50 protein-coding genes and 1 pseudogene (2 of these 51 only partly in view) are annotated in these 57,671 nt (G+C 46.0%); 35 read left to right on the plus strand and 16 right to left on the minus strand.

Features of this window, described 5'->3' with window-relative positions; genetic code table 11:
* The 8 genes from CI595_RS18585 to CI595_RS18620 form a co-directional block, all read left to right on the plus strand.
* A protein-coding gene (locus CI595_RS18585; RefSeq protein ID WP_158661642.1) for a 1-aminocyclopropane-1-carboxylate deaminase/D-cysteine desulfhydrase crosses the window boundary here: on the plus strand, positions 1-308 show its 3' portion. The gene continues 673 nt to the left of window position 1, outside the view; the window shows 308 of its 981 coding nt (coding positions 674-981); its start codon lies beyond the left edge, outside the window; its stop codon occupies positions 306-308.
* A 21-nt stretch (positions 309-329) separates the two neighbouring features.
* A complete protein-coding gene (locus CI595_RS18590; RefSeq protein ID WP_095175126.1) occupies positions 330-1,760 on the plus strand; it encodes a Na+/H+ antiporter NhaC family protein in 1,431 nt (476 codons plus the stop codon).
* A 411-nt stretch (positions 1,761-2,171) separates the two neighbouring features.
* On the plus strand, positions 2,172-2,570 hold the full coding sequence (locus tag CI595_RS18595) for an SRPBCC family protein (RefSeq protein WP_095175373.1): 399 nt from the start codon (positions 2,172-2,174) through the stop codon (positions 2,568-2,570).
* Positions 2,571-2,572: 2 nt separating this feature from the next.
* Positions 2,573-3,517, plus strand: coding sequence for a C-GCAxxG-C-C family (seleno)protein (locus CI595_RS26945; RefSeq protein ID WP_162291921.1), 945 nt, complete (start codon positions 2,573-2,575; stop codon positions 3,515-3,517).
* Entirely contained in the window at positions 3,510-4,262 is a 753-nt protein-coding gene (locus CI595_RS18605) for a GNAT family N-acetyltransferase (RefSeq protein WP_095175127.1), read from the plus strand. Before CI595_RS26945 ends, CI595_RS18605 begins: the two co-directional genes overlap by 8 nt.
* Before the next feature lie 45 nt (positions 4,263-4,307).
* Complete coding sequence (locus CI595_RS18610; protein WP_095175128.1) at positions 4,308-5,108, plus strand: sugar phosphate isomerase/epimerase family protein; 801 nt, start codon at positions 4,308-4,310, stop codon at positions 5,106-5,108.
* Positions 5,109-5,267: 159 nt separating this feature from the next.
* Entirely contained in the window at positions 5,268-5,789 is a 522-nt protein-coding gene (locus CI595_RS18615; RefSeq protein ID WP_095175129.1) for a hypothetical protein, read from the plus strand.
* A gap of 937 nt (positions 5,790-6,726) precedes the next feature.
* A complete protein-coding gene (locus tag CI595_RS18620) occupies positions 6,727-7,281 on the plus strand; it encodes a GNAT family N-acetyltransferase (RefSeq protein WP_095175130.1) in 555 nt (184 codons plus the stop codon).
* Positions 7,282-7,469: 188 nt separating this feature from the next.
* On the opposite strand, the gene CI595_RS18625 is transcribed toward CI595_RS18620, so the two are convergent.
* Positions 7,470-9,029, minus strand: a complete 1,560-nt coding sequence (locus CI595_RS18625; RefSeq protein ID WP_095175131.1) for a PucR family transcriptional regulator — start codon at positions 9,027-9,029, stop codon at positions 7,470-7,472.
* 218 nt (positions 9,030-9,247) lie between these two features.
* Between CI595_RS18625 and CI595_RS18630 the strand changes: the two genes are divergently transcribed.
* Entirely contained in the window at positions 9,248-10,237 is a 990-nt protein-coding gene (locus tag CI595_RS18630) for a uroporphyrinogen decarboxylase family protein (RefSeq protein ID WP_095175132.1), read from the plus strand.
* 7 nt (positions 10,238-10,244) lie between these two features.
* Entirely contained in the window at positions 10,245-10,583 is a 339-nt protein-coding gene (locus CI595_RS18635; protein ID WP_095175133.1) for a hypothetical protein, read from the plus strand.
* Here the strand turns inward: CI595_RS18635 and CI595_RS18640 are convergent, their stop codons facing one another.
* Complete coding sequence (locus tag CI595_RS18640) at positions 10,584-11,039, minus strand: GNAT family N-acetyltransferase (protein WP_095175134.1); 456 nt, start codon at positions 11,037-11,039, stop codon at positions 10,584-10,586.
* 224 nt (positions 11,040-11,263) lie between these two features.
* On the opposite strand from CI595_RS18640, the gene CI595_RS18645 reads away from it, so the two are divergent.
* The 8 genes from CI595_RS18645 to CI595_RS18680 all read left to right on the plus strand — a co-directional run bounded on the left by CI595_RS18645 (position 11,264) and on the right by CI595_RS18680 (position 19,359).
* Positions 11,264-11,857 (plus strand): TetR/AcrR family transcriptional regulator, encoded by a 594-nt coding sequence (locus CI595_RS18645; protein WP_095175135.1) that lies wholly within the window; start codon positions 11,264-11,266, stop codon positions 11,855-11,857.
* Positions 11,854-12,555 (plus strand): ABC transporter ATP-binding protein, encoded by a 702-nt coding sequence (locus CI595_RS18650; RefSeq protein ID WP_095175136.1) that lies wholly within the window; start codon positions 11,854-11,856, stop codon positions 12,553-12,555. The genes CI595_RS18645 and CI595_RS18650 overlap by 4 nt, the downstream gene beginning before the upstream one ends.
* A complete protein-coding gene (locus CI595_RS18655; RefSeq protein ID WP_243135210.1) occupies positions 12,555-14,807 on the plus strand; it encodes an ABC transporter permease in 2,253 nt (750 codons plus the stop codon). Before CI595_RS18650 ends, CI595_RS18655 begins: the two co-directional genes overlap by 1 nt.
* A gap of 276 nt (positions 14,808-15,083) precedes the next feature.
* Positions 15,084-15,626, plus strand: a complete 543-nt coding sequence (locus tag CI595_RS18660) for a DUF6323 family protein (RefSeq protein ID WP_095175138.1) — start codon at positions 15,084-15,086, stop codon at positions 15,624-15,626.
* 36 nt (positions 15,627-15,662) lie between these two features.
* Positions 15,663-16,502 (plus strand): DUF6179 domain-containing protein, encoded by an 840-nt coding sequence (locus CI595_RS18665; RefSeq protein ID WP_095175374.1) that lies wholly within the window; start codon positions 15,663-15,665, stop codon positions 16,500-16,502.
* Between the two features lie 63 nt (positions 16,503-16,565).
* Entirely contained in the window at positions 16,566-17,840 is a 1,275-nt protein-coding gene (locus CI595_RS18670) for a hypothetical protein (RefSeq protein ID WP_095175139.1), read from the plus strand.
* Between the two features lie 187 nt (positions 17,841-18,027).
* A complete protein-coding gene (locus CI595_RS18675) occupies positions 18,028-18,552 on the plus strand; it encodes a GNAT family N-acetyltransferase (protein WP_187144048.1) in 525 nt (174 codons plus the stop codon).
* Positions 18,553-18,639: 87 nt separating this feature from the next.
* Positions 18,640-19,359 carry a DNA alkylation repair protein gene (locus CI595_RS18680; RefSeq protein ID WP_095175141.1) on the plus strand — a complete coding sequence of 240 codons (720 nt, stop codon included), beginning with the start codon at positions 18,640-18,642 and terminating at the stop codon, positions 19,357-19,359.
* A 36-nt stretch (positions 19,360-19,395) separates the two neighbouring features.
* Here the strand turns inward: CI595_RS18680 and CI595_RS26720 are convergent, their stop codons facing one another.
* From CI595_RS26720 to citC, 4 genes are all read right to left on the minus strand, one after another.
* On the minus strand, positions 19,396-19,530 hold the full coding sequence (locus tag CI595_RS26720; RefSeq protein WP_274537199.1) for a hypothetical protein: 135 nt from the start codon (positions 19,528-19,530) through the stop codon (positions 19,396-19,398).
* A gap of 70 nt (positions 19,531-19,600) precedes the next feature.
* Entirely contained in the window at positions 19,601-20,164 is a 564-nt protein-coding gene (locus CI595_RS18685) for a GNAT family N-acetyltransferase (protein WP_095175142.1), read from the minus strand.
* 52 nt (positions 20,165-20,216) lie between these two features.
* On the minus strand, positions 20,217-21,698 hold the full coding sequence (citX, locus tag CI595_RS18690) for a citrate lyase holo-[acyl-carrier protein] synthase (protein ID WP_095175143.1): 1,482 nt from the start codon (positions 21,696-21,698) through the stop codon (positions 20,217-20,219).
* Positions 21,695-22,741 (minus strand): [citrate (pro-3S)-lyase] ligase, encoded by a 1,047-nt coding sequence (gene citC, locus CI595_RS18695; protein ID WP_095175144.1) that lies wholly within the window; start codon positions 22,739-22,741, stop codon positions 21,695-21,697. The genes citX and citC overlap by 4 nt, the downstream gene beginning before the upstream one ends.
* Before the next feature lie 346 nt (positions 22,742-23,087).
* Here citC and CI595_RS18700 point away from each other — a divergent pair, with 346 nt between their 5' ends.
* From CI595_RS18700 to CI595_RS27395, 9 genes and pseudogenes are all read left to right on the plus strand, one after another.
* The gene (locus tag CI595_RS18700) at positions 23,088-23,552 is read left to right on the plus strand and encodes a (2Fe-2S)-binding protein (protein WP_095175145.1); all 465 of its coding nucleotides are present in this window, start codon (positions 23,088-23,090) and stop codon (positions 23,550-23,552) included.
* Positions 23,549-24,409 (plus strand): FAD binding domain-containing protein, encoded by an 861-nt coding sequence (locus tag CI595_RS18705; protein ID WP_095175146.1) that lies wholly within the window; start codon positions 23,549-23,551, stop codon positions 24,407-24,409. Before CI595_RS18700 ends, CI595_RS18705 begins: the two co-directional genes overlap by 4 nt.
* Positions 24,406-26,676 carry a xanthine dehydrogenase family protein molybdopterin-binding subunit gene (locus tag CI595_RS18710; protein WP_095175147.1) on the plus strand — a complete coding sequence of 757 codons (2,271 nt, stop codon included), beginning with the start codon at positions 24,406-24,408 and terminating at the stop codon, positions 26,674-26,676. Before CI595_RS18705 ends, CI595_RS18710 begins: the two co-directional genes overlap by 4 nt.
* A gap of 1 nt (position 26,677) precedes the next feature.
* Positions 26,678-28,165 carry an HAL/PAL/TAL family ammonia-lyase gene (locus tag CI595_RS18715; RefSeq protein ID WP_095175148.1) on the plus strand — a complete coding sequence of 496 codons (1,488 nt, stop codon included), beginning with the start codon at positions 26,678-26,680 and terminating at the stop codon, positions 28,163-28,165.
* A 137-nt stretch (positions 28,166-28,302) separates the two neighbouring features.
* Positions 28,303-29,910, plus strand: a complete 1,608-nt coding sequence (locus CI595_RS18720; protein WP_095175149.1) for a BCCT family transporter — start codon at positions 28,303-28,305, stop codon at positions 29,908-29,910.
* Between the two features lie 251 nt (positions 29,911-30,161).
* Positions 30,162-30,482, plus strand: a complete 321-nt coding sequence (locus CI595_RS18725; RefSeq protein WP_095175150.1) for a hypothetical protein — start codon at positions 30,162-30,164, stop codon at positions 30,480-30,482.
* A complete protein-coding gene (locus CI595_RS18730; RefSeq protein ID WP_095175151.1) occupies positions 30,451-31,035 on the plus strand; it encodes a HutD family protein in 585 nt (194 codons plus the stop codon). Before CI595_RS18725 ends, CI595_RS18730 begins: the two co-directional genes overlap by 32 nt.
* 237 nt (positions 31,036-31,272) lie before the next feature.
* Positions 31,273-34,257, plus strand: a complete 2,985-nt coding sequence (locus CI595_RS18735; RefSeq protein WP_162291922.1) for an AAA family ATPase — start codon at positions 31,273-31,275, stop codon at positions 34,255-34,257.
* A gap of 201 nt (positions 34,258-34,458) precedes the next feature.
* A pseudogene (locus CI595_RS27395) lies at positions 34,459-36,501 on the plus strand (urocanate hydratase).
* 95 nt (positions 36,502-36,596) lie between these two features.
* Here the strand turns inward: CI595_RS27395 and CI595_RS18745 are convergent.
* Positions 36,597-37,091 carry a peptide deformylase gene (locus CI595_RS18745; RefSeq protein ID WP_095175153.1) on the minus strand — a complete coding sequence of 165 codons (495 nt, stop codon included), beginning with the start codon at positions 37,089-37,091 and terminating at the stop codon, positions 36,597-36,599.
* A 148-nt stretch (positions 37,092-37,239) separates the two neighbouring features.
* Entirely contained in the window at positions 37,240-38,112 is an 873-nt protein-coding gene (locus CI595_RS18750) for an AraC family transcriptional regulator (RefSeq protein WP_095175154.1), read from the minus strand.
* A gap of 324 nt (positions 38,113-38,436) precedes the next feature.
* On the opposite strand from CI595_RS18750, the gene CI595_RS18755 reads away from it, so the two are divergent.
* The 3 genes from CI595_RS18755 (at position 38,437) to CI595_RS18765 (ending at position 41,583) form a co-directional block, all read left to right on the plus strand.
* The gene (locus tag CI595_RS18755) at positions 38,437-39,786 is read left to right on the plus strand and encodes an ABC transporter substrate-binding protein (RefSeq protein WP_243135211.1); all 1,350 of its coding nucleotides are present in this window, start codon (positions 38,437-38,439) and stop codon (positions 39,784-39,786) included.
* Between the two features lie 78 nt (positions 39,787-39,864).
* Positions 39,865-40,713, plus strand: a complete 849-nt coding sequence (locus tag CI595_RS18760) for a carbohydrate ABC transporter permease (RefSeq protein ID WP_095175375.1) — start codon at positions 39,865-39,867, stop codon at positions 40,711-40,713.
* Between the two features lie 21 nt (positions 40,714-40,734).
* On the plus strand, positions 40,735-41,583 hold the full coding sequence (locus CI595_RS18765) for a carbohydrate ABC transporter permease (protein WP_065542337.1): 849 nt from the start codon (positions 40,735-40,737) through the stop codon (positions 41,581-41,583).
* A 93-nt stretch (positions 41,584-41,676) separates the two neighbouring features.
* On the opposite strand, the gene CI595_RS18770 is transcribed toward CI595_RS18765, so the two are convergent.
* The 6 genes from CI595_RS18770 to CI595_RS18795 all read right to left on the minus strand — a co-directional run bounded on the left by CI595_RS18770 (position 41,677) and on the right by CI595_RS18795 (position 47,830).
* Positions 41,677-43,104, minus strand: coding sequence for a HAMP domain-containing sensor histidine kinase (locus CI595_RS18770; protein WP_095175156.1), 1,428 nt, complete (start codon positions 43,102-43,104; stop codon positions 41,677-41,679).
* A gap of 18 nt (positions 43,105-43,122) precedes the next feature.
* Positions 43,123-43,815 carry a response regulator transcription factor gene (locus CI595_RS18775; protein WP_095175157.1) on the minus strand — a complete coding sequence of 231 codons (693 nt, stop codon included), beginning with the start codon at positions 43,813-43,815 and terminating at the stop codon, positions 43,123-43,125.
* 23 nt (positions 43,816-43,838) lie between these two features.
* Positions 43,839-44,618 carry a lantibiotic immunity ABC transporter MutG family permease subunit gene (locus tag CI595_RS18780; protein WP_095175158.1) on the minus strand — a complete coding sequence of 260 codons (780 nt, stop codon included), beginning with the start codon at positions 44,616-44,618 and terminating at the stop codon, positions 43,839-43,841.
* Complete coding sequence (locus CI595_RS18785) at positions 44,615-45,385, minus strand: lantibiotic immunity ABC transporter MutE/EpiE family permease subunit (protein ID WP_095175159.1); 771 nt, start codon at positions 45,383-45,385, stop codon at positions 44,615-44,617. Before CI595_RS18785 ends, CI595_RS18780 begins: the two co-directional genes overlap by 4 nt.
* Complete coding sequence (locus CI595_RS18790; protein ID WP_095175160.1) at positions 45,378-46,085, minus strand: lantibiotic protection ABC transporter ATP-binding protein; 708 nt, start codon at positions 46,083-46,085, stop codon at positions 45,378-45,380. Before CI595_RS18790 ends, CI595_RS18785 begins: the two co-directional genes overlap by 8 nt.
* 200 nt (positions 46,086-46,285) lie before the next feature.
* A complete protein-coding gene (locus CI595_RS18795; protein ID WP_095175161.1) occupies positions 46,286-47,830 on the minus strand; it encodes an ABC-F family ATP-binding cassette domain-containing protein in 1,545 nt (514 codons plus the stop codon).
* A 1,512-nt stretch (positions 47,831-49,342) separates the two neighbouring features.
* Between CI595_RS18795 and CI595_RS18805 the strand changes: the two genes are divergently transcribed.
* Positions 49,343-50,884, plus strand: a complete 1,542-nt coding sequence (locus tag CI595_RS18805; RefSeq protein ID WP_095175163.1) for an alanine/glycine:cation symporter family protein — start codon at positions 49,343-49,345, stop codon at positions 50,882-50,884.
* A 58-nt stretch (positions 50,885-50,942) separates the two neighbouring features.
* Here the strand turns inward: CI595_RS18805 and CI595_RS18810 are convergent, their stop codons facing one another.
* Both CI595_RS18810 and CI595_RS18815 read right to left on the minus strand, forming a co-directional pair.
* On the minus strand, positions 50,943-51,932 hold the full coding sequence (locus CI595_RS18810; protein WP_095175164.1) for a sugar phosphate isomerase/epimerase family protein: 990 nt from the start codon (positions 51,930-51,932) through the stop codon (positions 50,943-50,945).
* Positions 51,933-51,942: 10 nt separating this feature from the next.
* Positions 51,943-52,974, minus strand: coding sequence for a Gfo/Idh/MocA family protein (locus CI595_RS18815; RefSeq protein WP_095175165.1), 1,032 nt, complete (start codon positions 52,972-52,974; stop codon positions 51,943-51,945).
* Between the two features lie 549 nt (positions 52,975-53,523).
* On the opposite strand from CI595_RS18815, the gene CI595_RS18820 reads away from it, so the two are divergent.
* From CI595_RS18820 to CI595_RS18835, 4 genes are all read left to right on the plus strand, one after another.
* Positions 53,524-54,888, plus strand: coding sequence for an extracellular solute-binding protein (locus CI595_RS18820; protein ID WP_095175166.1), 1,365 nt, complete (start codon positions 53,524-53,526; stop codon positions 54,886-54,888).
* Positions 54,889-54,964: 76 nt separating this feature from the next.
* Positions 54,965-55,858 (plus strand): carbohydrate ABC transporter permease, encoded by an 894-nt coding sequence (locus CI595_RS18825; RefSeq protein WP_095175167.1) that lies wholly within the window; start codon positions 54,965-54,967, stop codon positions 55,856-55,858.
* A 14-nt stretch (positions 55,859-55,872) separates the two neighbouring features.
* On the plus strand, positions 55,873-56,757 hold the full coding sequence (locus CI595_RS18830) for a carbohydrate ABC transporter permease (protein WP_167388473.1): 885 nt from the start codon (positions 55,873-55,875) through the stop codon (positions 56,755-56,757).
* Between the two features lie 21 nt (positions 56,758-56,778).
* Positions 56,779-57,671, plus strand: partial view of a Gfo/Idh/MocA family protein gene (locus tag CI595_RS18835; RefSeq protein WP_162291923.1) — the 5' portion only. 121 nt of this gene lie beyond the right edge of the window; the window shows 893 of its 1,014 coding nt (coding positions 1-893); it begins with the start codon at positions 56,779-56,781; its stop codon lies off the right edge, out of view.

Below are 57,671 nucleotides of genomic sequence, written 5' to 3' on the forward strand. Positions count from 1 at the left end.
ACCTGGGAAGACACATTGCGGATACTGTGCGGGAGGTGGAGGAGATAACGGGAATCCCGGCAGGAAAACCTGTGGAAGAGCTCTGTTTTATTGAGGATGGTTTCCGGGGCCGGGGCTGGGGCGCAAATACCAGTGAGAGTGCCAAGGAGATCTTTTCCTTTGCCAGGGCTGAAGGTATTTTTATTGAAAACATTTATAACAGTAAAGTTCTGGTCGGTATGAGGGACTGGCTGGAAAAGGGAAAAACAGAGGGGCCTGTCTGCTATCTGCATACAGGAGGCTTTGGCTCTCTGTTTGCCCAGTATTGACACGAAAGAGGAGGGAAAACTATGGATTACGGATTTTTGACTTTGATTCCGCCAATCATTGCCATTGCATTTGCCATCGCGTTTCGGAAGGTGGCGCTTGCTCTTTTGATTGGTATTTTTTCCGGAGAACTGATCCTGTGCGGATGGAATCCGCTCACCGCTGTGAATGAGATGGTGAACCAGATCTTAAATGTCTGCGCAGACACAGGAAATCTGAAAACATTTCTGTTTACAACACTGATGGGAGCATTTGTTATTCTGGTGCGTGTGTCAGGGGGCGTCAATGGCTTTGTGACGTATCTGACAGAGCAGGGCAATAAGGTAAAGAGTAAAAAGATGGCTATGATGATCGCCTATATCATCGGTATCATTATTTTCATCGACGGACTATTAAGTATCATGTTCACCGGTGTTGTGACAAGGCCGCTGATTGATAAGTATAAAGTTTCCAGAGAAAAGCTGGCCTATATCTGTGACTCCACATCAGCACCGATCAATGCCATTATCCCGCTGAACTCCTGGGGCGCTATGCTTATGGGACTGATCGGGGCAGAGATAACGGCCGGTGTGATCGCCGGGGACCCTATGAATCTTCTGATTCGGAGTCTGCCGTTCCAGTTCTACAGCATTGTTTCCCTTATTATGGTATTGTTCTACATATTAAGCGGAAAAGACTGGGGGCCCATGAAAAAGGCAGAGGAGCGTGTGCAGACTACAGGAAAGCTGTATGATGACGGCGTTGTTCCCCTGCTTAACGACAGCGAAGGCTTTGATGAACTGGTAGAACCCGGAAAAGAAAACAAGTGGAATATGATGCTGCCGCTTATTGTGCTGATCGGCGGAACTTTTATCGGCCTGCTTGTCACAGGTAAGGGAAATATCACAGAGGGTGACGGAACTACATCCATTCTCTATGCAGTTACCATTACACTGCTGGTTATGTGTATCTTCTACACAAGACAGAAGATCATGACAGGAAAGCAGTTTGGAGATTTTGTACTGAAAGGTGTCAGCAATATGCTTACCCTTGTGATCCTGCTGGTTTTGGCATTTGCCATCGGCGGTGTGATCAAGACATTGGGAACAGGCACCTTCCTTGCAAGCCTGATCGGAGGTAAAGTCAGCGGTGCTTTCGGACCTGCTATCATTTTCCTGTTGGGCGCAGTTATGGCTTTCAGCACAGGCACAAGCTGGGGTACTTTCTCCATTATGATGCCCATAGCGATTCCAATGGCAGTTGCCATGGATTCCAATATTCTGCTGGCGATCGGTGCGGTTGTCTCAGGCGGTATTTTCGGAGACCACTGTTCTCCAATCTCAGATACAACCATTCTGTCCTCCATGTCGGTGGGCACGGATCTGTTCTCACATGTGAAGACGCAGCTTCCTTATGCAGTCGTGACGGCGGCGATCGCCACGGTACTATATGTGGTGTGCGGCTTGGTGATGTGATCTTGTATTCATAAGTAAGCGCCTGCCATCCGGGTTACGGAGGGCAGGCGCTTATTGACTTTTTATCATTCAATCATTCCATCCAGAAAAGCGTTCAGGATATTTTGTGGGGCTTCATAATAAAAACTTCTGTTATAATCGTCAATTTTGTCACTGACAAAGGAATGGTATGGTTACTGTTCACAGGCCACTGTACCGGGAGGCGTTTTCATGCCGGAAGCATGAAAATCCCGAGGCAGCCAGCGCGATATGGGGCAGAATGCTCCATATCTGTGCATCGCGAAGCGTGTTACTGGACACGGAGTGAACAGTAACATGGTATGCTGCAAAGAGGGCATCTGTTATGGATATGCAATTGACAAGGAGAAAAGGAGAGGGTAGACTGGAAGAAAAGTGAAAATGGAGGCAGATATGGCCAAAGCAAATATGAAGATCCGCCTGGCGGCCAGCGCGGAACAGGTTTGGAAGGTAGTTACAGATAATAAACATTATGGGTGGCGCAGTGATTTGAGCCGGATAGAAGAAATGGGGGACGGCAAGACTTTTGTAGAGTACACAAAAAGCGGATTCCCCACAACATTTACGATCACAAAAAAGATACCGTTTCGTCAGTATGAATTTGACATGGAAAATGAAAATATAAAAGGTCATTGGACGGGCCTGTTTCGTGAGAGCGGCAATGGGACGGAGATGGATTTTACCGAGGATGTGGAAATGAAGAAGCCGTTTTTGAAATTTGCAGCAGGTATGTATCTGAAAAAGCAGCAGAAAAAATATGCGGAAGATTTGAAAAAAGAGTTGGGAGTATAGAGATGACAGAGAAACGTATCAATGAGATAGTTCACAAGCTGTACTGGGAGCAGGATGTCAACTGCGCGGGGACAATGCTCAGGTGCCTTGGGGAAGCATTTCAGGTGAAGCTTGACAGGCAGGTACTAAGCGCGGCGGCGGGAATGCATGGGGCCGGAGGATATCGGGCGCAGTGCGGCCTGGTGGAAGGTGTGCTGCTGTTTATCGGGATATATTGTGAATTGACAGGAAAGGACAGCGGGGAGGCGGCAAAATACTGTTACGAGTATGCGGAGGCATTTACGGATCGGTTTGGTTCGCTGAGGTGTTTTGATCTGCGCCCGGGAGGTTTTACGGAGCAGGACCCGCCGCATTTATGTGAAAAGCTTACATGTGAGGCGGTTCTCTTTGCCTGCGAATTCATTGGTAACAGGATGGGTGGAGAACCTGTAGCAGATGCGTGGCAGACAGATGTGGACGATATGATCTTGAGGATGGCGGGACGGGAGGACTGTGAAGCGCTGACGGAAATGCGCATGGCATTTTTGGAAGATGAGCATGGATGTCTGGCTTGTGAGAAGGATGCCGTAATGCGCAGGCAGATTTTGAGATACTTTGAAAGTCATCTGGGGCAGGATTTATATGCATTTACGGCTGTGGACAGATGTGGGAATATGGCCGCCTCTGCTTTTCTAATGATTGCGGAAAGGCCGGCAATGCCTGATTGTTTGAGCGGGAAGGTCGGAACTGTGTTCAATGTATATACGAAACCCGGGTACAGAAGGCAGGGGATGGCGTACAGGCTGATGGAAATGCTTCTGAAAAAGGCCGAAGAAGCGGGTGTTACCTATGTGGATCTGAAAGCCACAAAGGATGGTTATGAGCTTTACAGAAAACTGGAGTTTAAAGAGAATACATCCGTATATACAGATATGAGATATTGGGTGGAGAAGAACGTAGATGGATAAAAAGGAAATAACAGAGGTTATAAAAGAACATCTTGCGGATTTCTTAGAATGCGGAGTCGATATTTTTCAGCAGAAAGGACTTGTTTTTCATGTGGTGGGGAGCAGGGCCGAGGCGTACCAGAAACCGTTTTTTCAAGTGATCAGCATGGAAAATGCCATAATTGCGGCGGTGTCTTCTTCTGTATTGAAAGAGGCAGAGCGGCTGCTTACAGGAAAGAGCAGGGAGGAGATATTTGAGTGTCCTCTGCTTTATGGACAGTCTGTTTATTTTATTCCGGATGTAAAGCAGAGCAGGAGAAAAGAGATGCTGCCGGAGTATACCTATAGAATGCTGGAAGGGGAAGGACTTTTGGAACTTCAGGGGATCAAAGAGTTTGACAATTCGCTGATGTTTGATGCAGACGGGAATACCGGCACTTATATAGTATTTTATGCGGAGAGAGACGGTGAAATCGCAGGCCTTGCGGGAGCTTCCATTGAATCTGAGCGGGTATGGGAAATTGGTGTGGATGTAAAAGAAAAATATAGAAAAGGCGGGCTGGCCTCTGTGCTGGTAAATCATTTGATGTACAGTATTCTTGATAGGAATATCGTTCCTATTTACTGTGCAGCATCATCCAATCCGGCCTCTCAGGCTGCAGCGTTTCGGGCCGGGTTCCAGCCTTGCTGGGTAAGTACCTATAAAAATATACTGGATGGAAGTTCCGGGTATGATGAGCTGGTGAGACGATTGTATTCTGAATAGTCGGGGTTAATAGAGAGCTTTGATAGGGCAGAGGAGGGGCGCGTTATGCAGTTTGGAATGCCAACATTAATAGAGAACAGAAATTTAGAGGAGAATGCAGAGCTTTGCAGTGAATTGGGGCTGGACTTTTTAGAGCTAAATATGAATATGCCTATGTATCAGGTTGATAAGATTGGGGATATTCATAGTTTGATGGAACTGGCAGGGAGATATGGTATTTATTATACTATTCATTTGGATGAGAATTTGAATGTCTGTGATTTCAATGAGGCTGTTGCTGAGGCGTATCTTGATACTGTCAGGCGTACCATTCAGATTGCAGAGGAACTGGGCTGTCCGATCATTAATATGCATATGAATAAAGGGGTGTATTTTACTTTGCCGGACAGAAAGATTTATTTGTTCGAGCAGTATAGGGAATGGTATCTGGAAGGGATCCGCAGATTCAGGAAGATATGTGAGAATGTGTGTAAAGATGCGGAGGTATTGATTTCTATTGAAAATACAGATGGTTTTACCAACTTTCAGAGGGAGGCTGTGGAATACCTGCTGGAGAGCAGGGTGTTTTCTCTGACCTGGGATGTGGGACATTCTTATGTGGATGCTATGGAGGACGAGAGGTTCATTCTGGAGCACGAGGAGAAATTAGCCCATTTTCATATGCATGATGCAATAGGAAGGCGAAACCATTTGGCCCTGGGGACTGGGGAAGTAGATTTGGCAGAGAGATTCAAAGCTGCCGGGAGAAATAAATGCAGATGTGTGTTGGAGACGAAGACTGTTCAGGCACTTAGAGAGTCTGTGACGTGGATGCGCAGGAATGAAATTATGGACAGATATCTATAAGGGAGGGTAACAGTTGAGTACCCTCACAGTTACGGCAAAGATCCATGCAGAATCGCCTTTGGCGATGGGATTTTTGCTTGGCCGTGGAACACTTTCTTACGGTCAGCGCAGTGAATGCGCAGACTTACTGAATAGCTACAAGGGAGGGACTTAGCAGCATTGGAAGAGGAAAGATATTCGGAGATCATAAGGGAACAGACTAATAGGGCATTGTGGGAAGTTGGCAATGTGATCAAATGTATCCCGGAGGACATTTGGGGAAAAGAGTATTGCGGGATGCCCCTGTGGAAACATGTGTATCATATGCTCCACTCCCTGGACTTGTGGTTTATGAATCCAAATGATACAGGATATAAGGAACCGGGGTTTCATGTGAAGGATTTAAATAACCTGGATGTGGTGACAGAGAAGGAGATTTCACGTGAACAGATTCATGATTACTTTTTTTGGGTGGAGAGGAAGATTAAAAGGTATATAGAGGAATTAAAGGATGAGGAACTGCTGGAAAGCCCAGAGGGGTGTAAGTATACGGGATTTACACTTATATTGGCGCAGCACAGACATCTGCATACTCATATGGGAATGATAATGGGATTCATAGTCGCAGAAACAGGCCTGTGGCCCAGAGTGCTGGGGCTTGAAGGGGAAATTCCGGAGGGGGGATATGAGAAATATTTTTGAAGGGCTGGTGGGGAGAAAAAGGCAATGTATTTGTGGAATAATGGACTGGGGCGTGTTATAATTTAATCATGTGTAATGGTGCGAAAGGTAAGCGAACATAAATCTGTGGGGGGATTCGCACCGATATGTAGTTGTAAAAATATGGTTTATGACTTGTTTTTGGGGATGAAAAGGAGAAGGGGATGGGAAGTGTTGGCGGATTTGTATAAGGGAATGTATTAGGTGAGAGGTGGAATTGGTTATATTTGCTGTCTTCAGCTTCGCGCTGAAGTGGATTGAAATAGCAGAATCATATACTTGTGTTTGATGGAAAGGGGTCTTCAGCTTCGCGCTGAAGTGGATTGAAATAATATTATGGTCCTGGGCTGCGCCGGCTGATAATCGTCTTCAGCTTCGCGCTGAAGTGGATTGAAATTTTTATGCGCGGTAATGTTTTTTCATAACCGTAGTCTTCAGCTTCGCGCTGAAGTGGATTGAAATTTCCAGTCATTCCAACACTTGGCACATTCCTTTGCACGTCTTCAGCTTCACGCTGAAGTGGATTGAAATGTTCCCACTAAGCGGCTCTTGCCTCCAGTGCAGGGTCTTCAGCTTCGCGCTGAAGTGGATTGAAATGTGCATAACTGTAAATGCAGATGTGAGGTTGTCGTCTTCAGCTTCGCGCTGAAGTGAATTGAAATTTATCGTAGTGATTCATTCCGCCCAGAAATCTAGGGTCCTCAGCTTCGCGTAGTAGTGAATTGAAATGTTACTCCGGACGGTGCACCGTTAAATTATTGAAGCAGGATGTTTCAGCTTTGCGACGAAAAGATTGAAATAACCAGCTTGTAAAAATGTGATGTAGATATGCATTATCTTATTGATAATAAAACGGTAGACCAACAGGTGTCTTTAAAAGGGAATGGAAACACAAAGTAGTAATACGGGAGAAGCAGATATGATATACCTGGAAACAGAGCGTCTCATTATAAGAGATTATACAAAAAACGATGCAGAAGAATACAGCAGACTTATGGCAGATGAACAGGTAATGTATTACCTTCAGGATATCCGCCACCACTCCCGTCAGGAATCGGAGGAGGGGTTTAAGGAAATTTTGCTTGATATGCAAAAAGAGGACAGGCACAGGTATTTTCTACACATGCAGAAAAAAGATACAAAAGAACAGATAGGAAGTATCGGTTATACGGTCACGGATATAACCCCAGTGGGAAAAATGGTTCATCTGGGCTATTTTACATATCCGAAGTTCTGGGGATGTGGTTATGTGACAGAAGCACTGAAAAAGGTTATGGAGTTCGCCTTTTTAACAGATGGTGTATACCGCATCACCACCGGATGCCTCAAAGAGAACAGAGGTTCCGAGCGCGTTATGCAGAAATGCGGGTTGATCAAAGAGGCGGAGCATGTGGATTATGAGTGGCATGACGGCAAAATGAAAACCCGTATGGAATACCGTATGCTGAAAAGAGACTGGGAGAGTATGGCTTAGAACGTAACCGAAACTTCATTCCGACAATCTGCACGCCTCACTTTGCATTACATTTGCATCCAATTCGGGAAACACAGACCGCCGTCCGCGTCCTCCCTCATCGGCGCTAAGGTTCCACATCTTTTTGAGCAAAGCCATATAGCTATAAATTGGGACGCACGGCTTGCTGAACGTGATTTTCAGACACACTAAGATTCCACAGGACTCAACCCCAGCAAATCCACAAACGTGTAGGACATCATAATAAAAAGCCTTATATTGGCATTATCCAGATTGGTATGGATAATGCCATTTATTTTTTTCAGTCTCTGATACAGTGTGTTTCTGTGAATGTAAAGATTTTGTGCTGTCTGAACCGCATTTTCTCCGCATTCCAGGTATGTCTTTAAAGTTTCCAGAAGGTTCGTCTTATTCTTTAAATCATAAACATAAAGCTGCACCACCCCTGGATGGCACAGATGTCTGCCGTCAATGCGGCTTGTGCCGTAATGCATAAAATAGTGCAGTACATAATCCTCAAAATCATAACACCACTCATGAGGGCTATATTTTTCACCCATTTCCAAAGCCCCTAATGTCTGTTTATAATAACTGGAAAATGTACTGAAATCAAAGAAAATATAACTGATCCCAGCGTGAAACAGCCCTTCCCTCAGAAAAATGGAGAGCATGTGTACCGCATCTGTTTTTGACATGCGCGCACGGTCCAGATTGATGACAGCAAGCAAATTGTCCTCGAAGTAAAAGGCAAAGCTCTCCGGAATCTGTTTTTCAATATTTACACAGATATTGTTGTATATGGAATTGATTTTGTCAAAGCGGTTTGTCTGGAAGGTTACCAGCAGATAGTTGTCACCGTTTTTCCAATCCATAGCCAGCAGATAGCGGTCTATCACAGCTTGTTCAATCTGTGTGTCATATAAAAGTTCTTTCAAGAAATCCTCAAATCGCAGAGAATGTCCGGAACTCAAATGGTTTCTCCCCAGAGCAAGACGAAGGATACCGGAAAAGTATACAGCCAGCTGGCGGTGCACCTGGGTAAGTGGGCAATCTGTTTCCATAACTGCCATGGTCAAAGGAGAACCGCTGCCTTTTACCGGGGCAAATAGGGTATTGTAGGCGAAATATTCCTCCGACACAAAACAGACATCAGCGGAGGCGGAAGCTCTGCGGTATTCCGGTGAGGTTTTGATGGCATTGACGGTATCTATGGAGAGCATTAGAGAATCGGACCATTTATCACAGACCAATTCCAGCTTTTCCAGGCGCGGGTCCGCTTCCCCAAGGATACAGTAATTTTTATCAAAAAGAATAAGCGGATTTCCGAAAAGAGCTTCACCGATTTTCAATATCTCCTGGAGCGGGACATTTTTCATGACAGCAGAACTAAGCTGCGCATCGATTGCCTGATATTTCAGAAAAACAGAGTTTAATGCATTGAAAATATGACTGAATGTGCACTGTGCTTTTCCGCCATCCAGTATAAGGATTTCTGCGTCGGCACTGTCTAGCAGACATTCATCTGCAGCTCCGATCACGGCCAGTGTGATGCCTGAAGGGCAGCAAAAAGTATCTATTATGCTGTCTGCGGCTGCGGCATAACAGATTTCAGGTGACATGGATGTCTGGGGATGATACAGGCCGACACCCAGAAGGTTTCTTATGGCTGTATCTGCTTTTTTCCTGCCTGCCCTGCGGGGAGAAAAAGCAGATAATTCTTCTGCGATGATATCCAGATTTATCTTCATAGAAACGCCCTCCTTTGTCAAAATATTATAATTTCTAAATATATTTGTCAAGAAAAAGAATGGGCAGAGTGCCTATAGGGACAGAAAAAATAGGTACAGTCTGTACATTTTCTGAAAACAAGGATTGCTATACAATAGAACTATAAATAGTACGAAAACGTAACCGTGAAGGTACGGAATATTACCGAAAAGCAAAGGATAAAGGAGGAAATAACAATATGAATCTGCGGGAAAATGCAATGGCGGTTTATAACAGGCAACAGCCTGATTTTTACGGTGATCTGATGGATGCGATTGTGCTGGTGCCGGACCCTGTCCTCATGGGAGATATGTGTCCCCAGGATGGGATGGAGCATAAGGATTCCTGGGGTACGGTTTACATCTTCAAACCAGGTGCCCCCGGCCCACATCCAAGGGTAAACAGGGAAAATGCGGTGATCAAGGATATTGAAAAGTGGGAAGAACAGCTTACCGTACCGGATTTGGAACATCTGGACTGGACACTGGTGAAAGAAGAGACTGCAAAAGTGGATCGGAAGGAAAAATTTGTAGGTTTTATGTGTGCAGGCGGCCTTTTTGAGCGTTCGCACCATCTGATGGGCATGGAGGAGGCATTGGTGAATTATCTGGAATATCCGGATGAAATGAAAGCACTGCTCCGGGTAATTGCTGATTATAAGATCAAATATATCAAAATGGTGGCAGAGCAGATTCATCCTGATATAATCTTCTATCACGATGACTGGGGTTCCAAACAAAATGTCTTTCTTCCTCCAAGAGTGTGGCGGGAAATCATTAAGCCTCTGCAGAGAGAAATTGCGGATACCATTCACGCGTGCGGCATGATTTACATGCATCATGCAGACTGCATCTGTCAGCCTATTGTTACGGATATGGTAGAGATCGGTGTGGATATCTGGCAGGGTGCCATTGCGCAGAATGATATTGTGGAAATCCAGAGAGTGACAGAGGGTAAACTTGCTATGGTCGGCGGTATTGACGGTCCGAAAGTAGATATCGAGAATATCACGGAGGAGGAAATACGGGCGGAAGTCAGAAGAGCCATTGATACCTATTGTCCCGGCGGAAGATTTTATCCGTCCATACCAAACGGAATCTGTTTCAGAGAGTGGAACAACAGCATAGTTATGGATGAGCTGCATTCCTACGGAAGGAAATATGCCCAGGAACACCCGGTTGTAAAATAGCCGGGCTATGCGCAGCAGAATTCTGAAGCGTAGTGAGGACTGGACAGGAAATGTATCGGTATTGGAGTGGTGTCTGGAAGAATCCGTTACAGATGTACGGCAAAATATGGTTGATATACAGAATGCAATGTCATCCTATAATAATGATATGAACAATATTTTTAGTATGATGCAGGGAATAACAGAACAGATGGTAACCCTCAGCGGTACAGGAAGTATCTATAACAGCGGCAGCACAAAGCTTGTCAAAGCACCCGGTGGTTACATCCGGGCCTTGTGGATTGGCAGCAGGGATGTTGGCGATATATGTAATATTAAGACAGCGGAAAAAAGGAACAGATTATAATTAATTGATCGTTTTTGTATGTATAATTTTAAAATTATTTTTTATATACATTTTAAGGGCTCTCTGATTCCAGTCGGCAACATGAAGGCGGATAGGAGAGACCTTATTTTTTTGTAAAAAAGAGACTGCAAATTTTAACAGTAGTTCACCATATCCCTTTCTTTGATATTGTTTTGCTACTATAAGATCATCGATTTCATTTCCATGAATGGCAACGGAACCTATGAGATTATGATTCTTTTCGAGAATAAAAACATTAGGGTGTTTTTGTATCAAGTCAGCTTCTGTATCACAGCAGTTTATGGGATTTAAGCATAGAGCAGTACGCATATCGGAAAAACATTCATTATAGATTTCCTGATACTGGCTATAATCACTGCTAAGATAATTTCTTAAAATCAGAGGAGAATGGATGGCTTCACCGCTATATTCCATTGTGTGAACAATTATTTCCATAATGATCCTTTCGTTTATTGGAGATTTATTTCCATAAGAGAGGGTATTTATATAAACCCGGTATACTTGGAACTATTTAATTCGTTACTAAAATAAGAATAACATAAAATGTAGTGGGTTTCGACAAGAAAAATGAACAGTCGTTAAGTTTTGATTTTTATAAGCGTTAGGTTCTTGTAACCGCACTAAAAAACGGATATCATATTCGCAGGAGGTGACAGGGCGTGCAGACTAAAAAAGACGAAATCAGAAAGACCATATTGGAGGCTGCGCAGAAGGAATTTCTCATTCACGGGTATGAGGGTGCTTCCATGCGCACAATTGCAAAAAAAGCCAACACAACCCTGGGAAATATATATCATTATTATGAAAATAAAGAAGCCATTCTGGAAGAGCTTCTGCGGGAACCTGTTGAAAAGGTCAAGAAAATGATAGACGACCATGTGAAACTGCAGGATGATCTGTATACAATGGCAGAAATGCAGGAACTTCTGGGGGATTTGGATAATCTGATGGATTATCATGAGATGCAGTGTCTTCTGGATGAAAGGCTGGTGATATTATTTGACCTCAGGACAACACATTTTGTGAAGATCAGGGATGATGCCATACACAAATTTAAGCAGCACCTGGCATGGCATCTGGGGATGGATGACGATGATTCCGCTTATGTGGATATCATTATGAACACATTTATCGCCTGCGTGCGCCACGTATTATCAGAACACAAGGGTACAGAGGAGTCTAAAAAAGAATTTATCAAGGTTTTTAAAGTATTGTGTGCAGGCGTTATGAGTAACAGAAAAGAGGAAGAATGAAAATAGTAGAGCTGAAAAATGTGAGCAGATATTATAAGGCAGGACAACAACAAAATTACGCCTTGAAAAATGTCTCTTTTGGCATAGAAGAGGGGGAATTTGTGGTCATACTGGGCGCCAGCGGTGCGGGGAAATCTACCATGCTCAATCTGCTTGGGGGCATAGACCGGGCAGACGAAGGGGAGATACTGGTTGCAGGGGAAGATATCGCCAAACTGTCCGAAAAAGAACTTTCAAAATACCGGGCCAAAAGAGTGGGGTTTGTCTTTCAGTTTTATAATTTGATCCCAACCCTGACAGTAAAGGAAAATGTAGAGCTCATGCGGGAGCTGAAAAAAGATGCACTTGGAGCAAGTGAAGCACTTCAGAAAGTTGGACTTAGCGGACATGAAAGAAAGTTTCCGGAACAGCTCTCCGGCGGGGAGCAGCAGCGGGTATCCATCGCAAGAGCCATCGCAAAAAATCCGGATATCCTTCTCTGTGATGAACCCACCGGTGCACTGGATGCAGAGACGGGGTGTATGGTTTTGCTGGAACTTCAGAAACTGAGCAGGGACGAGGGGAAAACGGTACTTTTGGTTACCCACAACGCAAATATTGCCAGAGCTGCAGACAGAGTCATACATGTCAGAAGCGGAGAGATAAAAGAGATTCAGTGCAATGCGGACCCATGCAGTATGAAAGAGGTGGAATGGTGATGCTGGTAAGAAAAATGCTGCGGGATATTGGGAAAAACAAGGTGCAGTTTGCGGCTGTCTTTCTCATGATGTTTTTTGGATGTTTTCTCTATTCCGGCATTACAGGAGAATGGGGAGGCATGAAAAAACACTTTGATGACTATATACAGTCACAAAATCTGGCAGATGCCTGGGGGTTTGATACAGCATTTTCACAGGAGGAATTAAGCGCATTAAGGCAAGACTCCGGAGTGGATGAAGCAGAAGGCAGAATGGCAGTTCCTATGGGTCTAAAAGGCGGGGATGATATTGTACTGGATTGTTATTTTGCAGAAACAAATAACATATCCAAACTGTATATAAGGGAAGGGATCCCCTTTGACAGCAGCAGAAAGGGTGTTTGGCTGGACGCCTCTTTTGCAGAAGAAAATCATATCCGCGTGGGGGACGAACTGCACCTTACTTATCAGAAGATGGAGATTACCGGGCGTGTGCTGGGACTGGCAGACAGCCCGGAATATATTTACGGCGTCCGAGATGGTGATATGATGCCTGACCACAGCATTTACGGATTTGTGTGGGCAAGTCCTAAAATACTGCCGGACGAAAACCTGTTTTCCGTTAATCAGATAGCCGTTAAAACACGGGAGAAAGAGAGCAGAAAACAGATTCGGGAAATCCTTGCAAAGCCGGATCTGACAGTAATACAGGCAAAAGATCATCCAACGGTTTCTATGGTACAGGATGAGATCAAACAGCATAAAACCATTGGTTCTGCCTTCTCTTCCGCATTTTTATTGATTGCCGTGATGATCGTTATGACCACAATGCACAGGATGCTGAAAAACCAGAGAACTCAGATCGGAATCTTAAAAGCACTTGGATTCGGCAGAACAAAACTGCTTTTTCATTACCTGTCCCACAGTGGGATTATATGCTTTTGCGGTGCATTTACAGGGTGTGTCCTTGGATATAGATTGATGCCGGAAATTATCTATCCGTTTATGAAGACCGTGTATGTGCTTCCCCATTGGAGCGGTTATCTTCCTTCTGTTTATTTGCTGCTTCCTGTGTTTTGCACACTTTTTTGTGTGGCAGTCAGCTTTGTCATATGCAGAAAATATCTGAAGGAGAATGCATCGGAGTGCCTTTACGGAGAAGAAAATGTGAAAAGGACTGCCCATTTACCGAAGATCTGCAGGCATCTTCCTTTTTCCAGCCGCTGGAACCTGAGGGATGTGGAGCGGAACCGTCTGCGCAGCTTTATGACATTATGCGGTATTTTAGGATGTACAGCACTTTTGTTCTGCGCGTTTTCGCTGTATGATACGTTTCGGAATCTGTCGGACTGGACTTTTACAAAACAGCAGGATTATGAATGTAAGATTACAGATCTGCCGGATGAGGAGGGACAGAAAGAGCTGCTTTTACGCACAGACGGGGAATATCTGATGGAGGGCATGGCAGTCATTCAGAATGGGAAAAAAGAGAAAGAAGTCGGACTTACCGTGCCGGAAAGTACAAGATACATAAAACTGGCCGACAGCCTGGATACCTTTACCCGGATTGATGAGGGAATAGCCTTATCAAAGAAAACAGCCGACAGCCTGGGTGTAAAAAAGGGGGATTCCATTACGTGGAAACCGTCGGGAGATGGGGAATGGATGGAGTCAAAAATTGAGGCAATTATCCGTACACCACTCAGCCAGGGGATTGTGATCATGAGAAAAGCCTTTGAAAAGAACGGGGGAACTTATGCACCTGCGGCTATCATCGGAGTGGAGCCGCAAAAGGGATTCGGAGGATATGAGAAAGAATGCAGTATTTCTCATCAGGGTGAATTGACAAAGGGGATAGATTCCATGATGGAAGGTATGATCATGATGATCGCGCTGCTGGTTTTAGGGGCTGTGATTCTGGGCGGTGTCATGCTCTATAATCTGGGCGTACTTTCTTATTTGGAACGATACCGTGAATTTGCCACCATGAAGGTTCTCGGGTTTGGAGATAGGAAAATCCAGAATGTTATGATTGAGCAAAATGTGTGGCTTTCTGCTGCGGGCATACTTCTGGGACTTCCGGCAGGATACGGACTTTTGGTGTATATGCTGTCCACGATTCCGGATTCCATGGATGTGCCAATATATATAAGAGGAATATCCTGGCTCTTCAGTGCCGCCGGAACTCTGGTACTGTCCTGGCTCATCAGTCTTGCTGTGTCCAGGAAAATCCCCCATATTAATATGGTGGAAGCACTGAAAGCGAAAGAATAGAGTGGCAGAACAAAAAGGAAGCAGATCAATTTTCTGCTTCCTTTTTCATCATTATATTACCACAAAAACCGGGTTTTTTCAAGGCTTGTATTGATATTTCGGCAGGGTTATAATGAGCGTTACCATTTACAGGCCGGCCTGTAAAGCGTAATGCTGTCTGCCCCGTAAGAAGCTGTCATCAGCCAGGGGCAGCTGCAGAATAACAGTACAGTGCTGCATAAGCCCGGCAATCCTGCACAGGGAAAGTCGGCCTCAGGAAAAACAGGAGGAATTGCCATGGAAAAACAGATTTTTGAGATGCTCACTAAGAAGCGGCAGAAGGATGAACTGACAATGCTGGACGCCTACAATCAGAGGACGGAGAAATTTGGGCTTGCCCTTTCCGAACAGGAGGCAAAAGAGCTGATCGTAAGCAGGAATAACAGCCTGAAAAAGTATGGAAGGGTGGAATTTGGCAGAGGAATATTGGATAAGATCATCTACAGCTTCTGTGATTCTCAGTATATCAGCCAGGACACGTATCTTGCCACATTAACAAGGCTGCAGGATATTTTTTACCGCTTTAAAAATGAATCTCAGGACAAGCTGACAGATGATGAACTGATGACATTCATGAGACAGCAGTATGAATCTGTATGTTTTGGAGATTTGGATTATCTGGAAAATACCTGCCTGGAACGTTTTTCAAGGGCTGTCCGAGAAGGAAATCTGGGATTTATAAAAACCGGCGGTGCGGATGCTTATGACGAACTCAGCGAGGAGGAGCGCTGGGACCCGGAGCTTTACCGGTCTGTTTTGAAGGAACTTTTTTGGGAGTAGGAGTAAAGGACAGATATGACAGGAAGGGGAATATATATGGAATACCCGTTGGAAGAATTACTGCCTTTGACGGCATGGCTTGCAGATAAATACACCTCCAAAGAGAGCAGTTCTGTGACGTATGAAACTGCTCAGATGCTCATGGAGGCTGTGCTGTATTGCGTACGGGAATATGAAAAAATCACTGCCGGCGCATTGCGGTCAGAACATGCGGTGAAGGCGGAGGATGCATATAAGATCGGTTATGACAGGGTGGTGGAGAAAGTCCATAAGGCAAAAGAAATCTATAATGATCTGACTGGAGATTTCTGCGATTACGGCTGCAGTAATTACAGGGGGACTCTGCTGGAAGGAATGCCTGCGTTCTTTATTGCCTATGATGCCAGATTCCGACCACAGGACCATTTGCTGACACTGGACTATCCAACTGTGAATTTTCGTGGGGAAATGTGCGGAATTGATATCATTTATCAATATTTATGTGATATAGTAGTGGAGAAAGGACTTTTGGAATGTTTTCCGGAACAGGCAGTGACACGCCTTTTGAAGCAGGTGCAGAGCAGAACAGGCACCTCATATATGGGAAACCTAAGTGAGATGGTGCTTGTCACCGCATTTGGATGTATGATCGCTGACAGGCGGCTTATGGAGCTTTCACTTTCTGATCAGGATATAGAGGCGGCAGAACAGTATTTTTCAGGTGATAACCTGCAAAAAACGGAGGGAAAACTGAAAACACTATTACGGATCCTGGCTGAAAGATCAGGCAGACAGGAGTGGGTTCCGTATTTTGACAGCTTATGCCATGAATATGCCGTCAGAATCCAAAACGGTATAAAGTATGGGACGCTGGAAACGGTATTTTTGGGGGCGTGAGCGATTGCAAATGTGGTCGTACTCTGTGAAATTACCGTGCGTGGATGGAAACAAGGAGAAAACATGGAACGTAAGACAAAATATGCGCTTCCCTGGATCATTTATTTGGGGAGTTTAATGGGATTCGGCCTTGCTAAATTTATTCTGCGGGGAATTGGGGTTGAATTCAGAATGTGGGTGCAGGCTCTTCTATGGGCTTTGGCCTTTCTCTTCCCCGCCCTCCTGATCGGATATTATCTGACCAGGATAAAGTATAAAGTGGTGGCTGTGGTATTGACGGTTATCTATGCTGTTTTGGCAGTGATCGTATTTTTAGCGGGATTTGTTTACTTTCTGCTCAAATCTCCCGAGGAGCATGATATTGGTTCCGGTATGCTCTGTGTGGAAGAACCGTCAGGCGGTGATTCGTCAGATTATACATACTGGGACAAGATATCTTTTTTTGGAAGGAAACAATTTGAGTGGGACGAGGAGAGGGATATCAAGCTGCTGGAGGAGAAATATAACATGCAGTTTGAGAAAAGATCCGGGGCATATATGACGGAAAAATATCCTATGGCAGCAGTTCATATCCTCAGATATCCTACTGTTTCGGGCAGCGAAGTCGCAGATGATTTTATAGAAAACATTGAAACGTATTATTTTAAAGAGACATATGAGGCAGAGGGATTTCGTACAGAGTGGAGTGAAAACCATCTCATTATGAAGAGTGAAGCGGAACTTAAACAGGTTTCAAAAGAGGCGGCAAAAATGATTTCCGATGCCATAGAAGATCCCATTTTTGAAAAATTCCCCGGTACTCTGCAGGTACAAATCGAGATAAAAGGGAGCAAAAGTGTATACAGTCTCAACTTTAGAGGCAAGAAACAGTCTGCGAATGAGGAAAGGGGAGGAGATTACTATACAGATGCTGAGAATGTAGAAGAGACCCTGGAGGAGACTTACAATGCGTTACTGTACTCCCTAGAGGAGAATGATAGGATGGACCAGATAACGCAGGATACGGAGGAAGAAAACAAAAACTATGCCAATCGTGTGGAGGAGGCTTACGACTATTTGTATGAGAATGAGCTTTCAAAACAATTCACAACATCGGAAAAAACATATAATGCGAAGGGAAACTTTTACGCCATTTTGGGCGGGGATACGGCTGCTTATGCAAATGAAAATGATATTCCGTATGAGGTGACTGTGGTATACGACAGAGTGTCAGATGACGGGGAATCTTTACTATTTGTCATGTATAAAAAGTATAATGAAAAATCAGACACTGCGGCCGGTTACTCTGTGAATGCGGAAGAGGGGAAGATTGAAGAGTATGATGTCCCATGGTTCTGAAAACGAAATCATATTGAGGAAGGCCGATCCATACTATGGATAACCTTGGTTTTGGCGGCATTGTACTGGAACAGCAAGTGCAAGATTCAAAGGAGCTGGCAGACTATTTAAAAGATCACACACCACATTTGATTATAAAAGGGAGAGAAAGCTTGTGAATGAGACGAGAAATGGCCTGCACATAAGAATGGCAGAGCCGGAGGATGCTGAGATTTTATTGGAAATCTATACACCATATGTAAAAAATACCTGTATCACGTTTGAATATCAGGTGCCTTCCGCGAAAGAATTTGCAGGAAGAATGACAGAAACTTTGAAAAAATATCCATACCTTGCAGCAGAACAGGATGGTGAGATAATTGGCTATGCATATGCATCCCCTTTTAAGGGAAGGCCCGCTTATGACTGGGCGGTGGAGACCACCGTTTATCTGAAGGAAAATGCCAGAGGAAAAGGCGTAGGCCGTCGGCTCTACACAGCGCTGGAAGATATTCTCAGGAAACAGAACATAACCAATGCCAATGCCTGCATTACATATCCAAATCCGGAAAGTATCGGATTCCATGAAAAAATGGGATACCGGACGGTAGGACATTTTACAAAATGCGGATATAAAAACGGACAGTGGCTTGATGTGGTGTGGATGGAAAAGTTTCTGCAGGAACATCCGGTGAGGCCGTCGGCAGTGATTCCGGTGGGCAGCCTGCAGTGATTCCGGTGGCAGCCTGCGATCATTAAGATGTGATCATAAGGGTGCTAAACAGTTACAAGATGATATCTATATAAAGGGGGAAATACTTTGACAAGTAATGAAATCCTGTCAGAATTAAAAGCACTAAGTTCAGAAAAATACAAAGCTAATGTAGTAAAACTCGGAATTCCCGAAACATGCAGTATCGGTGTGTCTACGGCAGATGTCAGGAAGCTTGCAAAAAAAGCGGGCAGGGACAATTCCCTGGCCTATGAATTGTGGAACACGGGATACCATGAGGCAAGACTCCTTGCGGTACTGGTCATGGATAAAAAGAAGCTTACACTGCAGGAGGCAGAGACACTTATGTACGATGTCATCTCCTGGGATTTGTGCGATCATCTGTGTAAGAATCTGCTCATCAAGATGAAAGGGTATGAAGAACTCATAGAAAAGTGGTGTGACTCGGAAGCGACCTACACCAAACGGGCTGCTTTCACTCTCATGGCATCTGCAGCGATCCATGAAAAGAGTCTGGAAAACCATATTCTGGATCATTACCTTGCGCTTATTCGGATGAACTCCGATGATGAGAGAGAACACGTAAAAAAATCAGTATCGTGGGCGTTAAGAGAGATCGGAAAAAGAGATTTCGACTATCAGGAAAAGTCTGTACTGCTGGCTTATGAATTACTGGAAAATGGAAGTAAATCCCAGAAGTGGATAGGGAAAGATGCTCTGAAGGAGCTGGAAAATTTGGTGAAGACAGAAGGGCGCAGCCGTCTGATCTCAGCAGATTCCCAGATGGGAAAAGAAATAAAGTCATGACCAGAAGGGGCACAGGCCCCTTCTGACACAACAAAGCTAATCGTCTGTCTTAGACTGATAAGCGATAAGCACAATATCCTTATCGGTTTCTTTATTTAACTTATTCTGAAGTTCATTGATCTCAGAAACACAGTCCTCTGAGATTGAAGCTACCTGATAATCATTCTCCATAGTTATCACCTCCATGCATATAGTTTGCGGAGAAAGTGATAAATTATAACAAACCCGATTAAAAATGATCTTATAATATTTTCTGGAGCACATACCTGGGCAGACCACCGTAGAGAACAGCGGTCTTTACGATCTCATAGCCGTTACTTTGCATATTATGCAGGCTATAGCGGTTGTCAGGATGTACAGTCGCAAGAAGCCGGTTCCTCGGAACAGGGGAATCAGCAAGCACTTCTTCCGCCTTACGGAGCATACGGGACTGAAGGCCGTTTCCCTGCCAGGATGGATGCACAACCGCCATATCCATATGGACAGTTCTCTGCAATTCTTCCTCTGAATAATTCAGTAAATATCCCAGATTTTCCTCCGAAAGCCCCGGAAATTTTATAAGAAAAAAACCTGCAAGAGAACCACCTGTAAGAGAACCACCTGTAAGAGAATTACCTGCAATAGAACTACCTGAAACAGGCTCTGCCACGATCGTAAAGCCATATGTCTCAATATGCTTTTTCATATACTCTTCACGATCAGAACAAAACCATTCCGGGTGCTCCATCGCTTTTTGGGCATCCTTCATCACTGCCATGATACCGGGAATATCTTCATACCCGGCTTTTCTAATAACAAATTCCATATCGGTATCCTTTCTATGCCTACCTCATCACAACTTTTTTTAAACAGCCCCGCTAATCCCATCTGCAAGGCAGAATCCCAATAAAATACAAAAAATAAGTGAGCGCCAGCATATCCGCACTTCCTCCGGGGCTGATACGTTCCTGTACAAAATATGCATCCAGTTTTGGGATTACGGCGAGCTGTTCCTCATAAGAAGCACATTCCAGAAATCGTTTCAGTTCTGCTTGTATCTTGCACGCCGTATCATAGCCGGAACGGGTGATCAGATTGGAATCCTCTGTATCTGCCATGTAGTGCAGAAGCACGATACACCCGGCTTCATTCATGGAATGACCATGGGCCAGAACCTGCTTAAAAAGAGGAAATCCCATGTGAAAAAGTGTAGGAAAACCAAGGTGAGCCTCCCCGCGGATTCCGGTAATGCCATATCGCATATACAGGCGCTCCCCGTGACTCACATCTTTGGACGGCCCGGATGTACGGAGTATCTCATAATCATCCAGAAGATGGACCAGCATATGCTTGACAGTGGTTTCCAAGTCTTGGAATGCCTCCGCAGGATCTGCATATTTCCTACATCCGTTCAGACGGCAGGCCCCCAAAAACCACCGGGAAGCCATATCATATCCCAGGGCACAGCAGAGAATCCCGCCTGAGAAGATCATGCCTTTATGAGTATTGACCCCTCCTGTTGCCTGTCTCATAGCGGTTTCCGCAGCCATGCCAAGCGGGCGGACGGAGGCAAACAGTTCCGGCAGTTCATCCTGACTTCCCCCATCCAGCGCAAACTCCATACCCCGGCGGGCTGTCTCAATAAAATAGGAAGTAAGTGCATAGGCACTGTCCCGGAAGGTATACCGGTCCATATCTGTGTGAGCCCCATTATGTACAAGGTCCACCAGGCCCGGTTTCAAAGTTGTGTTTACCTCATAAAAAAGTGCCTTCTGCATCAGCAGTCCCACATGGACGGAAAAACGCTCCGCAAAAAAATCCCTGATAAGAGCAGTTTCCCGTTCCACCAGTTCCTGTGCTGTATGCGTGCGGGAGCGTCCGCACAGAAAAGCCGGCTTATCACAGAGAAGACAGGTTCGCCCCGCATGACCCAGGGCTTCCCTGGACACCTTAATGCCGTCAGACTGAAGCACATCAATGTCAAACAGACGTCCCACAGGATGTGTCTCCTCCAGTTCCGTGAGATATCCTTTACAGATATGCGCAATTCCCGGTTCCTTTTTTATGGAAAAGAAAGCCTCATACCCTGTGTTCTCCCGGACTTCCCGGAAGCCTGTGATATCTGCTTCCAGCCACATAAGGCATTCCCGGATGGCCGCAAGGCCTGCTTCGTAGGCCAGGATCGTATAGGGAAAGACTTTGACCGGGCCTACAATATTCAGGGTGAAGCTGATAAGCGCAGTCCCGTCCCCCTCTAAATCGCTCAACATTTCATTTTGTATGGCTGCCCGCTGTTCCCTGGCATCCAGCACTTGCTGCAGGGTGATGGCAGTGCCTGTGCATAAATCTGTATGGTTCATGACTGTCTCTCCAATAGTTGTTTTCTAAGTGCAGTTCCCGCATCTGATACCAGATAGCGATAAGTCGTATCAGGCACCAGGGGGCGCACAGCTTCCGTATCCCCTGCCAGAAACTTTTCCCGCACAAGGGTTGCGCTGATGACCGTATCCCCGGATGTCTTCCGGGGTATCTCCACCACTTCGATGCCATAGGCGGGAAGGGTTTGCTTCATCTGTTCATTATATGCCCTGGTCACCGGGGAAAACGGCTCCTCACCGACAAAACGCTTTGTAATATGAAAGGCCTTCCGAAAATAGTCGCCGAAAATTTTCAGATCCAATTCTGCAGCCTTGTCCGATGCCCCGGCCTTATCCTTCAGGAAGTAATCGGGAAAGGTGGCATGGGATATGAGATATTCGGAACTGCCGTGGACGATCACATTTTTAAGGTCCTGACAGCCCTCCCTAACGAGACGGAGCCTGACATCAGCAGGAAATTCTGAGGCGTCGGCGGAGAGCACAAAGACATGCAGCAATGCACATGCCTTTGCAGCCGTTTCCGTCAGATACCGGTGTCCAAAGGTAAAGGGATTGGCGTTCATGACAATGGCCCCTGCCTCTTTGCCCTGCACCACAGGGCAGCGGGCCAGTTCCTCCTCCAGATAAAGAGAAATGCCGTCCTTCCGGTTCTCCAGCAAGAGCATGGAATCCGTCCCGGTTATGGGATAAAAGCCCATATCACCAAATATGACCTGATATTCCGGTTTCGTAAATAAAAACAGGTGGGAGATGCCGCAGCTATAAGCCTGCTTGACAAGCTGTGTGACAATTCTAGGCAGAAGCCCTTCCCCCTGATAAGATGCGTCTACTGCAATACATTTTAAGATATTTTCATGTCTGGAACCACAGCCTATGATCTCTCCGTCCTCTCTGCACAGAAGGACAGAATAGACAATCTCTGCGTCATAGGTCAGGCCGTTTTTTTCCAGAAACTCTTCCATTTTCTTTCGTTTCCGTCCCCGGAAAGGAAATCCTTCCTCCAGGTAACTGTTTGTCAGTTCCATAAGTAAATCCTCCTGTCTGTTACCCATTATTTAAGAAAAAACGTTTTCCGTCAAGAGATTCTTGGAAATTAGACAAAAAACCAGAAGAATTTCAACGGTTTTTCAACGGAAATGATATACAATAGTCTCATCAGACAAAGGACAGACAAAAAAACGCACAAAGAAGGTAACAGATCAGACAGGTCTGCGCATTTACTACGCTGACCGTATAAAAAAGTAGTGCCAGCTTTATCCAGTCCATGGCGAAGCGATTTTTAATGGCTGGATGCGTAACGGTACAGCTTGTCTGAACTATTACCAAAGAAATGTTATAGATAAAAGAAAAAAGCAGGAGAGGGTGAATAGAATGCTGCTCAGATGTATGATTAACGGAGAACAGGTGGAGAAGGAGACAGAGCCGACAAAACGTCTGCTCGATTTTCTGCGTGAGGACTGCGGACTGACAGGTGTAAAAGAGGGCTGCAGTGAAGGTGAGTGCGGTGCCTGTACGGTACTGCTGGATAAAAAAGCTGTGACAAGCTGTACGGTTTTTGCGGGACAGGTCATGGACCGGGAGATCACCACCATTGAGGGACTGGAGAAAAACGGCGAGCTGGATGCGCTGCAGAAGGCGTTTATCCGGATGGGGGCTATTCAGTGTGGATTCTGCACACCGGGTATGATATTGTCCTGTAAGGCTCTGCTCTATGAAAATCCCCACCCCACAGTGGAGGAGATAAAGAGAGCGATCGAAGGAAACTTGTGCCGCTGTACAGGATATGAGAAAATCGTGAAGGCAGTCAATGCCGTGGGAGAGGGGGAGATCGAGTGAGTTTCCGCATACCATATAATTTGGATGAGCTGGCTTGTGCCCTGAGAGAAAAAGACGAAAACACTTATCTCTGTGCAGGGGGGACAGATCTTGTCATCCATTTGAGAAAAGAGAAAAATTTTCATTATTCTTTGATAGACCTGACGCATCTGCCGGAATTGTCACAGATTACAGAGACAGAGGATATGGTTGTCATCGGCGCAGGCGTCACCATGACGGAGCTGGAGCAAAGTCCTGTTATCAGAACATGGATACCGGCTCTTGCAAAAGCCGCTTCCATGGTAGGTTCCACTCAGATCCGGAACCGGGCAACCCTGGGGGGAAATATAGCCAACGCGTCCCAGAGTTCAGACACTACGCCGGTGCTCCTGGCTTACGGCGCAGAAGCGGAGATCCTGGATGAGAGCGGGACAGTGACAAGACGTCTGATCGATGATTTTGTGGAAGGCCTGGAGAAGACCAGCCTTGGAGAGAGAGAAGTTATCCTGAAGTTTGTGGTTAGGAAACAAAAGGCTCTGTCAGGTTTTGCGAAAGTAGGTGCCAGAAAAGCAGTTACCATATCAAAGATCAATGGCTGTATCTGCACAGAGATCAAAGAAGGGTGTATGATACATCCTGTAGTATACCTGGGGGCAGTCGGCGCAAAAGCAAGCCGTGCCCGTCTGATAGAGGAGTGCCTGGAAGGCTGTATGCTTTCCGGCTGTGATGAGGAAAAAGTGCGGGACGCCGTGTATGCGCAGATTGAGGAAAACATCCCCGGCAGGCCCTCAAAGCACTATAAAAAATCAGCCGCTTTCGGGGTCATTGACCAGATTCTGGATGACCTTCGCAGGGCAGAAGAGGAGGCGGGCAGATGACGGAAGAAAAGAAACGTGATCTAAAATATGTAGGAAAGAACTACATCCGGGAGGATGTGTACGACAAGGCCAGAGGAAAGACGCAGTATACCTGTGACAGGCAGATCGCCGGCATGCTTTACGCCAGGCTGGTTCTGAGTGAGAAGGCAAATGCTGATATTACGGTCCATACGGAAAAGGCAAAGCAGGTGCCCGGTATCCGGGCGGTTTTTACCCACGCCAATGTTCCAAAAATAACCTATAACCCTCATAACTGGTCAGCCTGTCTGGATGCCCCTATGGACCAGTATATTTTAAGCGAGAAGGCCCGGTATGTGGGTGATCATCTGGCGCTTGTAGTCGGGGAATCCAAGGAGGCCGTGGATGAGGCGGTCAGCCTTGTGGAGATTGATTATGACGAAGCAGCTCCCATCATAGGTCTTGCTGCTGCCAGAGAAACAGACGGCATGCTGGCTTTTGAAAAAGAAGTGAGCTGCGGGGATTACGGGGCACTTACCGGGGACGGGAAAGAGCCGGAGGAACTGGTCATTGTCCGCACGGAGGGCAGTACCCAGAAAATCCATCACAGTGCCATTGAACCCCATATTGCACTGAGTGAAATCGACGAGAACGGGAATCTGGTGCTCTGGACACCCTGCCAGACCGTATATCAGGTCAGATACCACATCAGCCATCTGCTGGGGATCCCTTATTCCAAGGTGCGGGTCATCAAGGCTGTGATGGGCGGTTCTTTCGGAGGAAAAGGCCAGACTGTGGTGGAGCCGGCCTGCGCATTTGCCACATGGATCCTGAGACGTCCGGTCATGCTGTATATGGACAGACAGGACGCAGTCATGGGAACCAGAAGCAGAAATGCGTCCGAAACCTGTGTAAAAACTGCAGTTACCAGAGACGGTATCATCAGGGGCCGCAGGATTGATACAGATATTGACGGCGGCGCTTATTATACCAATGCCGCTTCAGTGGCAATGGCATACTGTAAGAAATTGTTCCGTATGTACCGGATCGAGAATCAGACTTGTCATGTGCGGACTTACTATACCAATACTATTTCCGGCGGTGCCTGCCGGGGATACGGTTCTCCCCAGGCCCACGCTGTCACAGAGGTGAATCTGGACCAGACAGCCAATGCTATTGGCATGGACCCCTGTGAGTTCCGCCTGAAAAATTTTGCACATCCCATGGATGAGGACCCTACAGGGGGAACGAATCTGGGAAATGTGAGGCTAGAGGAATGTATCAGAAAAGGCATGGAGGCATTTTCCTGGAAGGAAAAGAGAGAACATATTCACGAGAAGGATACAAAACGCTATGCTTACGGAGTAGGCATGGCCTGCGGTGCCCATGGAAACGGCTATAAAGGAGCATATCCGGAATTTACAAATGTGATCATGTCCCTTCATCCGGATGGAGCTGTGGAAGTACAGATAGGAATTCACGACCAGGGCTGCGGAACGGTCATGACCATGCAGCAGATCGCAGCAGAGGCACTGCACATGGATGTGTACCGCATCAAAGTGCATGAGGCAGATACGTTTGTCACTCCTTATGACGCAGCCGGAACACAGGCGAGCCGGGTGACTTATGTATGCGGGCGTGCGGTGCAGAAGGCTGGGGAACAGCTTCTGGACAAACTGAAAAATGCATGTGTACAGATGTATCACTGGAAGAAGGAGAACATAAAGGCTGATGACGGTATCCTCTACTGTGAGGAGGAGGAAAAGCCCTATAAGCAGATCGCTCTTGATTATGAGAGGCAGTGCTGCCGCTACATGCACACAGAGCTGGAATATGTGCCGCCGTCCAATCCGGGTTCCTACTGCTGTGCCTTTGCTGAGGTGAAAGTGGATAAATACACGGGACAGACAGAAGTGCTGGACCTGCTCTGTGTTCACGATGTGGGCCAGGTCATGAACCGGACACTCTCTGAAGGCCAGGTAGAAGGCGGTGCCCAGATGAGCCTTGGGCAGGCATTATTTGAAGAGATTTCCTATGATGCGAAGGGAAGGGTGAAGACCAAAAACTTCTCCAAGTATCACATCATCAATGCACCGGATATGCCAAGGGTGCGTTCCATCTTTGTGGAGGACGGGGAACCGGATGGCCCATACGGAGGGAAAAGCCTGGGTGAGATCGCAGCGGTGGCGCCTGGGCCGGCAGTGGCAAATGCCATCAACTATGCGCTGGGAAGCTGTTTTGCAAGCTATCCCATCACACCGGAGAAGGTAGTGGCATATCTGGAAGAGAAACGTAAGGAGGGCAATTAACATGCAGGAGAAGGTAATTCGGCTGACGGGAAGTGAGCTGACGATTTCCCAGATAAAAGAAATCGCGTTAGAAAATGCAAAAGTGGAAGTGGACCCAGAGGCTATGACCAAAGTACAGAAAGCCAGAGAGCTGATCTTTGAGCTGGACAGACGCGGTATTGCAGTCTATGGTCTGAACACAGGCGTGGGCTGGAACAAAGACAAAGTGGTATATGCTGACCGGTATGACGCATACAATAAAAATCTGCTGAGAAGCCATATGATCGGTGTGGGACCGGAGTGCAGTATCCCGGAGATCAGAACCATAATGGCTGTGCGGTTAAACGGTTTTCTCTGCGGACATACAGGGGTGGCTCCTGAGATCGTGGAATATTATGTGGAATTTTTAAACAGGGGTGTGCATCCGGTCATAAAGAGCCGGGGCAGCGTGGGGGAAGCGGATATAGCAACCCTCCCGGCCATTGGCCTTACCGCTATCGGGGAAGGCGAGGCCTATTATCAGAATCAGCGCATGGAAAGTGCAAAAGCGCTGGAACTTTCCGGTCTGAAACCTCTGAAGCTGGGACCAAAGGACGGCCTGGGCATTGTCTCCTCCAATGCCCAGGGAGCCGCTTTCGCAGCCATGGGAGTCATTGAGGCGGAACAGTTTATTGAGCGTTACAGAAAGGTATTCTGTCTGGCGCTTGAAGGGCTGAACGGCGTGCTTGACCCTATGGACGAAAGCGTAAACCGGGAACGCGGTTATCAGGGCCAGATGGAGTCAGCCAGAAAGTGCAGGGAGCTTTTAAAAGGCAGCTATCTTGAGAAACCCTGGGAGGGCAGAGCCCTTCAGGATCCGCTGAGTTTCCGGTGCCAGAGCGCCATAACGGGTTCTGTGATGGATGCCCTGGCTTATCTGAAGCAGCAGCTTAAAGTGGAGCTAAATGCCACGGATGACAATCCCTGTCTGCTTCCGGAGGAGGACAGGATGTGCGGAAGCCCCAATTTTGAGCCGCTTACCTGGGTTCTGGCAGTGGAGATGGCAAGCACGGGACTGGCTCATATGTCAAAAATGATCTCCCAGCAGATCTTAAGGATCGGCGACCCGGGATTTACGAAGCTGAACCGTTTCCTGACACCTGCCGAGGGGGCTGTCATAGCTTACGGAACCATACAGAAGACGGTGTCTTATCTGGATACAGAGAACCGTATGTATGCAAATCCATGCTCTCTTGACTTCCTTAGTATGGCAGGCCATATTGAGGATACAGCCAGCAACTCAACTATGGCTGCAGCAAATATGCGGAAGATTATCGATAACCTGTATTATATGGCAGCCATTGAGCTGATGCATGCAGCACAGGCCGTGGATCTAAGAGAAATACCACAGCTTGGAGAGGGGACAAGGCCTCTGTTTGAATCTTACCGTAAAGAGGTTCCGTATCTGGACAATGACAGGAACATGTCTGTGGATATCCAGAAGACATATGATTTCCTGAAGAGTCTGTAATGTACGGAAAAAAGCGGCTATTTGGCCGAGATGCTAAAATGCAGTAAAGCGGCGGGAAACCGTCCGCATTACATAGGCGGCTGCCCTGCCATATACCGGGCGGCTGCGGGAAAAATTATATTACCAGGAGGTATTCTATGAGTGGAGAAAAGAAGCAACAAAAAGCTGTCCGGTGGAGTGTATTTATACCGGCATTCGCCATCATCGGCGGCGGCGCACTTCTGGGAATCCTGAAAAATGACTGGCTGACCAAGGTCTGCTCTGCTATTTTCGGATGGTCCCTGAAAAGTTTTGGATGGCTGTATCAGTTGGTAGCTATTTTCTGTCTGGTTGTGGTTATTATCCTTACATTTTCCAAACTGGGCAAGGTCAGGTTCGGAGGGCGTAATGCGAAAGCAAAGCACTCCTTCGGTTCATGGTTCGCCATGACGCTGACAGGCGGTATCGCTACAGGATGTATCGTGTACGGTGCCAATGAGGTTATGATTTATTACGGCAGTATTTACGGGGAGCTGGGAGGCTACGGCATAGAGCCGCTGACCCAGGAAGCTGCCATGTTCGGTATGGGACGTGTGTTCTATAACTGGACCTTTATCCCTTATGCAATGTACTCCATCGTTGGATGTGCAATGGCTTACATTTATTTCAACAAGAAGGAAGAACTGTCTGTGGCAGCTTCCCTGACTCCTCTGTTTGGACAGAGAGTCAAATACGGTGCAATAAGAAGCGTCATCGACGTGGTTTCCATTGTAGCCCTGGCTCTGGGACTTTCCAGTAACCTGGGTATGGGACTTGCGCTGATCGGTTCAGGTCTTGAGGCTGCCTATGGCATCAAGCAGGGACCCGTTGTGTGGTTTACCCTGTTTGTCATCATAACAGCTACCTTTACCATTGCGTCTGTGGCAGGTCTTGATAAAGGTATTAAGTGGCTGGCAAACGGAACTTCCAAGATCTTCTATGTGCTGCTTGCATTTCTGCTCATTGCAGGACCGACTGTGTACATACTGAATATGATGAATGTCGGTATCGGATATTGGGGCGACCACTTCCTTTCCTGGGGACTTGATCCCGGTATCGTAGGCGGAGAAGCATTGGTTACCTGGTGGACCATGTTTGACTGGGCATGCTGGATCGCATATGCACCGCTGATGGCTATCTTCTTTGCTATGATCTCTTACGGAAGGACCATCCGCCAGTTTATGATCGTTAACTGGATCATGCCGTCTACCTTTGGTCTGATCTGGTTCTCTGTATGGAGCGGAACAGCACTTAACTGGCAGGATATCGGAAAGGCGGATCTGATCGGGGCCATACAGAACGGCATTGCGGTGTCCGGTCTGTGGGAACTGCTGAAAAAGATGCCCATCAGTTTTATCATCATTCCTCTAATTATGATCACCATGATAGCGGCGTTCTCAACCACGGCGGATACCATGTCCACCACCATCTCCCAGATCTGTACGGAGGGTTCCAGCTACGATGAGGAACCTGCAAACTGGCAGAAGATCGTGTGGGGCGTTTCCATTGGTATTATTTCCGTCATTATGGTAATCTTCGGCGGCGGACAGCAGGGCGTGGAAGGTGTGAAATATTTGTCCGGTGTGGGCGGATTCTGTGTACTGCCCATATTCCTGCTGCAGCTTGCAGCTACCTTTAAAGTCTTCTTCATTGATAAGATCATTGAGGATGTGGATGATGTGGTAGATGTGGAGCCTAAGGTAATTGAAGAACCGGTAAAAGCCTGAGTTTTTACTGCTGCTTTACAGAAAAGAGTTTTTGCAGTATAGTTTATAGGTAACTATTTAGCAGGTCTGCGCATTTACTGTGCTGACCGTATGAAAAAGTAGTGTCGGCAGGCATCCAGCCCATCGTGAAGCGTTTTTTAATGGCTGGATGCGTAACCGTTCAGCTTGTCTGAACTGTTACGCTTATTGTATAGTATGGATGTCCGGAACTTGCTTCGGACATCCGCATAAGGCATAGGAGTAGTGAGCGTATGAAAAAAGAACCGGAAAGAGTGGAGATGGATCTCCAGAAAATATTTTTGACACCACCGAACACCATGAAGGAGAAGATAACGCTGGTGCTCATAATGGTAGTGGTATTTGTGATGTTTTTCGGGCCGGTTACATTTACGGAAATATCTCCCGTTAAAGGGATTATTTTATCAGCATTTCCCGCCCTTTCCATTTCCTGGGGCTGGATGGTGCTTTTAAGAAGCCTGTTTCGGAAGAGGGAATTCTGTAAGGACCCTGAGCCGAGGGCAAAGAAAGGGGAAAAACGTCATGAGTGCCAGTATCACTGTAAGAAACGCTGAGCAGTATCAGACTTCTGTCTGGTCAGGAGGAACCACAACACAGCTCTTTCTCTATCCGGAGGATGGGGATTACAGGGAAGGCAGCTTTCAGGCACGCATCAGCAGTGCCACAGTGGAACTTCAGAAATCCAGTTTCACAAGCCTGCCCGGAGTAAAACGCTATCTGATGACCCTGAAAGGACATCTGGATATGATCCACGGTGTCAACACCAAAGCGGAGCTGGAGCCATATGAGGTTGACTGCTTTGATGGAGGCGTGCCCACAGTCAGCTACGGGAAAGTGACAGACTTTAACCTGATGCTGAAAAACGGTGCGGAGGGCAGGATGGAGGCAGCCATACTGGAGGCCGGGGAATCCTGTGTGATAAATCCGGAGGGCATCTTCAACCTTCTGGCTGTTTATGTGGGAGAAGGATGCATCCGCGTTTCGGAACATACGGTGAAAGAGGGCGAACTGCTTCTGTGTGAAAACTGGGAGGAAGCGCTTGCCGTGCAGAGTACGGGCGATACCGCCGCAAAACTGGGTATCTGTAAAATTAAGACAGCAGAATAAAATTTTCTGGCAGCTGGGCCGCCGCTTTGGTAAATTTCCAAAGCAGCGGCCTTTTTTCTTTACTTTATGTGGGATTTTGTATAGAATGGAGTGCAGAGAAGGCCATTATCCGAGGCAACCAGCACGATATGGCGCAGAATGCTCCGTATCGGTGTATCGCGAAGCGTGTCACTGTTTACAGAACTGTGTTTTGCAGGGCTGTGGACAGCAACCGCTTTTTCGGAAAGGAGAAAAATTGTGTCAACAGTTCAGATATATGTGTTACAGACACCTCATATTTTACTGGATGGGGAACAGATCATCCTGCCTTATAAGAAGGCAGAAGCACTTCTGTACTATATGGCGATCGAGAAAAAAGCCACAAGGGATCAGATCGCAGCACTTTTGTGGGATTCCTGCGATGAGGCAACTGCCAAGAAGAATCTGCGCCATGCCCTGTACACCATCCGCAAAATATTTCATACAGATCTTGTATCCTCACCCACAAGACAGACATTGGAGCTGAATCCGGAACTTACTTTTCTTGTGGATTATGATGCATTTATGGAAGAGAGAGAACCAAAGCTCTATCAGGAGGAGCTTCTGGGAGGATTTTATATAAAAAACGCTTACCCTTATGAAGAGTGGCTGACCATGAAGAGGGGATTGGCAAAGGAAGCATTTTTGCGAGCCATTTATGACAAAATGCAGAACGCAGCCGGTCTGTCCGTGGCTGAGGGGGAGACGTTGTTTGAGCGTTATGTGCAGGAGGACCCTTTAGATGAGCGGGTGTATCTGCGCATGATGGAGATTTATGAAAGTGCGCATCTTTACTATAAAGGAATCCGCCTGTACCAGCAGCTTGTGAATCTGCTGAATACAGAACTTCGGGTAGCACCCCGCAGGGAAATACGGGAGCTTTACCGCAATCTTCTCCATGTCTGGTCTGAGGAGGGGGAGAAGGAGGAGGAACAATCAGGGGAAGTCTGTACGGGAAGAGAACGGGAACTGCAGCTTCTCCAGGCTTCTTACCGTCAGTTTTTGTCCGGTGTCCCTACATCCGTGCTCCTCTCAGGCAAGAGCGGTGTGGGCAAGACCTATCTGGCGGAACGTTTCCTGGAAGAGATCACAGGGGAAAATACAATTGTCTTTAAGGCTGCCTGTCTGGAAAACGAACAGAATATTGTACTGCAGCCCTGGAATACCATAATGATGCAGGTGAATTCCCTTCTGAAGAAACATGATTTTGCCCTGGATCATAAATATCTGCAGGCGGCAGAGCACTTGTTTCCGCTTTTTAATACCAAAGAAATGAAGGAGCCGGTCATGGGGGATACCACCATATCCTACAGTTACCGGGCTACCAGAAATCTGCTCTTGAAACTTTTTGAAGAGATCGGGGAGCAGGCGCTGGTGGTACTGTTTTTTGACAATATCCAGTATATGGATGAGACAAGCCTGGAATTTCTTTCCCTGCTGATACGGGCAAAGAATCCCAACATTATGGTGCTTGCCACAAGCCCCTGTATTTTTACACAGACTTTAAGGACAGCGCTCAAGCCGCTTCTGAAAGAGAGCTGTCTGCAGGAGATCACGTTGTTTCCCTTCACCAGAGAATCGGTAAGAAAGATCCTGGCGGAAAGACTGGGGGAGGAGCGAGTCAGTGAGGAACTTTTGGATACGGTTTACGGTGAGACATCGGGTAATGCCCTTTATCTGAGGACACTACTGGACTGCTGCGGAGACGGAAGGCTGGAGGCCGGAGATATTACCCCCCTGAATCAGGTGTGGGAGCAGAAAATGGCAGCACTGCCCAAAAAGACAAAGCAAGTGCTGGAGCTTATATCCTCCTGTCAGGCATGGGCAGATATGGATGCCTGTATGCAGATCCTAAAATGTGACGAGATGGGGATCTTGGATGCTGTGGAGGAACTGAAGGAGCAGGGATTTATCAGGGAGCAGCAGGAGGGGGAGACGGTACATTTCTTTTTCTGCCATGACAGTATACAGAAATTTATACATACCAAGATGTCCCCCTCAAAACGCCGGGTATTTCACAGAAAACTGGCGGAATATATTGAGGGACTGCCGCTTTATGAGGCAAACAGATATGAGAGGCTGATCTTTCACTATAACCTCTGCGGCGACAGAGAGAAAGCGTTGGAGTACAGGATTCGGGCGCTGACGGAATACTCTTACCGGTATTATGAGCTTTACCCGCTCTTTCCCGTTTCCGGGAAAAAGGAAATGCAGATGGATTCCGTATTAGATTACTGCAGACAGCTGGAGGAAGAGCTTTTGGAGCTGTGCCGGAGAAACCCGGAGAAAGAGTCCTATCTGAAACTGCATGTAAGTCTTATGCAGGCCACAGCCCAGTATTGTATCCCCCAGGGATATTACAGGGAGGGGGCTGCATGTATTGAAAAGGCATTGAAGTCCAATGTTCTTGCAGGTGATGACCCCAGAGAGAAGATCAGATGCCTGCGTTTTCTCATATACCAGCAGATCAATCTGTGGGAAATGGAGCGCACAGAGGAGTATCTGGAGGAAAGTCTGATCCTGGCGGAGAAAAACGGACTGCAGGAGGATCATGCCATAACCTGCCGGCTCTATGGGTTGTATCTGTCCATGAAGGGCAGATTTGGGGAGAGCATGGAGTTTCTGAAAAAGTCTCTGGAATTTTTCATGAATGCGCCGCTGAAATCCAGGATCTATGCCCTGAATATTGCTGCGTGTTATAATTATATGGGAGAGATCCTGCGAAAGCAGAAGCATTTTGAGGAGGCCAATGCGTATTACAAAGAGGCAGTGGCTACCTGTGACAGCAATCACTGTCCCTGTAATGCCACGTTTTATTCCAATATGGCGCGTTCTTATCTGGCCATGGGGAAGACAAGGCAGAGTACAGAGGCACTTTACCGGGCAGACCGCGTGTATGAGGAGTCCTTTACGCTGATCGGTCGTTCCATAACCAAGGGATATCTGGCGGTTTTGGAGGCGGAAAAAGGAAATAAAGAGGGAGCTGTAAGGTATCTGGAGGATGCCCAAAAAAGTGCGCGGCAGTTTGCATCCCCCTATGCCATAGGGCTTCTGGCATTGACAGAGGCGGAGCTGTTGGTGCGCTTTCCGGAAGAGTTTCGGGAGATACTCACAGAACCGGTGGAGGTGTATAAAGATATGGCGAAGCGCTGCCTGAAGGAAATACCCGGAGCATACGAAATAGAGTGGCTGGAGGATATTTAAAATTCCGTCTGTATTTTACGGGCCTTGTTGTGAAAAATTACGGTTTCATACGTGGCTTTCGACGAAATTAAGGTAAAAATAGTTGATAATTCACAAATTTTTAATAGTTTCTGCCGTTTCTTCGACGCTTTCTTGACTAACTGTATGATAAAGTCTATGTAAACATTAGATGAAATAAACAGGAAAAGGAGAAGATGAGAGATGAACAATGCGGAAATCGGAAAAGCAATGGAAATCAAACTGGATCCCGTTCTGCCGGAATACCCGACCTTCAAAGAAGGTGTCAGAAGAGCCCCGAAGAGAGAACTGACCCTGAACAAAAGGGAGATCAAGCTGGCGGTAGCAAACGCCCTCAGATATGTGCCGGAAGAGCTGCACGAACAGCTTGCACCGGAATTTTTAGACGAACTTCTGACAAGAGGACGTATCTACGGATACCGTTTCATGCCAAAAGACAGGATCTATGGAAGACCCATTGATGAATATAAAGGAAAATGTGTGGAAGGAAAGGCATTCCAGGTCATGATCGACAACAACCTGGACCATGAGGTGGCCCTCTATCCATACGAGCTTGTTACATATGGTGAGACCGGCCAGGTCTGCCAGAACTGGATGCAGTACCAGCTGATCAAGAGATACTTGGAGGAGCTCACAGACGAGCACACCCTTGTGATGATGAGCGGCCATCCCATGGGCCTGTTCAAATCCCACAAGACCAGCCCCCGTGTCATCGTGACCAACGGCCTGATGGTAGGTATGTTCGACAACCCGGAGGACTGGGCGAAAGCCACAGCCATGGGCGTATCCTCCTACGGCCAGATGACAGCCGGCGGCTGGATGTACATCGGCCCCCAGGGTATCGTGCACGGCACCTTCAACACGATCCTGAACGCAGGACGTAAGTTCTTAGGCGTACCCCAGGACGGGGATCTGTCCGGTCATCTGTTCGTCACAAGCGGACTTGGCGGCATGAGCGGCGCACAGCCCAAAGCCATTGAGATCGCAAGGGGCGTGGGTATCGTAGCAGAGGTGGATGATTCCCGTATCAAGACCCGCCACAGCCAGGGCTGGGTAGGCCTGGTGATCGAGGATGCAGCGGAGGCGTTCCGTGTGGCAGAGGAATATATGGCGAAGAAAGAGACTGTATCCATTGCCTCCCACGGAAATATCGTGGACCTGCTGCAGTACGCAGTGGACAACAACGTCAAGATCGAGTTGTTATCCGACCAGACAAGCTGCCACGTGCCTTACGACGGAGGCTACTGCCCGCAGGGCCTGACCTGTGAGGAGCGCACGGAGGTGCTGGCAAACGACAAGGAGAAGTTCTGTGAGCTGGTGGACCAGACCCTGGTGAAACACTACCACCTGATCAAGACCCTGGTGGAGAGAGGCTCCTACTTCTTTGACTACTGAAACTCCTTCATGCGTGCGGTGTTCGACGCGGGAGCAAAGGACATCGCCAAGAACGGTGTGGACACAAGCGAGGGATTCGTGTTCCCGTCTTATGTGGAGGATATCCTGGGACCGGAGCTGTTTGACTACGGATACGGCCCGTTCCGCTGGTGCTGCCTGTCCGGAAAACCGGAGGACCTGCGTGCCACAGACCATGCAGCCATGGAAGTGATCGACCCGAACAGAAGGAGCCAGGACAGGGACAACTATATCTGGATCCGTGACGCGGAGAAGAATAAATTAGTAGTGGGGACCCAGTGCCGTATCCTGTACCAGGATGCCCTGGGAAGAAGGGATATCGCCCTTAAGTTCAACGAGATGGTAAGGAACGGCGAGATTGGACCGGTGATGCTGGGGCGTGACCACCACGACACAGGCGGAACAGATTCCCCGTACAGAGAGACCTCCAACATCTATGACGGATCCAACATCACAGCGGACATGGCAGTGCACTGCTATGCCGGAAACGCGGCCAGGGGGATGAGCCTGGTAGCGCTGCACAACGGAGGCGGCGTAGGCATCAGCAAATCCATCAACGGAGGATTCGGGATGGTGCTGGACGGAAGCGAGAGAGTGGATGAGATCTTACGTGCAGCCATCCCGTGGGATACCATGATCGGAGTATCCAGGAGGAGCTGGGGAAGATGCGAGCACTCCATCGAGACCGTAGCAGAGTACAACAAGATAAGGGAAGGGCAGGATTACATCACCATGCCGTACCTTGCAGATGACGATATGATCGAGAGAGTATGTAAAGACGTAGTGGTGGAAGAGCATCACGCACACCACTGATCTGAGATAAAAAAGGCCACAATATTCATTCCTAAATAAGAAAAACAAAAGAGGCTGCCGGGGTGCCGGCGGTCTCTTTTGCTGTATATGGTTTATCATAACCTCCTTTTCATATGTTCCATAAAGAAAGATTTGTTATCAACCGCCCGCATAGTAGCCAGAATGCCGTCCAAATGGTCGTATTCATGCTGCAGAAGTTCGGACAAGTCACCTTCCAGGTGCATGGTGCAGGGCATGAAATCTGCATCCAGATAAGAGATATCTGCACGTTTAAAACGTTCTACTTTGACAAGCAGGCCTGGAAAAGACATGCAGTCATCCATGAGAGTATACTTCTCATCATCCGGGAAGGACAGGGAAGGGTTTATGAATACATAGGGTTTATCTGTATACATGTACAGCAGACGTTTACGGATTCCAATCTGCGGTGCTGCCACAGCCCGGCCTGCGCCGTATGTATTGCGGTAATCCATGAGTGTGTCGTGTAAGTCCGTAACCCATTTTGGGATAAATATTCTGTCGGTCTCCGCAACTTCCTCACTCATTTCATAGAGCAGAGGGTTTCCCAGTTTTAAAATTTTCTGAATCATGTAAGAGTCCTCTTTTCTTTCTATTTTGTCCGATACCTCAATGTATCAGTTCCCGTACGCATATTTTATCATACATGATTTTTATACACAACCGGCACAAGGGTATGATGGTCCCCAGCCCTGCTGAGGAGGGAGCGGGCGGTGACGGTTAAAGTTTATTCTGCTTCCGCCACGTGCTGGGGGACATCCCCATCTGTTTTTTAAATGCTCTTAGAAAGTTCAGTTCATTTTCATATCCCACATGGTAAGCGATCTGGTACACCGGGAGATTGGTGCTTGCCAGAAGGTCCAGAGATTTGTTGATCCGAAACTGGATCAGATATTCCTGCAGGGACATGTGCAGGTTGGCGCGGAACAATTTGGTCAGGTGGCTTCTGCTCACATTGCAGTAGCTGGATATTTCATCCAGGGAGCGGATAGCGGCGTATTCCGCGCCTATGTACCGGACAGCCTCTGATATGTACAGATCGGCGATCCGGATATTAGCGTGTCCGGATTTGATGGAACCCGCGGCATTTTTTATGAGCGTATCAAAAAATAAATGCAGATGCCCGATGATATAAGCCTTGGATGCGTGGGGATGCTGCAGGATCGCCGACAGATGCTCTTTTATGCTGGTGGTGGTCTGGGCACTGTAATCTTTTGGACGATAGACAGGGGAGCCATGGTTGAGGCCGCAGGCCCGCAGATATTGGGGAACACTCAGACCCTTGAACAGGATCCAGATGTAATGCCACGGCTCCTTCTCATCTGCATGGTATATGTGCCTGCTGTGGGGTTCAAACAGGAAACCCTCTCCGGCATTGATTTCTATACTGCCGGATATGTCTGTCAGGATCTTATTGTCAGAACAGGTAGACGGCGCATAAGAGATATAACCTTTCCCGGAAAGCACATAATGGAAGATATATTCATTCCTGATATATGGACCAAAAGAATATAGAGGAGTACACTGCTGGTCACCAATTTCGAGTAAATTTAAGTCCTGATAATCACTAAAATTAAAGATATAGCTTTCCATACCTGTCCTCCTGAGTTCAGTAGAAATATATTCGCAAAATCGGGGATTGCATTGTTATTTTATAGACTGATAAGAAAACTGTAAAGTAGAAAAAAATAAGACAAAAATGCGAAAAATAGAGAACGGAATTTAAATATACTATCAAAATCGCGCATGTATATACAAAATACTACTTTGTACATTCAAATTGTACACATAATGCCTCCTTATGATGTTTTGTGGAAAATGACGAAATGTTATAATGATAAACATCATATATGAGACATATTTCCTTATGCACATAGGAGATATGTAAAAAAATAATGACATATGGGAGGAAAAGTTATGAGAAACAAAAAACGTTATTGGGCGCTTGGCTTAACAGCATGTATGCTTGCATCTGTTATGGCAGGATGCGGTTCCGGTGGAGGCTCTGATTCCAAAGAAAATTCCGGCAAAACGACAGACAGCAGCACAGAGGCAGATGCAGGCGGAACCTCTTCCGACAAAGAAGTGAAGCTTACCATGCTGGGCTGGGAGATTTACCAGCAGGCGGGTATGGAAGCCCTGGCAAAGGCTTATCATGAGCAGCACCCAAATGTGACCATTGACGTGCAGATATCCACCTGGAGTGAATACTGGACAAAACTGGAGGCAATGGCAAACAGCAACTCCCTTCCCGATATTTTCTGGATGCATACAAATGAGTTCAGCAAATACGCGGAAGCGGGAATCCTGGCAGATGTGACAGATCTCTATGATGAGGGCAAAGAGTATTACACCAATAATTTTGCTGAGAATCTGGTACAGAATTTTACATATGAGGATAAGGTTTACGGTGTACCGAAAGATGTTGATACGGTAGCGCTGGTCTACAATAAGGATATCTTTGATGAGGCCGGTGTCTCCTACCCGGATGAGACATGGACGTGGGATACTCTTGTGGAGGCATCCCAGACCATTCATGACAAGACCGGAAAATACGGCATCATGGCTGACCACAATGAGCAGGAAGGCTGGCTGAACACCATTTACCAGGCAGGCGGTTTCTATGTAAATGAGGATAAGACCAAAGCCGGATTTGAAGACCCCGGTACACAAAAAGGCCTGAAAGAGTACATGGACTGGCAGTTAGCCTATGATTTCTCACCGAACCAGTCAGAGCTTTCCGACCTTGGAAAAGCAGAGCGATTCTTTGCTGGTGAGGGTGCCATGATGTATTTTGGAAGCTGGGGCATCAACAACCTTTATATCAATTATCCTGATCTGAACTGGGATGTGGCAGTGCTGCCAAAATGCCCGGATCCGGTCAAAGGAGACGGACGTGCCAGCATCTCCAACGGACTTGCGTATTCCACAGCAGCAGACAATCCTAACCTGGATGTGGTGAAAGACGTTCTGAAATTCCTGGGAACCGAGGAGGCAGCCATTATCCACGGTGAGAACGGGGCAGCTATCCCGGCATTCAACGGCACAGGGGAGTCCTGGTCCAAAAACTATGAGGGCAAGAATGTAAAGGCATATGTAGACCAGTTAGAGTACAGTGTACAGTATCCGTACTCCAAGACAAAATCCACCTGGTTCCCGGAAGTAGAGGCAACTCTTTTGGAGGTATACAGCGGAAATATGAGTTTTGAGGATGCATGCAAACAGTGTCAGCAGCAAGTGGATGAGAGCCTGGCTACAGAACACTGAGAATGAGAGGTGGACGAGGTGGCAAGACAGCAGAAGACAAAAACAAGATACAGCAAAGGTGCGGCTACGGGATTTTTTATGGTGATGCCTACTGTCATCGGATTGATGATCCTGAATATTTATCCGCTGCTTCGGACTGTTTACATGAGCTTCTTTAAGTCAGGGTCCTTCGGGAAATGGGCGTTTGTAGGTCTTGACAACTATATGAAAATGTTCCAGAGTGACAGTTTCTGGACGATTACGAAAAATACACTGGTATTTATGGTGATGACAGTACCGGTTACGGTTATTTTCGGCCTTTTGATCGCGGTTCTGCTGGACCAGAAGATCAAGGGAAAGACCGTGTTCAGAGCCATTTACTTTCTTCCTATGGTAGTGGCTCCGGCAGCGGTGGCCATGGTCTGGAAATGGCTGTTCAATTCTGAGTACGGGATCATCAATACGGTACTTGGCGCACTGCATCTGCCCTCAGACATCAACTGGATCGCAGACCCCAAGACAGCCCTTCTGACCTGCGCCATTGTGACCATTTGGAGCAGTGTGGGGTATGATGCCATCCTGCTTCTGTCCGGGCTGCAGAGTATATCCAGGACCTATTATGAGGCGGCCAGGATAGACGGCGCCACAGGGTTCCAGCAGTTTCGGAAGATTACGGTCCCTCTGGTTTCGCCGACCCTGTTCTTTGTGCTGATGATGCGTGTAATGGCATCCCTGAAGGTATTCGATATTGTCTATATGATGATAGAGAAGACAAATCCTGCCATCCGCAGTGCGGAGACGATCCTATATAACTTCTACCAGGAGACTTTTGTAAAGAATAATAAGGGATACGGCTCCGCGCTGGTGGTCTGGTGTGTGATCTTGATCGCTATGATAACGATCATTCAGTTTATCGGACAGAAGAAATGGGTTACTTATGACGTGTGATGCAGGAGGAGGTTGCAGGTGATGGCTGGAACAGACAGAAAAAGCAAAAAAATCAGCAGGGGCCATATTTTCATATACCTTGTGCTGATTCTGGGCAGTGTGGTAATGATCTTTCCGTTTTTATGGATGATCTTGACAAGTTTTAAGACAGTACCGGAGACAACGCTGGTGCCGCCTACATTTTTTCCGGAGTCATTTCAGAATACGGCGGCCTATATTCAGGTGACCAACAGTCTGCCGTTTTTGAAATTGTATTATAATACCTTGATGATGATCTTCATCCGGGTCATCTGTGCGGTGGTGTTTTCCTCCATGGCGGCATATGCTTTTGCAAAGGTGCATTTTCCCCTGAAGAATCTGTGCTTTGCCCTGGTGGTATCCCAGCTTATGTTTCCGGCACAGGTGTTCATTCTTCCGCAGTATGAGATGATCTCTGCCATTGGGAAGACAGACTCCATCTTTGCGCTGGTCTTCCCGGGCCTGGTAAGCGCCTTCGGAACCTTTTTCCTAAGGCAGACCTACATGGGAATACCGGATGATCTCATCGAGGCGGCAAGGATTGACGGATGTGGGCAGTTTCGGACGTTTGCAAGTATAGCATTTCCGCTTACCAAGACGGCGATCGCAGCTCTGGCTGTGTTCACGGCATTGTTTGCCTATGCGGATCTCATGTGGCCGCTGATCGTGAATACCAAGCTGGATATGCTGACACTGTCCTCAGGATTGTCAACCCTCCGCGGACAGTTTTCTGTGAATTACCCCAATCTGATGGCAGGGTCGGTGCTGGCTATGGTGCCTATGATCGTGATCTATCTGATCTTCCAGAAGCAGTTTATTGAGGGGATTGCACTTACGGGGACAAAGGCATAATGTAAGATCTGCGGACAGCGGAATCAAAAAAGAAGGCTGATAATGTATGAAGATCAGCCTTCTTTCTGTTTGGACTAAAGATGGTTCGGCGGGTTAAATGCTGTGCTGGAAGGTGACACATGCCCCACCGGATTTGGAGTTTTCGATTTTGAGAGAGCCTCCAAGCTGTTCGGCCAGTTGTCCGGCAATGTATAGACCGAGGCCCGAATGGCCGCCTTTTGTCTGTCTGGCTTTGTCACCCCGATAGAATTTATCTGCCGCCTTTTTCAAGTCCGCCGGACCAAAGCCTGTCCCCGTATCACTGACCGTATAGAAGATATGGTCTTTATCAGCCTTTACGGAAACATGGATCCTGCCGTCTGGCGGGGTATACTGCAGGCTGTTGGATATGATGTTATCAAGGATCCGGGCTAATTTATCTGTGTCGGTCCGGATCACAGGGGGGACATTATCATGTACGTGCAGTATCAGTTCAATTCCTTTTTGGCGGGCCTGCAGATCATAGTCATGTATTTTCTGCGTCAGAAATGCTTCCAAGTTTACCGGGGAGGATTCCGGTTGGATACGGGAATTTTCCAGGTCAGAAGTATACTGCATCTGCATAACAAGGTCTGCACTTTTTTCCGTATTATTTTTTATGACTTTGAGATATCTGCATAGTTTTTCTTTACTGTCAGGGGGATTCTCGATCAGAGAATCCGTGTACCCTAGTATGATAGAAAGCGGAGATTTCAGATCATGTGCCAGGGATTCTACCATCCAAATCCGTTCCTGTTCCATCTCCCATTGAGCGGACAATGATTCTTTCAGCGCCTCTTTCATTTCCGAAAAAGCACTGCAGAGTCTGCCAAGCTCATTGTCTGAGGCATAACTGATATTAAAATCCAGGTCTTTTTCTTTTATTTTCCGGGATGCTTCAATTAAAAGCTGCAGCGGTTTATTGATATTTCCGGCAAATATTTTGGAAAACAGCAGTGTAAAACCGGTTATATAGAGAAACGGAGAGAACAAGGACAGTAAGATCACGGCAAAGATCACACGTCCCCTGTCATTGGCAAAGGTGGGCTTTATCTGATAAAAAAGAAGTACGGCACCTGCCGGGGACCCTGATGTATCTGTGATGGGCACGGTATGAATGTAATAACCCTGCCGCAGGACCGTTGTGCCGGCAAAGCTGTCAAATAACTCCTCTGCTGTTGTAAAGGGTTTTTCGGTATAAGTGCCGTACAGGATATTGCCGTGAGTGTCCACCGTCTGATAGAGCATCTGGTCACCTTGGATGGCATTTTTCAGATTTTCTTCCTCTTGATCGGACAGTAGCGCCATGTTTTTTTCCTGAATATATGCAGTAATGTCAGGAATCTGTTGCTGATAATGATCTGCGGGCAGAATGTCTCTGTCCACAGCCCACAGAAACAGCATAACAGCTAGAGTATAGGTCAGGACCGTGGCGCCTATGCTGGCTGTTATGATGTAAATAAAGGTATGTCTGAATTGGGCTGCAAGGGATTGTGTTTTCATAATATCATGCCTGCCTTTTTACTTTTTATTCCATTTGTAACCGATTCCCCAGACCGTTAAGATGTAATCTGTATCCGGTGTTACAGCGGCGAATTTTGCCCTTATATTTTTAATACGCTCAACAACAGTGACGGAGTCTCCTTCGGAATCATAGCCCCAGACCTTTTCATAAATCTGCTCTCTTGAAAAGACCTGACCCGCGTGAAGCGCCAGGAGTTCTACAATGTCGTATTCCCGCCTGGTCAAGTCAATATTCGTGTCTTGGATTTTTATCGTCCGTTCTTTCAGGTTCATGCAGAGCTTTCCAAAATATAATTTAGAACGTTTCTGCTCTGTATTGATATATTGTGACCTTTTTTCTCTGCGCAGATTTGCTTCAATTCGTGCCATCAGTTCCCGAAGTCCGAAGGGTTTTGTCACATAATCATCGCCGCCCAGGCTCAGTCCCCGGACTTTATCCGTTTCCGATTGTTTCGCACTCAGAAAGATTATGGGGCACAGCACATCATCCCGAATTGCCCTGCAGACCTCAAATCCGTCTGTTTCAGGCATCATAATGTCCAGTATGATAAGATCCGGCTGTTTTTTTGATAGCTCTATACCGTCCTTCCCATTATAGGCGGTCAGTACCTGGTGGCCCTTGGCGCACAGTTCGTCTTCCAACAGCATGACCAGGTCTGTCTCGTCGTCAATGATCAATATCTTGCTCAATGTGTCATTCCTTTCTTTTTTGCTTATTCACAGTTTTTCCTTCCCTCCCATAAGTTAAACCAGATCATTCCTCCGGCCAGAAAGAGAACGGTTCCCGCTGTGACTGCCAAAAGTCCCAAAGCGGCGGTATGCTGTACGCCTATGGAAATATCTGAGGCATTGACAGAACCGTTTTCTTTAAGCAGAAGAGCACCGGGAAGCATTCCTAATTTTACCGGCCACGTCCAGGGGATCACAGGCCAGATTTTGGAGCCGAGGCCGGTAAGACCAAGGATTGCAGCCATTAAAAGGCCGCCCATGCTGATTCCCACAGAGGCACCCATGCCCCATGCAAAGCTTATCCACAAATGAAGCGCCAGAAGGGGAAGTGTCCCCAGGATCACCAGTACAGCAGCAGTCAGGAACAGCATGTAAGAAGCACCTGCAGGAAGGATCAGATTCGTACTGATGCAAAGGGTCAGTACGGCCAGGAGTGTGCATGCGGCAAGACAAACCAACAGGAGGAAAAACTTTCCCAGATATAATTGAAAACGGGAAATACCGGTGCCTAAAAAACCGTTAAAATTCCCGGCAAGTTCTTCCTCATGAACAAGAAATCCTGCAAAGACTCCTACCCCCACGGGAATGATGAATACCGTCCAGATTGTAAAAAAACCTTCAAAGGCAAAAGTCTGTGTGATTCCCGGATGTGTGGTAAGGTAGGCGGCTGCACAGAGGGAAAAAAGGACAGGCATACACAAAGTCAGGAAACGAATGGCTGTCCTTTTTGTCCGGAGCCATTCGGAACGTAAAAAAACGATCATTGTTCCTCCTTTCCGGCAAACCACACTGAGGAAAGCACAGTAAATACAAGAAATGCGGCTATAGATACAACAACCCCCACAGGAATCACAGAAGGGTCTAAAAGAGGATCGCCTGCTTCCAGGAGGACACCGTTGGGGTGGACACCTATTATAGGGCACATCAGTCTGGTAGCCAGGCTCCAGGGGACTGCAAACCAAAAGGAGGATGGTGCGGCAAGGATCCCAGCAATCATGCCTGCAAATCCGATTCCCATACTCAGGAACAAACCTTTCCATTCTGCAGCCCATAACTGAATCGGTATCAGCGCAAGGGAAGAGAGCCAGCAGACAATGCCGGCTGCAAGAATCTCCCCGAAAGGTATGGTTCCTGCCTTTGTTGTCAGACCTGCTGCGACTGCAGCAGCCATTAAGACCAGAGTGGAAAGCAGGCTATAGATGGCTATGGCTGTAATTTTATTGATCCAGAGTGCCTTAGCTGAGATATTACGGGTCCGGAGAGCGCGGTAATAACCGGATTTTTTCTCCTGAGCAGCCGCCAGAGCGGCAAAGAGCGCAAATCCCAGGGGAAGGAAAACAAAAGGCCACCAGTTAAAAATAAGAGCCAAAAGGCTCTGCCATCCCCAGGAACTGTTCTCAGACTGAGGATTGTCCATGAGGGATACCTGAGTGACCAGTGCGTATACAGCAAAGAAAACAGGAATAAAAAGGATCAGTTTTTTCATAAATGTTCTTTTGTATTTCAGAAACTCAGACTGCAGACTATGCATTTCTTTTTCCTCCTTTGCGTATAACGTCCGTAAAAAAATCTTCCAGATTTTCACCGGAGTCAGGTGTCCCCTGATACAAAAGCTCTCCGCCGCTTAATATCCCCACCGTATCTGCGATCTGGGCCACTTCTGATAAAATATGGCTGGAGATGATCACGGTGATTCCCTTTTCGGAAAAAGATGTGATCAGTTCCCGCAGTTCCTGGATACCGAAAGGATCAAGTCCGTTGGTAGGCTCATCCAGGATCAAAAGCTCCGGGTCGTTTAGAAGTGCGCATGCAAGCCCAAGCCGCTGCTTCATGCCCATGGAAAACTGGGAGGCCAGCTTCTTGCCGGTGTCTTTTAGATTGACGGTTTTCAGGACTTCATGGATTTTTTTCGTCGGAATATGTAAGAGCTTTGTGTGTACCAAAAGGTTTTCTTCAGCAGTGAGATTTCCATATAGGGCAGGGGATTCGATCAGGGAACCGATCTTGGAAAGGGATTCCCGTTTCCAGGGAGCGCCGTCTATAAAAATCTGTCCGCCTGTGGGACGGAGAAGTCCCACCAGCATCTTCAGTGTTGTGGATTTTCCCGCACCGTTGGGGCCAAGAAGTCCGTAGATACTGCCCCGTTCAATCTGCAGGGAAACGCTGCGGACTGCCATTTGGCTGCCGTACTGTTTGGATAAGTTTTTGGTTTCAAGGATTAAATCTTTCATGTGTTTTTCCTTTCCTGTTATATGGTATTTCTGTTACAAGAAGGATCATAGCATGAAAAAATAACGTTTTTATAACGTTTAAAAGAGTGTTCGGTCTTTATTATACAATAATCTCGGAAGAGTGAGAAGTTATCGGTAATCATTCAGCAGGGTCAGCGTATTTATTGCGCTGACCCTTAGAAAATTTCCAAAAGCCGGTTTTATTTTTTTCGGATGATTTTTTCAATATCAATGGTCTTATGGACCAGCCCGCTGTAGAATGTCTCCTCATGGGAAACGAGAAGTATGCTGCCGGGAAAGTCAAAAAGGGCTGTTTTCAGGGAGGCTTTTGCCTGGATATCCAGGTGGTTTGTAGGTTCATCCAGGATGAGAAAATTGCAGGGAGTGAGGGTGAGCAGACACATTTTGACCTTGGCCTGTTCCCCGCCGCTCAGTGTCCCGATAGCCTGGGCGGCATGTTTGCTGGTGATGCCGCAGAGGGATAGGTGCTTCCGTATCTCCTTCACAGTCAGGTCAGGATAGGCGTCTGACACGATCTGGACAGGGGGCAGAAGATTGTCCGGCCAAGTCAGGTCCTGTTCAAAATATCCTATTTTCACCTGCTGGGAGAAAGAACATCTGCCGCTCAGAGCAGGAATCTGTCCGAGCAGGGTTTTGAGCAGTGTGGATTTTCCGATGCCGTTAAATCCTGTTATGACTGCTTTCTGCCCTCCGGTAATGGAAAAGCTTAGGTCGGATAAAAGAGGATAGTGATATCCCACGGACAGGCTGCGGACGGACAGATGTTCTGTGGCGGTCAGAGGAAGTCCGGCAAACCGGAAATATGGTTTTAATTCTCTTAAATTAAGGGCTTCCATCTTGTCCATCCGGTCCAGTTGTTTTTGTCTTCCCCTTGCCATTCTGGTTTTACGGCCTGCAATATTCTTCCGTATAAATTCTTCTGTCCTTTTGATCTCTTTTTGCTGTGCGGAATACTGACGGATGTAATCCTCCCTCAGCAGAGTCTTTTTCTTTAGGAATTCGGAGTAGGTGCCATAGTATTTTGTGATTCTGCTGTTGTCAATATCACAAATCCGGTTTGCTGTTTTTTCCAGAAAATCAAAATCGTGTGATACGATGAGGAAGGCGTTTTCCAGGGAGGAGAGATAATCCGCCAGCCAGGCTGTATGTTCTTTGTCCAGGAAGTTGGTAGGCTCATCCAGGAGAAGGACATCGGGTTTTTCCAGCAGCAGTTTAGCCAGGATCACTTTGGCCCGCTGTCCGCCGCTCATCTTTGACACCGGGCAGGAAAGCCCTAGAGCACGCAGGCCAAGGCCGGAGACTACCTGATCTATGCGCGTGTCTATGGTATAAAATCCCTGTATCTCAAGCTCTTCCTGGCATTCGGCTGCGGACTTCAGGGCGCCTATATCCTTTGATGCAGCCTGTTCATAGAGGCGGTTCATCTTTTGTTCCAGAAGATAGAGAGGACGAAAAGCAGAGCGGAGGAATGCCTCCATAGTTATATGAGAGGCAAGCTGTGCATATTGGTCCAGGTATCCGACCGTAGTCTGGGGGTGCCAGGCAACGCGGCCCGTATCGGGGATGACCTGTTCCGTACAGATTTTGATCAGAGTGCTTTTTCCGGCACCGTTTTGGCCTACGATTCCTATATGCTCTCCTTTATTGAGTGTCAGTTCTGCGTTTTTAAAAAGCTGGCCTTCGCCAAAAGAATGTGTAAGGCCGGTGATTTCAAGTAAACTCATGATTTTTATATCCTTTCTTTTTTGGATGTCTGCCTGTCGCATCATTTTTCATGGCAGTATTTTTTGGTATAAAAAAAGCAGAAGACAGTGATACATTCAGATGTATCTGCCTTCTGCTGTATGCAGGCTGGTCACAGTAAAAAACGTCTGTAAAAAGCCCCAATCATATCCCGTTATAACAGCAAAAGGCTACAGACAAAACATTGTCCATAGCCTTTTACACAATATAGTCACGGGAAGATAACAATAAAACGGAAAAGAATACCTGCGTACTTCTGAATACGACAAATAAGCGGAAAGCAGATTTACAGACTTTCCCGGTCATATAGAAACACCGTCATGGCAGACAGCTCTCATCTTGTTACATAGAAAAGCTCTCAAAACTTCCCGGTACGGCAAAAAGCCCTTCAGGGGTGCACAACGATGCGCAAGAGTCAGATGGCCGCAAGCAGCCGCAAGTCCGGCTCGCCGCACTCTTTATTCCGTTTTATTCTCTTATCTCCCGATGAAATCCATAGCGTATATCATATGCCATACTCTGTACAATGTTTCATCGGTGCGGATCGTACAGAGATGGTTTTGGCGACTGGTTTTGGTTGGTTTGTTGAATTATAACCCATAATGAAGCTCCTTACAGTTGATGCGGTCACTATAGCATAAGCATGAGTATTTGTCAAATTTATTTATTTGACCCCTTTTATATACTCGGCTATTTTTTCGTTATATTCCTGAATGGGGATGAACTCCTGTTCCGGATCGGAATCTATTTCATTGTATTCTGTGACAGGTACGGAATCCTCATCCTGATCGGAATATCTTTCGTTGTACTCCGACAGGGGGACATCATAATATTTTCCATTGTATTCAGAAAGCGGTATGAATTCCTCCGGCTGTCCGGTTTGGCAGTTGAACAGCCCAGTACGAGCAGAGTAAAAGCGGTGGCTGTACAGGCGATTTTTTTTGACATTTTCATAAATATTCACCTCCAGGTTTTAGAAAAAATTTTACAATTTAGATGGTGTCTGTTAATATGTATTATATATTCAGCATATAGGTATATATTTGCTGTCACTATATGGATATTGTACAATGTCAACACTGGATTGTCAATAAACGCAAAATGTTCAAGAAAGCAGCAGTATAAGCAGCCGTGGAAAGCAACAGGCAAAGCGGCTGGTCATACACGTTATGTTAATACAGGAAGATTCCGAATATCCAGCACTATGTGCAACATAATGAACAGTAAGGACGTTTACATGGCAAAAAATATACCATATACTTTTAGTAACGTAACTGCTCAGCGCCTTCATGGTTACAGGTAGAAATCCAGGCAGAACCGCCTTTGGTGACGGTATTTTTTCCTGGCTGCCGGATGATCACTTACCGCCAGTGCAGTAAATGGGCAGATCTGCTGAATAGTTACGCAGCAGCAAATTTATAGTCGGACAGAAGTATATTTCCCTGCATACGGAGCAGGGATTCTGCAGTGCTGACAACTTAGGAGGGTAAAGTATGGAAGCTGTATTTGAAGGAATCAACAGTGTTTTTGGGTTTATCGGGCCTCTGTCTGATTTTTTGTGGGACTTTCCCACCAATTTTGCATGGTATGCGAACATTCCCATTCTGGGCAGTTTTTCGTTTGCCATAATCCTGCTTTTAGGGTCCGGCATTTTTTTCAGTTTTAAACTGGGATTTATGCAGGTGACACATTTTAAAAAGGCCATTAAGATTTTGACAGAGAAACGTTCCGTGGAGACAGGCATATCACCGCTGGCGGCATTTTTCCTCAGTTCAGCCATGCGTGTGGGACCCGGCAACATTATCGGTGTGACCGGAGCCATTGCGGTGGGCGGTCCGGGCGCTCTGTTCTGGATGTGGGTATCCGCTTTTTTCGGCATGGCCGTTGCCTATATGGAGGGTGTACTGGCGCAGATATTCAAGGAGAAAAAAGGGGAGGAGTTCGTGGGAGGCCTGCCTTTCTATGGAAGAAAACTGCTGGGAAATAAAGTCTGGGTGGGTATCTTTCTGTCAGTGCTGTATATTCTTTATGCGCTCTGTTGTCTTCCGGCACAGGGATTCAATGTGGTGTCCTCTGTAGGGCGTATGGCGGAGATCGTCACAAGTTCCACGATCCGGACGAATTCAGTCTTTTACTATGTGGTAGGGGCTGGCATTATTATCCTGACGGCTGTCATTGCTTTCGGTGGTATTAAGAAGGTGACAAAATGGACGGACAAAATGGTGCCGGTCATGGCAGTATTATATATTGTAGTGGTGCTGGTTCTGGTTGTGATGAACTTTAAGACCATTCCTTACTTTTTCCAGGCTGTATTTACCGGCGCTTTCAAGCCGGATGCGTTTTTCGGAGGTGTATTCGGAACCGTTCTGGCTCAGGGGGTGAAGCGGGGGCTTATGTCCAACGAGGCGGGGCAGGGTACCATCACCATGTCAGCAGCAGCGGCGGATGCAAAACATCCCTGCGAACAGGGCATGATCGCCTCCATGGGCGTTTTTCTGGATACCATTGTGATCTGTACTCTGACCGGATTTGTGGTTGTAATGGCACACTGCTGGACAGGAGCAGGAGCGGATACCTGGGCAGCTCTTGACAAGCTTCCGAAATTTACGGAATCCATTGCAGTGCTGACACCGGGAACGGCTATGAACGCTGTGATGACATTTCTGGTGACACTGTGTTTCTGCCTGTTCGCCTTTACCTGTCTGCTGGGGATGATCAGCTTCTCGGAAATAGCGGCAAACAGGATCAGGAAAGATAAGATCTGCATTAACACGGTGCGCTGCATTGCTCTTTTTGTGGCAGCGTTCGGAATTCTCTGCAATATTGCAGGGCTGGAGCTGGGAAATCTGTGGGCCTTCTCGGATTTGGGGAATATTCTGATCGTGTATTTTAACGTTCCCATTGTATATGTGGGGGCAAGGTATGTTTTTCGGGCAACCAGGCATTATAAGAAACAGGATGGGACGCCCTTTACTTCAAAGGTTATCGGAAGGGATGACTGTGAGTTCTGGGATAAAAAGGCAGAAAAAAGATAAGATTAGCCAGAAATGGGCTGAGGGTAAGAAGATATCTTATTCCTCAGCCCATTTTAGCCTATTTTATTCTTAAAGTATCATCAAAAGCAGTCATTGCAGGATAGAAATTCATTTTTTGAATATAAGAATAAGATTCTTTTATACCAAATTCACGTTCCATGCCGGAGTCCTCCCATTCTACGGATAGCGGTCCCTGATACCCCATTGTATTTAATTCTCTTATGATTCCGTCAAAATCCACGTCACCATGGCCTACTGATACAAAGTTCCATTTTCTTCTGGTATCACCAAAAGGTAGATGGGAACCAATTACACTGGCTTTCGGGTTAGAATTTATTTTTACATCCTTTATATGTACATGATAGATGCGCTGGGCAAAATCGTGGAGAAATAATATTTCATCCACTCCCTGCCAGAGCAGATGGCTGGGATCATAATTAAATCCCAGAGTCTTTCTTCTGTCAAAAACTTCTAAAAGTCGTTGGGCTGTATAATAGTCAAACGCAATTTCCGTTGGGTGGACTTCAAGGGCAAAATGGATACCGCATGTATCAAAAGTATCAAAAATTGGGGTCCAGAGGGTGCGGATTTTTTGAAATCCATCTTCTATAATTTCAGATGATGTCTGGGGAAATGAATACCAGGAGGACCAAATAGGGGATCCCATAAACCCGTTTACAACGGATACACCCATTTTTTTTGCAGCGTAAGCCGTATGTTTCATTTCTGTAATTGCCCATTCTTTTATTTTTTTTGGATTGCCGGCATAGGTAGCAGGGGCGAACTGGTCCAGTCTGGAATACCAATTATCGCCAACACATTGCCCTGTCAGGTGGGCAGAAAGTGCGAAACATTTCAGGTTATATTTCTCCAGAGTTTTTTTCACAGAAGGAATATACGAATCATCTGTGAGAGCTTTTTCTACCTGAAAATGTGCATGAGTTGCAAGCTCCAGTCCATCATACCCGACTTTTTTTGCCAGGGAACATAATTCTTCCAAAGATAAATCACCAAATTGTCCGGAAGCTAAAGTAACAGGTCGATACATACAATCCCTCCTATCTGATTTTGACTGTGGTTCCTGTTTCAGCAGACTCAATGGCTGCGAAGACAGCGCGCATGGAATGGAGAATTTCTTCACCGGACATTGCAGGCGGATTATTTCTCTTCAGGCATTCAATCCAAACATCAATGACACCAGACCTTGTCTGAGAGTCATTGGTTTGTATTTGATCTAATTCGTATAGAATTCGTTCTCCATCTTTTTTTTCAATAATAAGAGAGCAAGCAGGATTGGTATAAAGATACATGACACCTTCTGTACCATATAAAACGGTTGCATTTTCCTCTGGCCCGTAGCAGCTCCAACTTGCTGTCATGGTTCCGACTGCGCCATTTTCAAGTCCGTAGATGCAGAAAGCATTGTCATCCACTTCGATGTAAGAACCGTCAGGTTTTCTTTTATCCAGTGTGCCAATTTGTGCAGTGACTTGAGAGATGCGCTGCCCGGTTAAAAACTGAATTAAATCCGTTTTGTGTATACCTAGATCTGCCATTACTCCCATAGATGCCTTTTCTTTATCAAAAAACCATACCTGACCGGGATCTATTGTCCAATTCTCCGGTCCACTGTGCCTGAAAGATGTGCTGAAAGTACGGATTTCCCCTATAGATCCTTTACAAAGTAATTCTTTTGCTTTCTGATGTGTTCTGGTTAGCCTTTGGTTATGTCCAATCATTAAAAAACGGTTGTTTCTTTTTGCTGCCGCCACCATATTTTCACATTCTTCAAGGGTGATGCCCATGGGCTTTTCACATAGAACATGTTTGCCTGCGGACAAAGCGGAGATTGTGAGGGTACTGTGAGTTGAGTTAGCGGTACAGATACTTACAGCTTCAATGGATGGGTCTGCCAATAATTGTTTCCAGGAGGCGAAACACTTTGTGTTATAAAGTTCTGCTGTTTCTTCTGCTCGTTTTGTGTTTATATCATAAACACCGTCAATCACAGCGTCTTTATTGGCAGCATATTCCGGCAGATGACGCGATTGTGCAATCTTACCGCAGCCTATAATACCAACATGAATCATAATTTCTCCTTTCATATTAAAAATTTCATTATTGGGGGTATGTGCTCAGAAAAATAGAGTATGACCGGATATTAAAATAAAGAATCTGGTGAGGGGTGATCTGTAAGCTAAGATTATCATATCAAATAATTTGTGTCAAGAAACAATAAAGACTGTAAAACATAGAAAAACATCAAAATAAAGATTAAAAATACATAAATTATCCTATAATTATCAGAAATTAGCATTCCATTATTTATCTATAGTTACTATACACAAAAAATTGAGAAAAAATATGTTAAAAATGTAGAATTACAATAAGGAAATTTGAAGACAGAAGAAAAATAAGATGAACCAGAAAATAATGTAGTGCTAATTTAGAATAGGAAAGCGGATAGACCGAAAAAGAGAAAATTGCTACACTGATATCAGTCGAAGAAAAATACTTTTAGAGGAAAATGCAGAGATAGGCCTATCAAATGCACAGACACGGAAGTAAAAATGGGGTGAAGGTCGACGGATGAACTGTTTGGTAGAAGGATTGGTTTTTGAGCAAAGGAGGTTCAAAATATGAGAAGAAAAGCAATTTCCCTGTTACTGGCAACTACATTGGCCGCGGTTTTACTATCCGGATGCGGAGAAGAATCGGGAGAAACCTCAAATACTACAAAAAATAATACGGTAGAGGAAGAGTCTGAGGAAGATGCAATACTAAATAATACAGCGGGTTCATCAGAGGAGGGACAGGAAGGAAAACCGGAAAAATTGGTGGTGGTAATCTCATCTGAAGGTACAGGCCCTATGGAAAAGACAATTGAACAGTTTACGAATGAGACTGGCATTGAGATTGAATTGATTTCAGAGGCTTATGACAATGTTCATAATAAAATAATGACTATGGTTGCAGGTGGAAGTCAATGCGATATTGTGTGTTTGGATACTGTCTGGCCTGCGGAATTTGCAAAATCAAATCTGATACTGCCTGTAGATGATTATCTGGAAACTGGATTTGGAGATAAATTTACAGATATATCATGGAAACAGCTTCAGTATGATGGTCATCAGTATGGAATCCCTACAGGTAATGACGCAAAATGGTTATTTTATAACAAAGAAATTCTTGAAAAAGCCGGCTACAAGGAACCACCTAAAACGTGGCAGGAGCTGGGAGAAATGTCTTTGAAAATGAAAGAAGAAGGGCTTGTTAAGTACGGTATCGCATGGGGAGCCAGTCAGGCAGAAGGGCTTGTATGTGATTATACAGCTCTTCTGTATGGATTTGGGGGACAGTATCGTGAAGATGATGAGAATAGCAGCGGAGACTGGAAATTGAACAGTGAGGAATCTATTGAAGCATTAACATGGTTTAGGGATTCTATGGAGAATGGTATTGCTGACCCGGCTTCCACTACATATACGGATCGTAATGTAATGAATACATTTATGGCAGGGGACGTAGCGTTTGTGACAGGATGGTCATCTTATTGGACTGCAACAAACAGCGAAACAGAGTCTGCTATCGCAGGAAAAGTAGGTATGACTATGCTTCCCGGTTCTGAAAAAGTAAAAAGCGGCAGTGTGGCTGGCGGAGGAGGATATGCAGTAGTTTCTACTACGAAAAGTACAAAATGGGCGGTTGAATTTCTGAAGCTTCTCACTGAGCCGGAGATACAAAAATCATTTCTGGAAGGCGTTTCCCAGATGCCTACATTAAAAGAATTATACAAGGATGAAGAATTGACTAGTAAATTTGAGATACTTGATATGGCATATCCGCAATATGAATACGCACACTTTCGTCCTATTTTAGTACAGTATCAAAATTGGAGCAATATGGTACAGGAAAGTATTCATAAAGTAATTGCCAATGGAGAAGATCCCAGTACGGTACTGGATAGCCTGCAGCAGAATGTGACCAGCCAAATCCAGAACTGAGAATCAGAAAAGAAAGACCGGACTGTCAGGCAGACAGTCCGGAATCAGTGGGAAGAATCCGGAGGAGGAAAAACAAATGAAGAAGGGAACGCTTGCAAAAAGGGAGGCCCGCCTAGGTGTTGGTATGATAACTCCGGCGATGCTTATTATTTTTGGATTAATGCTATATCCTTTGTTTTATACAATATATCTGACAATGGTACAGTATAATCTGCTTTCAAACGCCAGCCAGGGGTTTCTGGGGATAAAACAGTATTTACGTGTGCTTACGGATGAGAAATTCTGGCATTCTATGTCAGTTACCCTGTACTTTACTGTTGTTTCCCTTGCCCTGCAGTTAGTTTTGGGGTTTGCGGCTGCATTATTTTTAAATATTCCTTTCCGGGGACAAAAGTTGTTGCGGGCACTGATATTGGCACCCTGGGCGGTTCCTACTGTGGTAAACGCACAGCTTTGGAATTGGATTCTTAATGCCAGCTACGGGGCCTTAAATAAACTACTTCTTCAGTTAGGGATTATCCAGCAGCCGGTGGTATGGCTGGGAGAACCTAAATTAGCCTTGAATGTGATAATTCTGGCAGATACATGGAAAATGCTTCCTTTGTTTATTATTATGTTGCTTGCCGGGCTTTCTACCATACCCGAAACTTATTATGAGGCCGCAAAGATGGAGGGGGCTGGATTCTGGAATACCTTTCGGAAAATAACATTTCCGCTGTTAAAACCAATGTTGCTGGTGATTCTTGTATTGCGTACAACACAGACCATTCGAGTATTTGACGTCATTTATATGTTGACACAGGGGGGACCAAATAATAGTACCATGACAATTAGTTATTATACATATTTTCAGACGTTTAGTTTATTCGATTTTGGTTATGGCGCAACTATAGCAATGATAGTTGCATTACTGACAGTATTTATTGCGTTGACTTATAAAAAAATCCTGAACGCAGATGATGTCTATTAAAGGGGGAGAACTGATTGAAAAAAAAGGGCAGAAAACGTATTGTAAGAAATATACTGATTTTTTTAGGAGGCATAATTATTATCTGCTGGACTGTCCTGCCGCTTGTTTGGATGTTCATATCCAGTATCAGCCCTACAAAACATCTACTTGATATGGAGGCCTCCTGGTTTCCGCCACATGCAGGCTATGAACGTTATAAAAGCATTTTGTTTTCAGAGACAATCGTAAATAAAGGGACAGTTGTATCGTCTCCGGCGGCGGTATTTAAACGAGCTATGATTAACAGTATCCTGATTTCAGGAATTACAACAGCTATATCTTTGGCGGTGGGAGGACTTGCTGCCTATGCTTTTGCGAGACTTTCCTTCCGATTCAGAGATAAACTTTTGATGCTCGTAATGTTTTTCCAGCTTTTGCCTCCGATATCCTTGATGATACCCTTATATGTAATTTTTAAAAAGATAGGGATTATTGATAATATGATCTGTTTGGTTCTCCTATATGTATCCTTTACATTAGCATATACCATATGGGTCATGAGCGGATATTTTAAATCTATATCCAAGGATCTTGAGAATTCTGCCATGATTGATGGATGCTCTCGTATTGGTGCATATTTCAGGGTGATTGTCCCTATTGCAAAACCAGGATTTACAGCAGTAGGTATTCTGGCATTTTTAATGGCCTGGGATGAATTTATGTATGCACTTATTTTTATGAATTCACAGGCAAACAAGACAATAACCGTTGCTATATCTGAATTTACCACAAAATTCGGCGTAGATTATGGAATGATGATGACAGCAGGATGTATTGCAACAGCTTTACCAGTACTCATTTCCGTAGTATTTCAAAAGAATATAACGCAGGGACTTACGATGGGTGCAGTAAAAGAATAATAAAGAATGAGGGATTTTATTATGGAAAAAGTAAATGTAGGTATTATCGGCTGCGGCAGAATTGCACAGGATCAGGCAAGGAGCGCTGTTCAGCTAAAGAACACAAAAGTAGTAGCTGTTTGTGATACAAATGAAACAGCGGCAGGAGCGTTTGCACAGAAGTTTGGCATACCCAAAGTATATACGGATTATGAAAGAATGTTGGAAAATCAGCAAATCCATGCTATTTATAACTGTACACCTAATTTTCTGCACGCAGAGGTGGCTATTGCTGCTGCAAATGCTAAAAAGCACGTGCTAACACAAAAACCGTTTGCAAATACATTGGAGGATGCATATAAAATTTGTGATGCGGCAAAGAAAAACAATATCATTCTTCAGGCGGCTTTTTTTGAAAGATTTAGAGGATATTGCGCTGGAATAAAAAATTGTATTGACCGGGGAAATATAGGAAAAGTCCTGATGATTAAAGCCCAAATGTCACATGAGGGTATCGGTAAGTTTTATCATCCGCGGACTGAGTGGTTTGGTGACTGTAAGCTTGCAGGAGGTGGATGCCTGGCCGATATGGGGGCACATCATCTGGACCTTATGCGGTGGTTTGCCGGATCAGAAGCGGATATGATTGATGCCCAGATTGGATTTTCAGAGGATTGGCAGACAGAGACAAATGCTATCGTAAATCTGACATTTAAAAATGGAGTAATGGCACAGGGACACTGGAGTTTTTCTACTATAGCACCAGAAGGTGTCTGCTATGATAAATTTGAGATTTATGGAGACAAAGGGACTATATTCGTTACCTGCGATTCAAAAGAGGAACCATCCATACGTCTTGTTCATAAAGGGGATATACAGTGGCAGGAATACGCCTATGAAGAAGTGGATGGATTCTACGGAATGGAAGAGCATTT

The organism is Blautia hominis (assembly GCA_002270465.1).
GTDB lineage: Bacteria > Bacillota > Clostridia > Lachnospirales > Lachnospiraceae > Blautia > Blautia hominis.

Coding starts and splice junctions, on each gene's coding strand:
- CI595_RS18590 (WP_095175126.1), top strand. CDS start 330: ATGGATTACGGATTTTTGACTTTGATTCCGCCAATCATTGCCATTGCA.
- CI595_RS18595 (WP_095175373.1), top strand. CDS start 2,172: ATGGCCAAAGCAAATATGAAGATCCGCCTGGCGGCCAGCGCGGAACAG.
- CI595_RS26945 (WP_162291921.1), top strand. CDS start 2,573: ATGACAGAGAAACGTATCAATGAGATAGTTCACAAGCTGTACTGGGAG.
- CI595_RS18605 (WP_095175127.1), top strand. CDS start 3,510: ATGGATAAAAAGGAAATAACAGAGGTTATAAAAGAACATCTTGCGGAT.
- CI595_RS18610 (WP_095175128.1), top strand. CDS start 4,308: ATGCAGTTTGGAATGCCAACATTAATAGAGAACAGAAATTTAGAGGAG.
- CI595_RS18620 (WP_095175130.1), top strand. CDS start 6,727: ATGATATACCTGGAAACAGAGCGTCTCATTATAAGAGATTATACAAAA.
- CI595_RS18625 (WP_095175131.1), bottom strand. CDS start 9,029: ATGAAGATAAATCTGGATATCATCGCAGAAGAATTATCTGCTTTTTCT.
- CI595_RS18630 (WP_095175132.1), top strand. CDS start 9,248: ATGAATCTGCGGGAAAATGCAATGGCGGTTTATAACAGGCAACAGCCT.
- CI595_RS18635 (WP_095175133.1), top strand. CDS start 10,245: ATGCGCAGCAGAATTCTGAAGCGTAGTGAGGACTGGACAGGAAATGTA.
- CI595_RS18640 (WP_095175134.1), bottom strand. CDS start 11,039: ATGGAAATAATTGTTCACACAATGGAATATAGCGGTGAAGCCATCCAT.
- CI595_RS18650 (WP_095175136.1), top strand. CDS start 11,854: ATGAAAATAGTAGAGCTGAAAAATGTGAGCAGATATTATAAGGCAGGA.
- CI595_RS18655 (WP_243135210.1), top strand. CDS start 12,555: ATGCTGGTAAGAAAAATGCTGCGGGATATTGGGAAAAACAAGGTGCAG.
- CI595_RS18660 (WP_095175138.1), top strand. CDS start 15,084: ATGGAAAAACAGATTTTTGAGATGCTCACTAAGAAGCGGCAGAAGGAT.
- CI595_RS18665 (WP_095175374.1), top strand. CDS start 15,663: ATGGAATACCCGTTGGAAGAATTACTGCCTTTGACGGCATGGCTTGCA.
- CI595_RS18670 (WP_095175139.1), top strand. CDS start 16,566: ATGGAACGTAAGACAAAATATGCGCTTCCCTGGATCATTTATTTGGGG.
- CI595_RS18675 (WP_187144048.1), top strand. CDS start 18,028: ATGGCAGAGCCGGAGGATGCTGAGATTTTATTGGAAATCTATACACCA.
- CI595_RS26720 (WP_274537199.1), bottom strand. CDS start 19,530: ATGGAGAATGATTATCAGGTAGCTTCAATCTCAGAGGACTGTGTTTCT.
- CI595_RS18685 (WP_095175142.1), bottom strand. CDS start 20,164: ATGGAATTTGTTATTAGAAAAGCCGGGTATGAAGATATTCCCGGTATC.
- citX (WP_095175143.1), bottom strand. CDS start 21,698: ATGAACCATACAGATTTATGCACAGGCACTGCCATCACCCTGCAGCAA.
- citC (WP_095175144.1), bottom strand. CDS start 22,741: ATGGAACTGACAAACAGTTACCTGGAGGAAGGATTTCCTTTCCGGGGA.
- CI595_RS18700 (WP_095175145.1), top strand. CDS start 23,088: ATGCTGCTCAGATGTATGATTAACGGAGAACAGGTGGAGAAGGAGACA.
- CI595_RS18710 (WP_095175147.1), top strand. CDS start 24,406: ATGACGGAAGAAAAGAAACGTGATCTAAAATATGTAGGAAAGAACTAC.
- CI595_RS18715 (WP_095175148.1), top strand. CDS start 26,678: ATGCAGGAGAAGGTAATTCGGCTGACGGGAAGTGAGCTGACGATTTCC.
- CI595_RS18720 (WP_095175149.1), top strand. CDS start 28,303: ATGAGTGGAGAAAAGAAGCAACAAAAAGCTGTCCGGTGGAGTGTATTT.
- CI595_RS18725 (WP_095175150.1), top strand. CDS start 30,162: ATGAAAAAAGAACCGGAAAGAGTGGAGATGGATCTCCAGAAAATATTT.
- CI595_RS18730 (WP_095175151.1), top strand. CDS start 30,451: ATGAGTGCCAGTATCACTGTAAGAAACGCTGAGCAGTATCAGACTTCT.
- CI595_RS18745 (WP_095175153.1), bottom strand. CDS start 37,091: ATGATTCAGAAAATTTTAAAACTGGGAAACCCTCTGCTCTATGAAATG.
- CI595_RS18750 (WP_095175154.1), bottom strand. CDS start 38,112: ATGGAAAGCTATATCTTTAATTTTAGTGATTATCAGGACTTAAATTTA.
- CI595_RS18755 (WP_243135211.1), top strand. CDS start 38,437: ATGAGAAACAAAAAACGTTATTGGGCGCTTGGCTTAACAGCATGTATG.
- CI595_RS18760 (WP_095175375.1), top strand. CDS start 39,865: ATGGTGATGCCTACTGTCATCGGATTGATGATCCTGAATATTTATCCG.
- CI595_RS18765 (WP_065542337.1), top strand. CDS start 40,735: ATGGCTGGAACAGACAGAAAAAGCAAAAAAATCAGCAGGGGCCATATT.
- CI595_RS18770 (WP_095175156.1), bottom strand. CDS start 43,104: ATGAAAACACAATCCCTTGCAGCCCAATTCAGACATACCTTTATTTAC.
- CI595_RS18780 (WP_095175158.1), bottom strand. CDS start 44,618: ATGATCGTTTTTTTACGTTCCGAATGGCTCCGGACAAAAAGGACAGCC.
- CI595_RS18785 (WP_095175159.1), bottom strand. CDS start 45,385: ATGCATAGTCTGCAGTCTGAGTTTCTGAAATACAAAAGAACATTTATG.
- CI595_RS18790 (WP_095175160.1), bottom strand. CDS start 46,085: ATGAAAGATTTAATCCTTGAAACCAAAAACTTATCCAAACAGTACGGC.
- CI595_RS18795 (WP_095175161.1), bottom strand. CDS start 47,830: ATGAGTTTACTTGAAATCACCGGCCTTACACATTCTTTTGGCGAAGGC.
- CI595_RS18805 (WP_095175163.1), top strand. CDS start 49,343: ATGGAAGCTGTATTTGAAGGAATCAACAGTGTTTTTGGGTTTATCGGG.
- CI595_RS18810 (WP_095175164.1), bottom strand. CDS start 51,932: ATGTATCGACCTGTTACTTTAGCTTCCGGACAATTTGGTGATTTATCT.
- CI595_RS18815 (WP_095175165.1), bottom strand. CDS start 52,974: ATGATTCATGTTGGTATTATAGGCTGCGGTAAGATTGCACAATCGCGT.
- CI595_RS18820 (WP_095175166.1), top strand. CDS start 53,524: ATGAGAAGAAAAGCAATTTCCCTGTTACTGGCAACTACATTGGCCGCG.
- CI595_RS18825 (WP_095175167.1), top strand. CDS start 54,965: ATGAAGAAGGGAACGCTTGCAAAAAGGGAGGCCCGCCTAGGTGTTGGT.